Here is a 49,500-nt window from a genome sequence, read left to right on the forward strand (position 1 = left end):
TTGATCTTCCCTAAGTCGGCGAGACTCGTAACGGGTTGAAACTCTTGTAATCGAGCCAGTACAACTGTATCGGCACCCGCTTTTTTAGCGTTGTCAACAGCGGGTTGCAATTCAGGATGACTGCCGGGTTTGGTCAGGGCTTCGTGAAAATTTTTGCGCCGAATCCAGTTGGGGTCAGAAAAATCGACACTAATGCCTCCCATTACAGCCCGACGTACCTCTTTGTCCATGGTTAGTAATTTAGCCGTCAGAATAGCACCACGTGAATAGCCAACCACGTCGTAGCTCGTAATGCCAAGGTATTGTACTAAAGCCATTACGTCCTTTAGTTCGGCATTATTGTTATAAGCCTCAGCCTCATGGGGTTTATCCGATAATCCATTTCCACGCAAATCGAGGGTTATGACTTTGAATCCGGCATCGGCTAATGCCTGCCGTACGGGCGCACGTTTCCAGCTTTCGCTAGTCGAAATAAAGCCATGAAGTAGCACAACTGGCTTCCCCTCTCCTATAATATCATAGTGAATTTTTGTCCCATCGAAGGATATAAACAGCGGGTCACGCGTTGATTGAGCCCGAACAGCAAAAATAGCTAACAGGCAGATTACTAACAGAAATGGTTTCATAGCGTATCTAGAGTAAATCTGAAGAGGGAGGCAATCGAATAAGTCTAACTTTTCGCTATTTTACCGAGTTATCCTGTCATAACCAAATCACACAACGTAATATGACAGCCCTATTGAATCACCTGAACCCCAGCGATGCCGATCTGATTGATGCACCAATCGGTCAAATTAATCTGGGCATGTTTAAGAACCAAAGCGGTGCCGCGATCGAAGATGGCGACGATACAGATGAAGAAACTACGGATGAAGATTTGGATGACGAACCTGTAGATGAAGATGGTGACCCAACTGGTGAGCACGACCATCATCAGGACGATAATTATGCGCTGGGTGGCCACGTAACCCGGTCTGGTAGTCTATAAAATCAACAATTTAACCCCTTAACAATCAGCATAATGACGACAAACGACTATAACCCCGCCGATGATGGCAATCAGGGCGTTGTTCAGTTTATGGCCCAAAGTGAAGAATCCAACGCCAGTGTTCCGCAGGATCAGCAAATGAATCCTGTCCAGGCTTCAGGCCCTGAACCCGAAAAAGCAGAAGTTTCCGTTGATGATTCGGAAGGTGACTATGGTATTAACGAGGATATGCTAGAAGAAGAAAAGGTAGAAAACGGCGATGCAGATGGACCTGACAATGACGAGTAATCAATTAGCCCGGCTCGTAATCCGTATTGGGCTGGGCATCAACATGCTTATGCATGGGTTGGTACGTCTTCATAAATTGCATGAGTTTGTAGCAAAAACAGCCGTCGGTTTTGCCAATACAATCCTGCCACCTATTCTGACTAAAGGCTTCTTATACACCCTTCCGTTCGTAGAATTTACCGTTGGTGTTCTCATCCTGATAGGTGGTCCACTCAGCAAATGGGGCTACTTTCTAGGTGGGTTAACAGTTGGAGCTTTATTGTTTGGCACCACACTCAAAGAAGACTGGACTAGTGCCGGAACTCAATTAATTTATGTTATCGCTTTCTATCTCGCACTGAGAGGGTTGGACGAATCTGGACGTCGACGTTAACGATTTAAGCCTTGACGTTTGCAACGGTTTGGCTATAGAGTGGATCGAAAGAGGCAAACCAAACAATACAAGTATGCATTTCAATTCATTTTTGCTCATCGTTACAGTCAGTTTTTCACTAATCGTTGCTTCCTGTAAGCAGGATCTGAATCCGTCAATATCCCCTAACATTCTTTATCAATCCAACTTCAAACAAAGCCAGGATGGCTGGCAGGCCGACATTGCCGATTACAGTACACATCAGCAGGATATTCAATTTGAATCGGGATGGGCTGCTTTACCCAGTCCACTGGATAGTACTCGCAAATCAGTCAGAGTATCGAGCATGAACCGCAGTGATGATCTTTTTATGTTCCTCAAAAAGAAACTTACGGGTCTGCAACCTAATACCGACTATACGCTGGTTTTCGACATTGAACTAGCGTCGGCATATGGCACGAATTCGATAGGCATTGGAGGCTCACCGGGTGGGAGTGTATATTTGAAAGCCGGAGCAACCGCAACTGAGCCGGCCAAAGTACTGGGTGATGATTTTTACACCATCAACCTGGACAAAGGGAATCAATCCACAGGCGGAAAAGATGCCGTTTTGTTAGGCAATATCGGCGCGGGTGACGACGTGACTAGTTACAAACTAATCACCCGTAGCAATGTCGAAAGTCCGCTCACGGTTCGAACAAATGCACAAGGCGAACTCTGGCTTATCGTTGGAACAGATTCGGGCTATGAGGGCTTAACGACGCTGTATTACAGCAACATAAAGATAACAGCGAAGTAATACGTTCTGATAACTAATTTCGCCGAAAGTCGTATCACGGTTTAGAATCCGTGGCACAGCTTCCGGCGAAATTAGTTATTAATCAGGGCATTTAGTTAACGAGGTTACTTTACCCTGGTCAAGTTGCCAGCAGTTGCCATATACGTCACTGTAGACGACCGTAAAGTGATACAACGGATCGTTGACAATATGCATGAAAGCCTCAGGAATGCGTTCACTATTGGTGATTTCACCAATCAGTAATTCTCCATCACTTTTAATGACCTCACCCGGTCGAACATTGCTGTAAAAGAAGCCAATATCAATGTGTTTATTTTTATAATCTGATCGCTGAATCTGCTCATTCATTAGATCATACGGGCTTTCGTAAAGTTTACCTTTGTAGACTAACCTGCATTTCTTCAGGATGGCGGGCCCAACGCCGTTATTAATCAATGACCAGGTAAACTTCTTATCCATCACTATGTAATTGTCTTTCAGGTGTGGCCATACGGACGCATGCTGCTGTTCACGGGCAATCTTCGTCTGAAAAATGGATACGACCAGTGCAGCTAAACTCAGGAATGTAGCTGAAACACCGAGGAGAAGTTCAATATTGATACGTTGCCGGACCGGAGCCATAAGCAGATAGACTATAGGTGTTGCAATGCCCGAAATAACAGAAAGTTTCCGATATTTGTCCAACCTGCCCGGAACGTACATATCAGGCATATTGTTAAAAATAGTGTTGCACTGGTTGAGTTACCAGGCAATTAACCGAGACTATGAGCAAGGACGTTGAAATTTTAGAGAGTATTACCAACGCCGAATATAAATACGGATTTGAGACACTAATTGAGGCCGATGAGGCTCCTGTGGGTCTTGATGAAAGTACGATTCGTTTCATCTCTGCGAAGAAGAATGAACCCGACTGGCTGCTTGAGAACCGATTAAAGGCGTTTCGGATGTGGCAGGAAATGACCGAACCTACATGGCCGAATGTTTTTTACCCAAAGATTGACTATCAGGCTATTAAATATTACTCGGCACCGAAGCAAAAGAAGACGGTTAACTCTCTTGATGAAATTGACCCCGAACTGCTGGATACATTCAAGCGGCTCGGCATTTCACTTAATGAGCAAAAACGACTGGCAGGTGTTATCGAGCCGGAAGGTGACCGTCCACGAGTAGCGGTTGATGCTGTAATGGACTCAGTATCTGTAGCAACTACCTTCAAAAAAGACCTTGCCGAACGTGGTATCATTTTCTGTTCCATTACGGAAGCCGTTCATGAACACCCCGAATTGGTGAAGAAATATCTGGGTTCGGTTGTTCCGGCAAAAGACAACTACTTTGCAGCATTGAATGCCGCTGTCTTTACGGATGGCTCGTTCTGTTACATTCCAAAGGGCGTTCGCTGCCCAATGGAACTCTCAACCTATTTCCGCATTAATGCTGCCGGAACCGGCCAATTCGAACGGACGCTGATCATTGCTGACGAAGGTTCGTATGTAAGTTATCTGGAAGGTTGCACTGCTCCTATGCGTGACGAAAATCAGCTTCATGCTGCTGTAGTTGAACTGATTGCCATGGGTAATGCCGAAATCAAGTATTCTACTGTACAGAACTGGTACCCAGGCGATAAAGAAGGAAAAGGCGGTATTTATAACTTCGTGACCAAACGCGGTATCTGCGACGGGCCGAACGCTAAAATCTCGTGGACTCAGGTTGAAACCGGCTCAGCCATTACCTGGAAATATCCTTCGGTGATTCTGAAAGGCGACAATTCCATTGGTGAGTTCTATTCGGTGGCTGTTACGAACAATATGCAACAGGCCGATACGGGTACCAAAATGATTCACATCGGCAAGAACACGAAAAGCCGAATTGTTTCGAAAGGTATTTCGGCGGGCAAAAGCCAGAACTCTTATCGAGGTCTGGTACAGGTAATGAAACGTGCCGAAAACGCTCGTAACTACTCGCAATGCGATTCACTCCTGCTGGGAGACAAATGTGGAGCGCATACATTCCCGTATCTGGAAGTGAACAATCCTTCCGCTACAGTTGAACACGAAGCTACAACGTCTAAAATTGGTGAAGATCAGTTATTCTACTGTAATCAGCGCGGTATACCCACCGAACAGGCTGTAGCCTTGATTATCAACGGTTACGCGAAAGAAGTGTTAAACCAACTTCCTATGGAGTTTGCCGTAGAAGCCCAGAAATTGCTGGCGATTAGCCTGGAAGGAAGTGTGGGTTAGTTGATTTTATGATTTTAATTACCTTTGGAGCCCCTACGAAAACGTAGGGGCTTTTTTGTTAAATCACTATGAGAGCCTTCCAGAATGTGTTTAACTAGCGTGGAGTTGGTCACAGACCTATCTGATGGCATGGTTAAAAATGAGCTTCTGTGCCCTTTTATCAAAAAATAGCTGAATTTTACCGCATGAAACTTTTCCGCTTCGGCTCGCCCGACCACGAACACCCCGGCGTTGTACTGCCCACCGGCCAACATATTGACGTAACCCACTTTGGTGAAGATTACGACGAATCTTTTTTCGCCAGCAACGGCCCAGACCGTCTGGCACACTGGCTTACTGCCCATGCACATACCTGTCCCGAAGTCTCCTCTGATGAGCGTTTCGGTCCTTGTATAAAACGCCCATCTAAAATTGTTTGTATCGGTCTGAACTATGCCAAGCATGCGGCCGAAACCAACGCGCCTGTTCCGGCAGAGCCAATCGTATTTTTTAAGTCAACTACGGCTTTTTGTGGCCCTAACGACAACGTCGTAATTCCCAAACGCTCCGAAAAAACCGACTGGGAGGTTGAATTAGCCATTATTATTGGCAAGCGAGCCAGCTATGTCGAACTAGACGATGCCTTTAATTACATAGCCGGTTATGCCCTGCATAACGACTATAGCGAACGCGCCTGGCAATTGGAGCGTGGAGGTCAATGGGTAAAGGGGAAAAGTGCCGATACGTTTGCGCCTTTAGGACCCTATCTCGTCACTAAAGATGAGGTAGCCGACCCTAATAAACTCAACCTCTGGCTAAACATAAATGGCGAGCAATTGCAAAACTCCAATACGGACGACATGATTTTCAATGTCCCAACATTGGTCAGCTACCTCAGCCAGTTCATGACCCTGTTACCTGGCGATGTTATTTCTACCGGCACTCCAGCGGGTGTGGGAATGGGCCTTAAACCACAACGTTTCCTCAAACCTGGCGATGTTGTTGAATTAGGAATTGAAGGATTAGGCCAACAGAAACAGACGGCAGTAGCATATGTCTGAACCGGGATTTTTGTGATTTGCCTGATTAGCATGATTTTGCTATTGAATTAAAATGTTTTGGTAGCGAACAAAATCATGCTAATCAATTCAATCCTATAAATCCCGGTTTCAGATGACTATCGACGCTCACCAACATTTCTGGTATTTTGATCCCGTCCGTGATGGCTGGATTACGGATGATATGGCTACCATCCAGCGCGACTTTTTACCCTCTGATTTAGAACCTGTTCTGATACAAAATGGCATCGATGGTTGCGTGGCAGTTCAGGCTTCGCAATCGGAAGAGGAAACGCTGTTTTTAGTCAACATGGCCCAGAATTACGACATCGTAAAAGGGGTTGTGGGCTGGGTAGATTTACAATCGGAACAGTTGCCCAAACGACTAGAATTCTTCTCTCAGTATAAGGAAATCAAAGGCTATCGACACGTAGCGCAGGCTGAACCCGACGATTTTCTGGCTCGGCCAACAGTTATAGAAGGTATTCGGCAGCTAGCTGACTATAATCTGACGTATGACATTCTGATTTATCCCAGCCAACTGAAAGCGGCCCTGCAGTTAGTACGTGCTCTTCCCGAAGTTAATTTTGTGATTGACCATCTGGCAAAGCCGTATATCAAAAAGCAGGAAATCAGTCGCTGGTCGAACTTTATGGCTGAGATTGCGAAGAATAAAAACGTTTCCTGCAAACTTTCGGGCATGGTTACCGAAGCCGATTGGCATAACTGGAGCAAGAAAGACTTCTTTCCTTATTTGGATGTAGTCTTCGAACATTTTGGCCCCAATCGACTGATGTTTGGCTCCGATTGGCCCGTATGCTTAGTGGCGGCCAACTATACACAGGTGAAAACGCTGGTAGAAGAATACGTCGATGCCTGGGGCGAAGAAGTTCGGTCTAAACTATTCGGAGACAATGCGGTGACGTTTTATAGCTTATAATTGTACCCCTTACCCTATGAATTGCTTTGTTGGCGTTGACGTTGGTACAACCAACGTAAAAGCCCTGGCTATGCCGTCGGATTTGAGCCAGATTCTGGCTCATGCATCCGCTCCCCTCACAACGCTTAACCCCGAATCTGGTTATGCTGAACAGGACTCCAATGAAATCTGGGCTGCTTTCGTTCAGGTGATTTCGGAAGTATGTCGAGAGGTGGGGCAAGGCGGTCATGTAATTACACATGTTGCCTTTTGTACGGCCATGCATAGCCTTTTACCAATGGATGTTAATGGGGCACCATTAGGCAATGCCATTCTCTGGTCCGACAACCGGGCCGAAGCGCAGGCCAACGAATTACGAACCACACAAGCCGATTTAGGCAAAGCTATTCATGAAGAAACAGGCACGCCCATTCACCCCATGATTCCCTTGTGCAAGCTGGCCTGGATGCGTGAACATGACCCACGATTGTTACGTCGTACCGCCCATTTTGGCTCAATCAAAGAGTTTTTGTGGCAGAAACTAACGGGTGAGTTTGAGATCGACTTTTCGATTGCGACCGCTACAGGTTTGTTCAACGAAAGCAAACGTCACTGGAGTAAACGTGCGATGGATTATGCAGGTGTTCGGGTCGACCAACTATCAACGCCCGTTCCAACAACCTCACAACGAACTTACAAGCCCCGCCCTGAAACCGCTGGAACGGGACTATCAGAAGGAGTTTCGCTTTTGATTGGGGCATCGGATGGGTGTTTAGCTAATCTTGGCGCGGGAGCGATTAAACGCGGTACGGCCACACTCACTATCGGCACTAGCGGGGCTATTCGACAAACAGTTCGCAAACCTCTCCGAGATCCGCAGGGGCGACTATTCTGCTATTTTTTGGACGAAGGGTATTACGCCGTTGGGGGACCTACAAATAATGGTGGCAATGTGTTGGAATGGGTATCTGAGAAATTGACCCAACAGGATACCAAAACCGTTCTGGACGAAGCCGCAACCATACCACCCGGTTCTGATGGGTTGTTGTTCCTCCCCTACCTGCAAGGCGAACGTGCGCCTTTGTGGGACGCGTCGGTACGGGGAGCCTATTTACAGGTTGACTGGCAACATACACGGGCGCACTTTGTACGAGCGGCTCTGGAAGGAGTTTTGTTTAATCTGCTTAGTATTAACGAACTATTGAAGGAATATACGGGACCAGCGCGGGTAATTCATGCCAATGGTGGCTTTGCACAGTCAACGTTGTGGGTGCAGATGCTGGCTGATATGGCAGGTGTTCCGGTGCGACTCAACGCGAGTAATGAAAGCGGTTCGATGGGCGCTATCCTGCTAACAATGAAAGCCGTTGGCATTGTAAAAACCCTGGATGAAGCTGCCGAACGGGTGGCGTTTGGGAAAACGTTTGAACCTGATTTAGATCGGCACAAGGTATACCGGACCGAGTTTAAAAAGTGGCAAGATGCGTTGACACGACTATAAACTGTCTACTGAGGTTGCGAATAATAAAACCTCATCACCAGCTGAAAGATGGACTCTTCGTTCGAAGTGAAAGCCAAGTTTTTCGAGTAAATGAATTGAGTTTTGGTTATCTGGATTCGTGATCCCTACGATCCGGGTTGCGCTCAGAACATCGCGGGCGTAGGTCATAACTGCTGTTGCTGCTTCAAATCCATACCCTTTTCCTATAGAATCGGGTAAAAACGCGAAGCCAATATCTATATCCTCCAGCGTATCGCGCTTGAACAGGCCGCACATACCCACAGGCGTTTCACTGCTCTTTAACCTTATTAGAAAAGGGCCAAAACCAAATTGCTCATAACTTTTAATTGCACCATTCAGTATGTACTTGCGTGCATCCTCAAGCGTTCGTACACCCCGGTCACCAATGAATGTAAGCCACAAAGGTGTATTCAGCAGCTCCAGCATGAAGGGGGCGTCCTCAACAGTGAGCTTATCAAGTAGAAGACGTTCTGTTTCGAGCATTTTAGTAACGCGGCTAAGAAGCCGCGTTTTTCTAGATTCTAAAACACGGCTTCCTATCGGTACACCGAACCGGCCGCGTTACTAAAACGCAACCGATTTCAACCGCAAGCCTGTATCCTCTGGCAAACCAAACACTAGATTTAGGTTCTGAACCGCCTGCCCTGATGCCCCTTTCGTTAGATTGTCAATAATGCTTGTAATAAGCAGTTGCCCCTCGTGTACTTCCAGGTGTAACAGGCATTTATTCGTGTTCACGACCTGCTTCACATCAATTGGTGCATCGCTGATATGCGTGAATGGATGACCCGCGTAATAGGTTTTGTAAAGTTCTTTTGCTTCCTCCAGAGTTCCCGTAAATGATGTATACACATTAGCCATAATGCCTCGTGTGTAATCGCCACGATACGGTACAAAATTGATCGCGTGATTGAAATCAGGCTCCAACTGAGTCAAGCTCTGACGAATTTCGGCTAAGTGCTGGTGCGTGAACGCTTTGTAAATCGACACGTTGTTGTTTCGCCATGTAAAGCCCGTTGTGGGTACAAGAGCTTGTCCGGCTCCTGTGCTCCCAGTAATGGCACTAACCTGAACAGCATCGGTCAGCTTTCCAGCTTTGGCAAGCGGTAACAAGGCCAGTTGAATACTAGTAGCAAAACAGCCAGGGTTCGCAATGCGCATAGCTTCCTGAATGCGTTCCCGCTGCAATTCGGGGAGGCCATAGACAAAATCATCATGCTCATCGCGAAAATCGGCACTGAGGTCAATAACAGCAACATCGTCGGACACTTCGTTTTCGGCCATAAACGTAACCGATGCACCATGCCCTGAACACAGGAAAATAGCATCGACAGTTGCTTCTCCATCCTTTAGCGAGGGAACTTCGCCCGAAAATGTGAGGTCTGTATCACCCAGCAAATCGGTATGCGTAGACCAGACGGGTTTGCCTGCCTGACTATTGCTATACACAAATGCGACATTGACAAACGGATGATTTATTAGAATACGCAGCAGCTCGCCACCCGTGTAGCCTGCTCCGCCAATGATACCTACATTTATTGTTTCCATACTTTTTACCTAACGACCGCTTTACCGGATTGATTCACTTAGCGATGGCTATCTGGCTCTGCGCATTCACGTTCCGAAACCATTTTATTGCTCGCTCCTGCACAGCGTCGTCAAAAACTGTAACGTATTCACTCTGAAATCCAGGTCGGTCGATGGTTAGACCGCGACTGAGCTGATGATTATGAACCACTAACGTTGGCAGGTTGGCTATCGGGAAGAATTGAATACCCATGCCGTTTTTCTGAAATGAAAAGGTCGGACACCCTAAACAACAAAGATGCATGGGGAGTGAGTCCAAGGTAAAGGCAGCTTGCGCCTGTTCACTCAAGCTGGCTATATCCTGAAGTGTCAGGCTTCCCACCGCTGGTACCAGTCGATCAATATCGGCAGGATGCTCTTGCCGGACACGTTCATATAATTCTGTCGTGAATGTTTCCTGTCCACTGAATACGATCAAATGCGAACTTTCTGTTAACAGTCGGGTTGCTAATTGACTCCAGTAATCAATAGACAGCATCCGGCCCTCGTTACCCGATTCAGGGAGAATCAAGACAGGTTTCTGTTCTGAAACAGATCGATTCAGCTTGGCCCACAATTCAGCCGGAGATTGGGCTGGGTGAACAAAGTAGGGCGCTACAGTTCGCAAATCACCCTCGATGCCCATTGGCTTCAATACCTTTAGAATCAAATCGAAGTTATGAACTTCCCCATCAGGCATGAAAAATTCCTCGTCGAGCAAGCCTCCGAAACCGCGTGTTCCAAAGCCAATTTTGTGTCTGACCTGTAAATAGGGTAACACAAAGTGCATGGGCGAATCCGAGAATCGGACATCAATCGAGTAATCATACACCGTATCGTGCAGGGTTTTTATCGCCGATTTTGTTGTCCGATAAAACTCCTGCCATTTGCTCCATTTCGACGCCGACCTTCGGTTAGTGCTAACATGGTTGAGGTGAACAACCCGCCGAATGTAGGGATTTCCTTTCCAGATCGGATCACACCAGCTACCCGCCAGCACGTCGATTTGTGCCTTAGGGTAACGTTGTCGGATAAGTGGGAACGCGTATGACAAAATCAACGCGTCGCCCAAATGCCCCGATGTCATGAGCAAAATTGACGGGGCATCGGTATTTAGTAAACCGTAATCGCGCTGGCTATAGCTTCCCCGCACGTATTGGTCGACTACAACATCAAGCAGTTGCAGTGGGTAACCAATACGTCGGGGAGCGCAATATTTTCGCGGTTTACCAATCACTGATTGTTAATTTTCTCATAGATCATTACCTGATTGGAAGCCACTTTTGAGAAACCCCGTACATCGTCACCAGTCCAGGCGTTGTTCATTTCGCCATACGAACCAAACTTCGACGACATCAGATCATGGTCTGATTCGATACCCAGCACCTGGAAGCGGTAGGGTGCCAGTAATACATGCACTTTACCCGAAACATGTGCCTGTGTATCGGCAAGGAACGTTTCGATGTTGCGCATAACAGGGTCCATGAATTGACCCTCATGTAACATAGTTCCGTACCAGTTGGCTAACTGCTCTTTCCAGTACAGCTGCCATTTGCCCAGCACATGTTTTTCGAGCGTATGGTGGGATTTAATCAGAATGAGCGGAGCTGGGGCTTCGAAACCCACACGTCCTTTTATACCAATAATGGTATCACCTACGTGAATGTCACGCCCGATACCGAATGGCCCGGCCAGTTCTGTGAGTTTACGAATGGCATCAACCGGATTAGCGAATTTCTCGTCGCCGAACGTCGGCCCGGCAATCGCTTTGATTTCGCCGTGCTGGAATGTGAGTGTAATGGTTTCCTGCTCTGTTTTTGTTACCTGAGTTGGCCAGGCCGATTCGGGCAGGAACTGATCGGAAGTCAGGGTTTCTTTACCACCAACCGAAGTTCCCCACAGGCCTTTATTGATCGAATAAGCAGCTTTGTGCCACTCCTGATCAACGCCTTTTGCTTTGAGGTATTCGATTTCGGCTTCACGCGATAACTTTAGATCACGGATAGGCGTAATAACTTCGGCATCAGGCGCAATGATTCGAAATGCCATATCGAAACGCACCTGATCGTTACCGGCTCCGGTACTACCATGCGCAATAGCCGATGCGCCAATTTCCCGCGCATACTCGGCCGCAGCAATAGCCTGAAAAATCCGCTCGGCGCTAACCGAAAGCGGATAGGTGTTGTTTTTCAGAACATTACCGAACACCAGAAACTTCAGGCATTGTTGGTAATAATCGTCCGTTTTGGAGATTGTTACATGGGACTTAACACCCAGTGAGTAAGCCCGTTCCTCAATCGCTTTGAGTTCGGCATCGGAGAAACCGCCCGTATCGACCAGCACTGAGTACACATCCATACCCCGGTCTTCGGACAAATATTTAACGCAGAAGGAGGTATCGAGACCTCCGCTGAAGGCAAGAACTACTTTTTGAGACATCAGACAGAAGACACCGAACGTATATCGCCCAGCATCAGGATAGTTTTGGAGGGGCAAATATCGGGCTTTTGATGTTTAGTTACGTCAATGAGTTAAGAGACTTACAATAAAACCAGTAAACTCCCGGGTAGTATTCGTATTTCAGCTCTACCTGTAGGTAAGGTTAATGGTTCGCCATCGGCATGAATTAACAAGGGTTCACCGGCTTCTACAGTTGCACTCGTAATTGAATGGCCACGCCAGTAGCTGGATTGATTGAGCGTTTTATTGAATAATCGCCAGGTAATCATAGGAGCCGCCTGAGCTGGAAAAGGCCTGATTTCGCATTGTTCCAGTCGTCCATCAGAAATGTTAGCTGTGGGAGCCATCCAGGCATTATTACCAAATTGTCCGGCATTGGCGAATGTCAATGAAAACACCTGTTTCTGCTGCCCATTTACTAGTAATTTTTGTGGTTTATAAGCCTGAAACGCCCGAAAGGCTGTGCGCACATAGGTTGGCAAACCACGTACGGGTTGTTTCGCAAACTCATGGGCTACATACGCTTCAAAACCAAGTCCAGCCGTACAGAAAAATGGATATTCATTAATTTCTCCACTATCAATCACAACAGGGCGACCGTTTAGCGCATGCTCAATCGCTTTCATTGGGTTGAGCGGAATACCTAAATGCCGGGCCAGTCCATTACCCGAACCAATGGGAACAATACCCAGCGCCGTAGCCGACCTCCGTAACGCCTTCGCGATTTCGTTGATCGTACCGTCGCCCCCGATGGCCAGTACACGCATAACACCCCGTTCAACGGCTGCTGCGGCTAATTCGGTTGCGTGGCCAGCATGGGTTGTGAGGGCAATTTCGGGAGCATAGTTTAGGGCTGTAGCCTGACGCATAAATGCATCCTGAAGCAGTTTTTTCTGTTCGCCAGACGTTGTGCCCGAGTTCGGGTTAATGATGGCCAGAACAGCCGAGCGAGTAGCCACTTACGAAAAAAATACAAATAAGATGAGAATGAAAACAACGATAAACACATAGTACCAGCCGTCTGAAAAAATATACGGCTTATACTCGTTGTAGAATTTTCGTATTCTATTCATGGATCGTTTACGGTAAATACGATCACAAAGATACGCATGGTTTCAAGTTTCAGGGTTTAGCTTCCATTATGACCTGGAACATTGAACTTGAAACAACATAACTCTTTACAACGCTTGCCCGCCATTTACAGACAGTACGTGTCCATTTACAAACGAGGCTTCGTCGGAAGCCAAAAATAGATAGGCATAGGCAATATCTTCGGGTTTACCAATACGACGTGCGGGAATAGTGGCAATGGCCTGAGTACGGACTTCATCAGGCATAGCATCAGTCATAGCGGTTTGAATGAATCCTGGAGCCACGGCATTGGCTGTAATCCCTTTCGGTCCTAGTTCTTTAGCCCACGACCGCACCATACCAATAATTCCGGCCTTGGCAGCAGCATAATTCGTTTGCCCGAATGCACCATGAACACCATTTATCGATGAAGTGCAGATAATTCGGCCGTATTTCTGCTCAACCATGTAGGGTGCAATTATTTTCGTACAATTGAATACGCCCGTAAGGTTCACATCAATAACCTGCTGCCACTCGGCGAACGACATTTTCAGCAAGGTTTTATCGCGAGTGATCCCGGCGTTATTGATTAAAATATCGATCCGACCATAGCGCTCAAACACGTCACGGGCTGCCGCTTCAATAGCTGGTACATCGGTTGTGCTAACGTGCCTAAACTCACACCGGAGACCCTGCGCGGTTAAGGCTTGCGCACTCGTTTCACCCTCGGCGAGTACATCCCAGATAATGACGGTGGCGCCTTCCTGGCAAAATACCTCGGCAGCTTTCTGACCTATTCCCCGAGCAGCGCCGGTTATGATGGCTACTTTATTTTGTAATCTCATGGTTTGTCGTACGTAAATAACCGTTCAGAATGAGCGATAAATAACGCTAAATATGTGCTATTTGCCAACCACAGTCGCCCTTCAGTCGTTTCATTAAAAAATAGCAACTATGAATCGAATTATCATCGCGGTCTTACTCTCCTTAATCTACTGGCCGACCTTCGGTCAGCATACGATTGAAGCTGAGTTAAAGCAAGTAGCCAAAGAACGTCGGACTATTTTGCAAATTTTAGAACGCCAAACCGCAGACTGGAACGCTGGTCGAGTTGATAAATTTATGAATGGATACTGGCCCTCAGATTCCCTAACCTTTGTAGGAAAAGTCGGTGTTACATACGGTTATCAGGCCACGCTCGCCAATTACAAAAAACGCTATCCTGACCGGGCCTCCATGGGGTCACTCAAATTCGATATTCTACAACTAGATTTTCCCGCACCCGACGTTGCCTATGTTATTGGGCGCTTCCATCTCACCCGTCCGAAAATTGGCGATGCTGATGGCCATTTTACCCTGCTTTGGCGCAAGATTAATAATCGCTGGGTCATTGTCAGTGATCATTCGAGTTAATAGCAGGGTGCAAGGGCTGGGAGTTAGCGGCCACGGACACCCTGCTCCGTGCTCCGTGCTCCATGCTCATTCACCAACTGCGTGGGTTCTTTAGCTGATAGGCGTTCTCGCAGTTCGGTAACAGGCTTCTCAAAATACTTGTATAAAAGTGTTGACAGCACCAGTACCAATGCCCAAAACAGACCTACTTTGAGCCACCCAACAGTAAACGAAGTTGTTGGGATACGTTCAACGACGTTCAGCATGATAGGCGTCAGATTCAGCAAATACATTGAGTACGAAATCAAACTGATATGGGTAATAGCCCGGGCAATGCCGAAACGCGCCCATAGGCCGGTAGCTGTCCGCCATCCGTCCATATAGGGCATTAGCAGTGCCATACTTACTCCGATTAATGGGAAGTAAAACGTGCGCTTAAAAAATGTGTAGGCTGGAAAAATACCAATCTTGCCGTAGTATCCGATAATAATAATGGAAGCCGAAAACGAGGCCAGCACTGTCATGATCAGGCCAATAACCAGAAGTCGGCGACGAAGCGAATCGTTTGTCCACTGGGTAGGGAAATAATGCCTGACATAAGCAGCCAGTACCCCATATGAAATTGCATCCAGGCGTGTTATAACAATACCCCGGTAGCCTAACTCTCCTTCTGAAATTGGAATTTGAACAGCCGTGATAAATCGATACAGGTTGGTGCCAATGATAATGGTCAGAATGGTTACCAGTACAATTCGCTGCCGTGACCATTGGGCTGATAATAAACTATGCATGACCCAAAGCACCAGGGGCAATGTAATGTACGACCACTCTTCAATGGCTAAACTCCAGGTTTCGGGAAAGAAATCGGGGACAAACTGCGCAAAATTCTGGACAAAAAAGAAGTATTTAAGTAAAGTCCCTGCTGGAGGTAAAGTATGATGTAACCCACTTCGCCACGCCCGAAGTAAGGCAGTCAGAATCAACCCGCCTAAAACGAAGTAATAGTTGGGCAATGTCCGAAACCAGCGTCGCGTCCAGAAGTTGAGCAATAGTTCACGGTCGAAGCGTTGCTTTTTTTCGTAAGATCGAATCAGGATACCACCAATTAGAAAGCCACTCAGGACAAAAAATAACTCAACACCATCGGGTAGCAGGTGATGAATAAAGAGCCCATTGTAGTACTCTTTCAAGGCAACCGTTGCATGGGCATCCACCACAATCAGAATGGCAAGTGCCCGCATGACATCCAATCCAAATACGCGTTTAGCAGTCGCCGTATTGAGCGAAAACAGTTTCGTAAGCATAAGTAAGCACGAAGGTAATGATGAATGATGAATGATGAATGATGTCCGGACTTGTGAACCAGCAATCCGTGGATACGAACTATTCCTGAATCTTCCGTATTCATTGTACATTCGGGGCCGCATAGGCGGCCTCTCATTCATCATTTATAATCGCACCGGCGACCCGGTTATCATACATTTTCCTATGGAATTTGGACTCAATGCTGTTCATCGCTACGCATTTCGGTTTTCCCAGGCCGATGTAGTCGATTTTGCCCGTGTTACGGGAGATAATAACCCCCTTCACCTTGATGCCGACTTTGCTGCCCAAACACCCTTCAAACGGCCAATTATTCATGGCATGCTCGGGGCCAGTGTATTCACTAAAGTGCTGGGTACGGAGTTTCCAGGATATGGCTCGGTCTATTTAGGTCAGACCCTGGAATTTTTACGGCCTATGTTTGTCGATACAGACTACGAAGCCACATTCACAGTACAGTCGATTGATTCAGGCAAGCATATTGCGCAAATTCTGGGTGAAATTCGGGATGTAAAGACGGGGAAAGTTACGACGCGGGGAATTGCTACACTGATGCACAAAGAGAAGGTTGTATAGAGCCATATCGTTGCAGCTCTACATAAATTAAAACTCCCTCGCTAGCATACTATCTGGCGAGGGAGTTTTGATTTTTTGGTCTGAAAGACCGTTGCTTACGCGGCACCGTTCTTTGTGTTTTGAACTTCTGAACGGATTTCCTGCGCTAACGTTTTCAGATCCTGCATTCCTTTACGAACGCGGGTACCGGCAGCCTGGTTACTTTTTTCGTAGAACTTTTCGAAATCACCTTCCAGCGACAGAACCAGATTCTTTACTTCATCGAAGCGTGCCATAGCGATAAGTATGGGTTTAAGTGTGTGAAAAATGCCCAAATTCCGCTAAAAACGCGGTTTTCGGCTGAAATTTAGTCATTCTCTTATTCAGCGCAATAGCTTAGACAAAAAAATGACAAAAAAATCCAATTTTCTCACAAAAACCCTACTCAGTGGCTGCTTCGGCCGATACTTCAAGCGTTTTTGGGGCCACAGGAGCACTATTCTCTCGGTAAACACCCCGCTTAAGTTTGTCGCCCATTTGAGCGAAGGCATTGAGCGTATATTCCACATCTTCCAGAGAATGGGCGGCTGTTGGAATAATACGTAACATGATTGTTCCTTTGGGCACAACCGGGTACACGACAATTGAGCAGAACACGCCCATATTTTCGCGCAGATCCTTCGTCAGGGTAGCAACTTCAGCAACGCCCCCTTCAATATGATGCAGGAATACCGGGGTTACTGGCGACTCAGTATCGCCAATATCGAAACCCCGTTCGCGCAGACCGGCTTGCAGCGTACGAACGTTCGTCCAGAGTTTATCGCGGAACTCCGACGAGTTGCGAATCATATCCAGACGCTTCAGGCCACCTACTACATACGGCATAGGCAGGGCTTTCGCATACGTTTGCGACCGCATGTTATACTTGAGGTACATAATAATGTCGTGATCGGCCGCAATAAAAGCACCAATCGCAGCCATCGACTTGGCAAACGTTGAGAAATACAAATCGATCCCTTCCTGACAACCGAGCATTTCGCCGACGCCAGCACCCGTTTCGCCCATTGTGCCAAAGCCGTGCGCATCGTCAACCAACAAACGGAATTCGTACTTTTCTTTAAGGGCAACAATCTTATCCAGGCTACCTACTTTACCCGACATGCCAAACACGCCTTCTGTAATAACCAGAATGCTTCCCCCCTTTTCGGCAGCTAGTTTGGTGGCCCTCTGGAGATTCTTCTCCAGGCTAGCCATGTCATTGTGGTTAAATTTATAGTATTCACCCATTTTGGCCTTATGCAGCCGAATACCATCAATTAAACAGGCATGACATTCGGCATCATAGACAATTACATCACGATGGTCAACGACAGCTTCGATGGCCGACATAACGCCCTGATAGCCATAATTGAGCAAGAACGCATCCTCTTTCCCTACAAATTGGGCCAGCTCCTGCTCAAACTGCTCGTGGAGATCACTGTTACCTGACATCATACGAGCACCCATCGGATAAGCCAAACCCCACTGTGCTGATGCCTCAGCGTCAGCTTTTCGAACTTCGGGATGGTTTGCTAAACCCAGATAGTTGTTCAGGCTCCAGTTCAATACCTCTTTGCCCCGAAAACGCATATGGGGGCCAAGCTCACCTTCTAGTTTGGGGAAAGCGAAATAATGGTGGCCATTGAACTCCCGTGCCGGCGAACCGATGGGCCCTAAGTTGTTACGTAGCTTCTCAAATAAATCCACTTTTTATTATTGTTTATCAGGGCAAACCCTTGTTTTTTACAGAGTAAATGCAAAAATACGGTTAACTTTCGGTAGCGCAAATTTTCGATTCGATAATCGTTTTGTAACAATAGTGTATTATTGCCAAGTTTAGTCAAAGATTGTCAGGAATCGTCAAGTATATAGTCTCTTAGCGATCCTTGACTAAACTTGACAATTCCCGACACTACCTATTAGTAACGTGGCTAAAATCAATAAACTCCTTATTGCCAATCGGGGCGAAATCGCTCTGCGCATTATGCGCACGGCCCGCGAAATGGGCATTCAGACAGTAGCAATTTACTCGGAAGCCGATCGCAGTGCCCTCCATGTTCGCTATGCCGACGAAGCTGTATGTGTTGGCCCTCCCCCATCGACGGAGTCCTATTTGCGGGCTGATGTGATCATTGATGTTTGTAAACGTCTGAACGTAGATGCTATCCATCCTGGTTATGGATTCCTCTCCGAGAATGCCAATTTTGCCCGCGCCGTTCGGCAGGCAGGTATACTGTTCGTTGGTCCTTCGCCCGAAAGTATTGAAGTGATGGGAAGCAAGTTAGCAGCAAAAGCGGCCGTTGCCAACTATAATATCCCGATGGTACCGGGAACGCCCTCGGCCATTACCGACCGGAGTGAAGCCAAAGCGATCTCTGCCGAAATTGGCTACCCAATTCTGATTAAAGCCAGTGCAGGCGGGGGCGGAAAAGGCATGCGTGTTGTCGAAAATGAAGCTGAGTTTGATGAGCAGATGGATCGTGCTGTGAGTGAAGCGCAATCGGCCTTTGGTGATGGTTCGGTGTTTATTGAGAAGTATGTAACCTCGCCCCGGCATGTCGAAATTCAGGTTTTAGGCGATCAGCACGGAAATATCATTCATTTGTTCGAGCGCGAATGTTCTGTGCAGCGACGGCATCAGAAAGTAGTTGAAGAAGCTCCTTCGGCCATTCTGACGCCCGAAATTCGCGATGCTATGGGTCGGGCGGCTGTCGATGTGGCTCGTGCCTGTGGTTACTATGGTGCCGGAACGGTGGAGTTCATTGTCAACGACAAACTCGATTTTTACTTCCTGGAGATGAACACACGCCTTCAGGTCGAACACCCGGTTACTGAACAGATTACGGGGGTAGATCTGGTAAAGCAGATGATTTACATCGCTGAAGGCAAACCCCTAAGTATCAAGCAGGACGATTTACAGATTAAAGGCCACGCGGTAGAAGTGCGGGTGTATGCCGAAGACCCAGCCAACAATTTCTTGCCCGACGTGGGCACACTCGATACATACATAAGGCCGCAGGGAAACGGCGTTCGGGTAGACGATGGGTTCGAGCAGGGCATGGCCATCCCGATTTATTACGACCCGATGATTGCCAAGCTCATCACCTATGGCGACTCGCGTGAAGAAGCCATCCAGAAAATGATTCGGGCCATTGACGAATACCAGATTTCAGGAGTACAAACGACATTACCCTTCTGTCGATTTGTGATGGAACACAATGCTTTCCGGTCGGGTCAATTCGATACAGGCTTTGTGAGCAAGTATTTTACACCCGACAAGCTAACGCCGGAACCAGACGCAACCGAGGCTGAACTAGCGGCAGTATTGGCGGCTTATCTAATGGAAAATCAAAAGCCAAAGACAAACGGAACGACTAGTCAGGTAACGACTAAAGTAAGTAAGTGGAAAGCGAATCGGATGGGGTGATAGGAAAATCTATCAAAACCCCATCTTTACTTCATGCCGCTCACCCGAAACGGTTTGCTCATCGAGATTGAAAATATCGGCTAATGTCATGGGTTCATTGGTACGATATTCCATTCCAAGATGTGTGAGTAGATTATTGGCTTTAGCAGGAGCCAGCTTGCCAAATGCATAGTCAACCATCAGGCGTCCTTTGCGAAGCAGGGCCTTGTCTAAGAGATGTTTACTGGCATTGAAGGTTGCAATTACCTGTATATGCATACAGTCGGCCAGAAGCCCATCAGTAAGGTTCAGGATGTTTGATACACTATTTGTATCGCCACCGGCTTCACGCGACTGCAGAATCCGCTCGGCATCTTCAATAATCAACACCGACTCTTTATTGTCCAGTAAAAACGGAATAATTTCGGGAGAAGTCAGGTAATTGGTCATGTAAGGTGGCAGAATGAGCATATCCTTTTTGACCAGCGAACTGAGGTGTTTAATATACGTTGTTTTACCCGTTCCAGGTTCGCCGTGTAGCAGAATCAATCCCTTACTCTTGGGCTGAGCCAGCAGGCCAACCAGCCGTTCATGAACCACTGGAAAATCGTCATTGTAATGGAGTTCGATATTAATATCGGGCGGCAAAATCTCAACCCGCTCGGTGTGCAGTCCACCCAGGCCACTCTGAATCAGATAAATATGCGTCTGATTATCTTCATGCACATATTTATGATCCTGAAAACCGTCTAGTAGAGTTTTAGCCGATGTTTCGTCGCGGTAATAGCCATACAGGCGAAAAAAGCGATCACCGACAAACTCGGCTTTCAGAACTATGCCCGCTTCGTGCTGATAAATTCGCTCGATAGCGTGCCAGCCCTGGTCGGTAACACGAATTGAATGATTGATTAGCACAAACCCCCTTATCTCTAGCAATTGCTGCGCAGAGGGTTTAAAATCATCATTGAAATGGAGATAGTTCGGGTAACTGCCAAATGCCTGCACAAAATGCGGAGCAAGCGGAAATTCCCGATCAAGATCGCTGGGTATATATAAATTTTGAATAACAGATTGATTAGGCATACGACTGTTGGCCGACAGATAGCGCAACATGTCGGCCCTAAAAATCTCTTTAGAAGGTTTCAATTGGGCGTTTTGTTACGTTTCTAGGGGGACAATTTACCACTTTTTTTTTATTGTCTTGTCTATTAAGCGGGCAGAATTAGTATCTATTGATTCTATTGGTAATTGGGCATGACGGGATTGTAGTTCAGCAATTTATTACGACGAAATCCAAGAAACAATCGAAATAACTTTCCTATAAATACCTAATTAACAATAGTTTAGTCAATATTTAAACGTCAGCACATTGGGCGCGAAGCGAAGCATGATTTCATGAACACTCTTTTGATCGTATTGCATGGCATTGGGGCTTTCTGGCGTTTGGGAATTAAAAATATACGCCAGTCGAATTGTCTTGGTTAGCTGATATTCGGCTATTGCCTGCACATAATTTGTCGATATAAGCCCAGGACTATTTTGCCGATATGATAAGCCCAGTCCCACTTGTTCGTTAAACCACGCCCGAAGGTTAATATCGAAGCCAAGCGGACGATCGGCAATTTTCGATATCAGTACCGATGGAATCAACACCGCATTTTCGGCAACTTCAATTGGCATACCTGCCTGAACCATAATAGGTCGAACACTTTTATAGATATAGCGGCCTGTTAGGTCTGTCACCTGCCCGCTCAACTCAGGAGCTGAAATCCCGCCAAAAAAGCGATCAGATTGATAGTAAATGCCTACTCCCAAACTAGCTACGGCTCGGTTTATGCTTGTTGCTGTAGTTGCATCATAAAGCGGTATTATACTAACACCGCCCTGAAAGCCAATCGATAGTTTTGCCAGTGCAGGCAAATTGAATCGGTAGGCAGCACTTCCATAGACCCCTTGAGCTGTGTATACGCCCATACGGTCATTTAATGCCTGAAATCCTAATCCGATCCGACCATGTGCAATAGCTCCATCGGCTGACACACTCTGTGTAACGGGAGCATACCGTACACTGATCCATTTACGGCGAAGAAAGGCTGTCAGGTGAAACGACTCCCGGCTTCCAGCATAAGCTGGATTGATACTAAGCGGATTTAATAAGTATTGTGAATACAAAACCTCTTTCTGCGCGTAGGCACGTTGGCCTGAAAGAACCAACAAACTTACAATCAAAAAGGAAGCAACTGAGGTAAAGAAACCAATGCGCATAAGACCGTTGAAATAAAGAAACAAATTGCGTGGTTTTGGTGGAAAAACCTAAAGCATTAAAAAGCTAAAACACAGGGAGCATAGAGAAAGGGTAGCAGGTACTGAGCACTATTATTGATTTTCTCAGTGTACATTGTCCTTTCTCTATGCTCCCTGTGGTTAGTATCTATTAATCCAGCTTCAGAATTTTAATCTCGGTCCGACGGTTTTGCTGATGTTCTTCTTCCTTGCAATTCACACCGTCTTTGCATTTATTCAATAATTCGCTCTCGCCGTATCCTTTTGCCACCATTCGTTTAGCCGGAATTCCTTTCGATTTTAGATAGGCTACTGCCGCTTTTGCCCGGTTAGTCGACAATGTTTTATTATACGTAGCCGCTGCCCGACTATCTGTATGTGACCTCATTTCGATGGTCATGGTCGGGTATTTTTTCATCAACTCGACCACTTTATTTAGTTCCACAGCCGCATCTGGACGTATATTGGACTTATTAACACTGTAATAGATATTATCAATTTTAATGACATCTCCTTTCTTAAACATGCTTATATCCGTTGAACCAAGGCCTTCTTTGGTAATATGGCTTCCCGTGGTACCCATGTTATCTTTCACCGCTTCGATGGAGTAATTGCAGCCAGGTTTTACAGTAAACTCATAGCTCCCATCTGCTTCTGTAATGGTTTCCTGCGAACTACCATCACACTCATTCACTAACACGACTTTTACGCCCACCATAGGAAATTTATCCGCCTGAGTGGTTACTCGTCCACGCAGGGTTGTCATACCAATTACCTCGGCTTCTTTATCGTTAGGCTTCGATAGTGGGATTTCTAAGCGAGAAGGCTGATCGTCTGAAAAGTCTTTTGTTGAGAAACCAACTTTACTATCTACATATCCTTCGTGGCTGGCCAGGAATTTAAAGTCACTGTCTACATCCACGCAAATACGAACCAGCCCTTCTGAGTCGGTTTTAAGCTGCTTCTGCTTATCGTTAGCAGCATTATCCATCGCTATCGACGTATTAGCTAATGGCTGCTTTGAGTCAGCATCGGTAACACTTACTGTCAACTCGCGACACGGATAAAGCGAACCATCCCGACTAAATCGGTATACATCATCGTCGGCGCCACCGTTTTTACGGTTACTACTGAAGTAGCCACTCATTCGATCACCATCCGTCACAATGCCAAAATCATCTTTAGGCGAATTAAGAGGTTCGCCCAGGTTACGCGACAGTAATCCTTGCTGACCGTCAGGCGTAAGCTGTGCATAAAACATATCTAAATCACCTAAACCAGGACGCCCATCTGAGGCAAAGTAAATGTTTCCTTTTTCGTCCACAAATGGAAACAATTCATTCCCCTTGGTATTCACCTCTTTACCCAAATTAACTGGCTCGCCCCATTTGCCATTTGTCCATTTAGACACATAAATGTCGGTGCCCCCTAACCCACCTGGCCGATCCGACGAGAAATAGAGAAGCTGATCATCTTTAGAAAGTGCAGGGTGTCCGGTCGAAAACTCATCACTGTTAAAGGGCAATTCTTCTGCCTTGCTCCAGATGCCACTTGTTTGGGTTGCGGTGTAGAGCTTTAATTTATTTACCCCATCGCTACTCTTACGAGAATGACCTTCATTGAAATTATTCCGTGTAAAGATCACTCGCGAGCCATCTTTTGTAAACGTAGCTGGTCCTTCATGGTACTTTGTATTCAGTGTCCGGCTAAAGCGATCGGCTTCGCTAATCGGCTGATCTTCATAGCCCATACTGATATTATTACCACCATAGAAACCTATTGTTTTCGTATCGTTGGCTGTAGGAGCAGTATAGTCGTCGCTGCCCAGAGGGCGTATCAATTGGGTTCGTGACCGTTTGGCAGATGCTTTACTTCCTCCTAAACTTGACGTTTTCGAACCGCGTAAAGTTTTTGTATCAGGTAGGTAATATAAATCCAGAAAGGGCGTATTGTTCCATTTGAATACCCGCTTGATACCATTCCCCCCCGTACCTGCCGATACAAATACCAACCCCTCTTTATACATTACAGGACTGAACTCGGCCCGACGAGTATTCATACTTAAAAATTCAACTTTGTAACTACCAGCATTTTTGGTCAGCGCATTAACATCACGATAGAGTTTTGAAAATGAAGGAGCCCGCTTGTCTCCAGCCTGTACATTACCGTATTTGTCATAGGCTTCCTGAGCTTCCTTGTATTTGCCATTGCTGGCAAGTGCCTGGGCATAAAATAGATAGCTTTTCGCATACTCTGCCGGTAGATTTCCTTCGCTCACTAAGTCATGATAAACGCGCTCGGCATTAGGCATATCACGCGTTTGCTGGTAACTGTATCCCAATTTAGCCTTCGCATCCCGGCGCTCGTCATCCGACATAGCTGGCTGTTTAGTAAAAGCCTGTTCATATAACTCTATGGCCTTGGCATAGGCTAACTGGTCAAACTGATGGTTAGCCTGTTTAATTAGCGACTGAGCCATCAGCGGACTGACTAGCAGGCAGAAGAGAGCGATGATAGAAAGAATTCGTGTCATACACTTTGGAAATTGATAAGCGGCAAATTCAGAAAAAAGATAGGGTACACTCTCTCTAACAAGTTAGGAGAATATACCCTATAAATAAGCAAATACTGAGCCGAAAGAGTAATTAATGAATAAATGAGGGATTAAATGATTGAATAGCTTAAGGAAGTTATTCAATCATTTAATCCCTCATTTATTCAATCACTTTAGAAATACCGCGGTGTCAGAATACGGTTCTTACCAAATCCGAATTCATACCGAATCATGATCTCGTGCGAACTCGGAGCTACACTCTGCATCCCGTTCATCGTGTAGTCATAGGCATATCCAAATCGGAATTGATCTGTTAGCTGAATCTCAAGTAAGCCAACAACAGCGTCGGTAGTGAACTTGGTCCAGGTAGAAAATTGATTCCGGCGAATCGAGGCACCAATGGAGATCCGATCGGCAAACCAGAAATTGATGTTTCCATCAAAGCCCAATGGAGCACCTTCGGCATACTTCACCAAAAACGACGGTTTCATTTTGATACCGGGGCTAAGCCCTACAACAAAACCAGCTGCTAAGTAAGCCTGGCGAGCCTGTACCGAACGGTAATCGCCTATGTTATACTCGCTTAGCTTGTTTTTAATCAAGCGAGGAACAGATAAGCTCAGGTACGATCGATCGTTGCTCAGGTAAATCCCTGTGCCGAAATTCGGCAGGATCTTCGAGATATTGCTGGCGAAAGCAGGATCAAGCTGATTGTCGGGCGAGGTTTTCACCTCAGTCAGGTTAGCCTGATAACTCGATGCACCCGCCTGTAAACCCAACGCCAGCGTTGTTTTAGCACCAACTTTAATGCGGAAAGCATAGGAAGCAAACGCACCGGCTTCCTGAATCACCCCGATTTTATCACCATAAAGTTGTAGCCCGACGCCAACCCGCTCATTATTCAGGGGCATATCCATAGTAAACGTAGCTGTCTGGGGCGCACCCGGTAGGCCAGTCCACTGGTTTCGGTAGAGTGCCGACATGCTCAGCACATCTCGACTACCGGCATAGGCCGGGTTAAGGGCCATCATGTTGAACATGTATTGCGAGAACATTTTGTCCTGCTGAGCCCGGACCTGGCTGCTACCGATCCCAAGGATCAGTAGCAGCACGACTGCCCAATGTTTAGTTGAAAACTGGTTTGACATCGGTATTAGCGGTTAATCGTCATGTATCGTACAAACTTGCGTCCATCGCTCAAATTAATCACGTAGTAGTACGTTCCGTCGGGTAGTCCGGTTGCATCCGAACCGACTGCAATACCCGTGTTAGGCTTACCATCCCAATCGTTATGGTAATCAGCATTTGTATAAACCAGGTTGCCCCAGCGGTTGTAAACGTCCAGACTAACAGTCAGGCCGGCAGTTCCACGAATCACGAACAGGTCGTTGATACCATCGTTGTTTGGCGAGAAACCTTCTGGGATGAAGATTGTCAAATACGTTGGTGGCAGGTTCAGCGCAGTAGCCTCACGTTCGTTCGAATCGGTTGGGTTTCCGTTACCATTCAGGTCAGGATTCAAACCACTCGTCGATACATCGCTTACTGTACCTGATTTAGCCGTAGCCTGTGCATAAGCCGAGTTCAGGAACGTTGTCGTACTACCATTGGAAGCAACATTCACAACAACCTGAATCGTATCGACTTTACCTACAGCCAGTGTACTCGTGCTGTCACCCAGAACGATCACAGGATCAGAACCACCGTTGAAGTTCGGGTTCAGTTTTAGGGCACTACCCGTTGAGGTAATAATTGGTGCCTTAACAACTGTGTAAGTCGATCCTGTCTGGTTATTAAAGACCTTCGACAGGGTATCACTTACGCTCACATTCTTCAGCGGATCAGGACCGTATGCTTTCACCACAATCTGATACGTTACGTCGAAGCTACCATCAACCTTACGAACCGTATCACGAACCGCCATCGCAACGCCAATATACGAGTTAGACGAGAGACTATTCAACACAATCGGTGTCGTCTGGCTATTATTGCGTGGGTCCAGGTCATTGTCCGGGTCATCGTTTGTACCAGCGGTTGATACATCTTCTACCACATCATCTGTTGGGGTTAAGGCCGTTGCCAGAGCTGTGTTATAGAACGTCAATGTATCTGCGCTCTTCACATCCACACGAACGGTGAAGTTCAGGGTTGCTTTAGCACCGACTTCCAGCGTACTCGTTGCATCATCCAGCATTTTAGTGATCAGACCCTGACCAGTATAAGACGGATCGACAGTTACCGTACCTGTACCAGTGACCGAAATCTGGTTACTGACAATCAACGCACCATGCCCAAAGGTCTGAGAAAGATTATCCTCCACCTGAACCTTTTTGAGCGGTACAGTACCCAGGTTGCTTATGGCAATCGTGTACGGAATGTCATAGACACCTTCAGAAATCAGCGTTGGATTACCTACCGATTTAGCTACCCCGAGTAAGCCTTTTGGCAGATCGAAGCGAACTGTTGTAGACACAGACCCTTCTGGTTTTGGATCAAGTCCATTGTTGGAGATGTCCTTAACTGTCTGGCTACCGTCGAGCGTGCTACCTTCAGCAGTTGCGGAGGAATAGAATGGACCGTTGTTGCCATTGGTCTTCACATTCACTACGAATAGGACTGTATCCTGCGCACCGGCCGCTAATGTGCTGGCGGTACCGAGAATATTTGGCTGTGTATTACCATCGAATCCAGCATTAGCCACTAACGTGCTACCCGTTCTAACTACAGGTGTTCCTACAACACTGTACGAAGCAGGTGATGCAAAGATCTTGCTCAGGCTATCTGTCAGACTCACACCTTTCAGATCCACATCGCCAAAGTTCTTAATCGTCGCCTTGTAGGTAACGTTGTACGAACTATCAGGCTGCTGCTCTATTTTAACAACCGCCAGTGCCAGACCAATGCTTGGACCTTGTGGTGCGCTAGTCAGCGTGAAGCTTGCTGCACTTGTGTTGTTGGTTGGATCACCATCACTATCAGGGTCAGCATCACCACCACTTGTTGAGATATCAGTGACAGTCGTCAGACTGTTAAAGGCGGTTGCAATACCATAGTTATTGAATGCCTTGGTCGTATCGCCTGCTACCCGCTTCACTGTCACATCCAGAACAATCAATTCTGAGTGGTTCGGTGTAAGGTAGCTTGTGGTGTCAATCATGACACTGTTGCTACCTGTTCCGGTAAAGGTCGGATTCAGTTTCAACGTAGATGCCGTGTTCGACAACGTCACTTTAGTATCAACTACCGCGTTTGGTGAGAAGGCGTAGGCCAGATCATCAGCAAGCTGTACATGACGTAGGGTGTCATCGCCAAAGTTCGTCACAACGAATTGATACGAGACTTTGATGAGTGAATCGCCTACGGCTTTCGGAATTCCGAGAACCGATTTAGCCAAACCAATCAGGCTGTGCTTTTGAGCCGATGTGTCTTTCACCGTTACGCTCGAGCTGTTATTAGCCAGGTTAGTGTCTTTATTGTCGAGATAAGTAATCTCGGCAGTATTAACAACATCCTTACCTTTTACCAGCAGTTTAGCAGCAAACACAATCTGTGTTGAAGCACCTGCTTTCAGGCTATCGATCGTTTGTGTAATCACACCGTTCGACACTTTGTAGGATGGCGATGATGCAGGCACCAATTCCAGTCCTTTAGGCAGTACATCACGAACATCGATGTTCTTAGCGGTATAGGGTCCTGCGTTACTCACGGTGATGGTGTAGGTAACAGGCTCACCGTTTTTCACAAAGGCCGTGCTAGCCGTCTTAAGAATGCTTACATCTGTATTGAGTGTATCACTAGCACAGTTGAAGACCTTAACGACAACTTTGGCTGGTTTGCTCACGCAACCAAGTGCATTCTTCTCTACGATCCAATAAGTTCCATCACAAACTGAATCTGGGCGAATCACGATATTTGACGTGTTACACTCACAAATCCGATAGGTATACGAGCTACCTGGGTTCGGCGAAGAAAGAGCTGTTGTCAGATCAACAATTTTCGATGGGCAGGTATTCCGCAGATTGTGGACCAGAGGAGGCAGAACAGGTTCGTTAACCTTCACGACCACATCATCCGATTTAACTGAGCTGCACCCTTTTCCATCGTAAAGTTGAACGCTATACACTCCGCTTTTCTTAACGACAATGTTCTGCGTTGTTTCGTTATCGCTCCATTTGTAACCCGAAGCACCGGCAGGCGCTTTCAGGGTTATCGAATCACCATAGCACAAGTTAACTGCACCTACTACCGTCACGACAGGAATCGACTTGACGCCATCAATAGTCAGAAGCATATCGTCTGTTGCTACTGGGCAGGCTGCGTTGTTGGTACTAACCGACAATGTCAGTGTTACTTTACCCGATAGTACGTCTTCGGCACTGGCAGTATAAATCGCATTCAAGGCATACGAATTGTCGAAAGTACCACTACCACTGGTGGTCCAGTGGGCGGTTTTACCCGCACCACCCATGGCACCACTCAATTGATAGCTTTTCGCAGCACAGACGTTGTCATCAATACCAGCGTTGGCTGTTGCCGGATTCTGTGCATTGCAAGGCGTTTGTTCACCACAAGTACTGATCTGTACATGAATCGCAACTGGCAGGCCTGTGCATCCATTAATCGTCCGTTCAATTACATAGTACGTTCCAGTACCAACGTGCGCTGGGTCAGCTACTTTCGAAGCTACACTTAACGATGCATCCGTGTAGTATTCAAACACACCACCTGTCGTTGAAGGACTGCTGCTAATTGCCTTAGCGAGATCAGCCGTTAGGATTGGACATGTATTGGTGATGTCTGTTACCGTTGGTTGTGGAACCTTCGGCAGTACCGTCACCGCGATTTCATTCGATGGTACGCTCTTACAAGCGCTCGAGTTGCAGCAGCGAGCCGAGAAGGTAGCTGTGCTTGCCAGCGATACAGTAATTGAGTTACCAACCTCGTTGTTCGACCAGGTCACGTAGCTGTTTGGTCCACAACCTTCAGCTACCAGCGTTACTGGTGCACCGAAGCAGGTTGTAGTGCTAGTTGCACCTCCAACGATTGAGATTGTTGGAGCAGACGGTACACCTACTTTGATTGTTGTGTAAGCCGACCAGTCACCTAAGCATTCACCTACTTTGCAGCGTACGCGGTAGCTTACATCTGATGTTGGACTGATTGTCAGTGTGCTACCAACAGTCGTTCCATCCGACCAGATATAAGTGCCTCCTTCGCAGCCTGTAGCTGTCAGCGAAAGTGTTTCGCTCACACAGATTGCAGGCTTGTCGCTCACGATAATTGGAATAGCAGGTGCCCCTACTTTTATATCGATACTGTGCGACGGTTCACTGGTGCAACCATTCTTGGTACAGGTAGCCATAAGCCACACATAGTCATAAATCGTCTTCTCGATAGTTGCACCGATTGACCCATCTAACCAAGTTACTATACCTCCTTCGCAACCAAGAGCCGTTATCGTTACTTTACTACCGAAGCAGGCGGTGATTGCCGGACCAGGCGATATGGTTGGTGGTGCTACAACATTTACTGTTACATCAGCACCAGTTCCATCCAGATCTGCACACGTATTACGAATCAATTGTGCTACGTCGCCAGCAGTTGTAATGCCTACTTTCACCTGCGACACATCAAAATAGCCCTTATCTCCTGTGTTGCCATTATAAATCAGCGTTCGGATGTTATACAATGCGCTTTCCGAAGGTACGATGAAGCTTGGCGTAGTACTGGTTTGCAGAATCACACCGCCTTTCGTCAGCAGGTATACTAATGAATAACCAGAAGGCTGTAAAAGTCCGCCATTGAGCGTTGCCGCTACGGTTACAGTACCGCTTGAGGAACCACAAACTGTTCCATTCACAGCTATCAGTGTTCCAGCTTTAGCTATGCAATCACCTGGGTTGATGATAATGGTAGTCGATGGATCACTCAGACATTCGCGGAACTGACACTGTGCATAGTACGTCTGCGTACCTTCTGGCCGCACAACAATAGAGGCTCCTTTGTTATTTCCGTTAATGTCGTTGGCCGACCAGATTACTGTACCCGCACAACCTGATGCCGACAATGTAACTGTACCACCTGGCTCAACAGTCGTAGCAGACGCAGTAATTGTTGGAATCGCCATTGGGATCACCGTGATCGTATATCCGTCAGTCGTCGTGCTTTTACAAACGCCCTCCTGACAGTAAACGGTGTAGGCTGTGGTTACCGTTGGCGACACAACAATGCTCGTTGTTGTTTCACCCGTGCTCCAGTAAGGTGTACCCTGGCAATTTTTCACCGACAGTTTCACTTGTTCACCTGGGCAGATCGTATCAGCACTACACAGACAGCGAACAATAACAGGCGTTGGCGTCGGTGTTACAGTAATATTGATAACGTTCGACTTACCAGTGCCACAGAGTGTACTGCTGGTTGGCTGGCAAAGTGCGTAGAACTCATGATTACCAGGCGTTGCCGTTACTGACACAACCGAACCAAGCTGTCCATCAGACCATTTCACCGTTCCATCACAGCCTGTAGCTGTCAGCGAGACAATTCCACCGTTGCAGACAGCCAATGTCGACGCTGCAACTGTTGGTGCTGGGGTCTTCGACGTATTGACTGTTACACGAATCTTGTTCGATGGATCACTCTCACAAGAACCCTGTTTGCAGGTAGCATAGTAGTCTTTGGTTTCGGTTGGGTAGATGTCAATCGAAGCTCCAACCTTATCTACGCCATGCCATTGAACCGTACCGTTGCAGCCTGTAGCCGTTAGCGATACGAGATCTCCGCTACAGATAAGCGTTTTGTTAACTCTAACAATCGGCGATGCTGGATTAACAACCGCAACATTTACCGTATTAGATGGCTCACTTAGGCAGGTCCGGAACTTACACTGAGCGAAGTAGCTAACGTTAGCTGTAGGATATACCGTGATGCTTGGACCGGTCTTACCTTCTACATTCCAGTAAACGGTTCCGTTACAATCGGCAGCCGTTAGGATCACAGCACCGCCGGCACAGATCGTATCAGCACTGGCTGTTACGGTCGGGATAACTGGTGCCACTATCTTAATAGTATAGACAGGAGACGATTTGCTCACACAGGCACCATTCTTACAATACACCGAGTAGCTATTGCTGCCAAGCGCTGGCGTAACAATGATGCTACTTGTTGTGGCTGTACTGTTATTCCAGACTGGCGTACCGAGGCAGTTCGCAACGGTCAGCGTCGCAGTCTCACCTGGACACACAACCGATGTACTCCAAACGATTGTTGGTGTTGGAATATCCGTCGTGATGTTAATCGTTTTCACAGCCGGATTGCTCAAGCAGCTAGCGATCCGACACTGAGCCGTATAGGTCGTTTTGCCATAAGGCGTAACGACAATCGAAGTACCTGTTTGGGCCTTATCAGACCATTCGATTATACCACCCGCACAACCTGACGCAGTTAACGTTACAGATGTACCTGGGCAAACATTATCAGCACTGGCCGTAATCGTTGGCGTTTGTGGCTCTACAGTCGTTACCGTAATCGAGTTCGATGCAGTACTTATGCACTGACCAACTACGCAACTAGCCGTATAAATCGTTGTTACGCCTGGTGTCGCAAAAATTGTCGCACCACGATGACCATCCGACCAGACCACTGTACCATCCGTACATCCTTTCGCACTCAGCGTCGTTGTGCCACCTTTGCAAATTTCGGTGATTGCACAAACGATAGTTGGTGGGATAACGGCGCACAGATTAACCGGAATCGTAACTGATGAGGTATCATTCGCCGTGTAGTTCGGGTCGTTATCTGGACTGCCTACAATCGCTGTATTCTTAATCGAACTAGAACCCACGATAGTTGCTTCGATCAACAGGTTACGATCTGAATTAGCCGTCAACGTACCGATTGTCCAGATGCCCGTTGCTGGACTATACTGACCAACTGGGGTCGAACTTACATACGTCAGCGAGGCAGGTAGTACATCTGTCACGTTCACGCTGTTAGCCGTTATCGGACCGTTATTCGTGACTGTGATGGCGTAAGTGATTTTCTGTCCTACACTGTATGGGCCAGGCGTCACTACTGTCTTCAATACCGCCAGATCAGCCCGGCATGTACCAATGGTGATCGTCAATGACGAGCGCGTACTTACGCAACCAGCATCGTTGAAAGCTTCAGCATAGTAAACAACAGAGCCCGTTTTCGATGGTGTTATCACCAATTTTCCACCGCTTTGTGTTGTACCAATCAGCTTTCCATCCTGATCATACCAGTTGATTCTGGCACCGGGTGCAAAACCGATCAGTTTGGTGCTGCTACCCTGGCAAACCAATGTATCGTCACAAGCCACATTAAATGGAGCATCTGGCCGCTTGTTAATTTGAAGAATCAGCGAGCTAGTCGCAGCCTGACAAACGCCACCTACTCCATCTGGATCGTTGGTTGTCGCTGTAATCAGGACATTGCCTGCTATAATATCAGCTGCTGACGGTGTATAAGTAGCTGTCAGGCTGGCGGCATTACTAAATATGCCTGTACCATTTGACGACCAGATTACACTTGTTGCCGAACCAGAGAGCACAGCTTTGAGCGGAATAACATCTCCAGAACAGGCTAATACGCCTGGACCCACATTCACACCCGCTACGTTCTGGCAGTTGCAGTCAACAATTTCAACAGTCAATACCGTTGGATTGCTGTAGCAGTTACCTGATTTAGCAAACAGATAGTATTTACCCGCTCCTACAGCAGTCAGGTTCGTTACCCGTGTAGCAACCGAGCGATTTATGCTCGTATACCACTCGTATGTCAAACTCGTGTCATGGTTTTCAACCTCCATCTTGGTCAGGTCGACCGTTGTGACTGGGCAGGTATTTCTGATATTACCCAGGCAGATTGGCGCGGGTACGGTCGTAACTTCGATAGCAACCGGTTTGCGGGTACTGGTACATCCATCTACCGTAACTTCAGCATAGTAAATAGTTGTTGTTGTAGGATGAACAGGCACCTCTACACCACTATTCACTGTGGCAAAGGCGGTTCCATCATAGGGCGTCAAGTACCAGTGAATCTTCGCATTTGGAACGGAGGTTGTCGCAACCAGCTTGATTGAGTCTCCATTACAAATCGTTGCATCATTCGATACGATCAGGCTAAAGTCGGTTGGGCAGCTTGGGTAGAAGCCAGAGTCCAGGTTCAGATTGTTCTCACCTGGAGCTAAGGTCACCGACCGGGTTTGTCCCGTAATTGGGTTAGCATCGCTGTTTGTAGCATCATTCACAACTCCATCAGAACCTGCGGTAGCTTGATATCCAGTAGGTGCTACAAAACTTACAGAATAAGGGACTCCTGGAGTTAGACCTGTGAAGAGGTAAAATCCGGAAGAATTGGTCGTAGTACTGGTTATAGGAGAGTTATTACCGTCCAGCAAAACTACCACTACACCTGAAATACCCGGCTCACCTGGTTGTTGATAACCATCTTTGTTCGTGTCTAACCAGACAAAGTTCCCTAAACTCGCACTTGGTATGTAGAAGCCAGCATCCAGATTCAGGTTGTTTTCGCCTGGGGCTAAGGTCACCGACCGGGTTTGGCCTGTGATGGGGTCCGCATCCGAATCCGTTAGATCACTACCCACCTGAGCCAGTGTCGCCGTATAACCCGCTGGAGCTGTGAAACTCACTGAGTACGGCACACCCGGTGTCAAGCCTGTGAAACTGTAAATGCCACTTCCATTGGTAGTCGTGGAGGTCACTACAGTACCGTTGCTGATTAACGTCACAACTACACCCGGAATACCTGGTTCGCCGTCATCTTGTATACCATCCTTATCCAGATCAACCCATACGTAGTTACCCAACGAGGCACTTGGTATGTAGAACCCAGCATCTAAGTTCAGGTTGTTCTCGCCTGGGGCTAAGGTTACCGACCGGGTTAGGCCTGTGATGGGGTCCGCATCCGAATCCGTCAAATCACCACCCACCTGAGCCAGTGTCGCCGTATAACCCGCCGGAGCCGTAAAACTCACTGAGTACGGCACACCCGGTGTCAAGCCCGTGAAGCTATAGATGCCACTACCGTTTGTGGTCGTGGAGGTTACTACCGTACCGTTGCTAATCAACGTCACGACTACACCCGGAATACCTGGTTCGCCAGTATCCTGTATTCCATCTTTATCCAGATCAGCCCATACGTAGTTACCCAGTGAAGCTGTTGGTAAGAAGAAGCCTGCATCTACAGTAGGATTGTTTCGTGCGGTGCTGGATACAGGCTGGCTCGTATCTATTGTATATACGCCAGTAAAACCGTTTAGCCCAGCATCACTATCTAAATCATCAGGCACACTTGCAGCATTAGCCGATGTAGATTGATAGCCGGTTGGGGCAATAAACCTTACAACATAACTACCATCAGTTAGGCTATCAAACAGGTATTTACCGCCACCTGCAGTAACGGTTGAATCCAATTTAGTAGTACCAGATTGATCGTATAAATAAACTTTTACACCATCTATACCAGGCTCACCACTTGTTTGCGCACCATCTTTATTCGTGTCCTGCCATACAAAATCACCCAAACTGCCATAAGGCCCCTGAATGACCTGAATATCGCAGCAACTTGTAGCAGGACAGCTATTACGGTATGTTATGAATCGATAAGTACCAGGACTTTTAATTGTTAGCGAAAAATCACTGTTAACTTCCGCTAACGAAGTTGATACTACAGATGTACTAATTGGTGTGTCGTTTCGATACCAGACAATCTGATCATAACCAGATGGGATCGTTACAGTATATTCATCACCAGCATACCAAAGGATAGGAACCGAAAAACAAACAGCGTCATAATCATCTTGTACCAAACTTTGATCGTTAGGTACTGAATCCGAATCTGTCTGATCAGCTGCAACTACTTCAGCTGTATTAAACCATACGCCCCGTTCTAAAACGGTAGCCTTCAAAACTACAACTGTTGAGTCGCCCGGCAAAATGGAGGGGATAGACCAGATACCAATAGTAGCCGTAGCCGAACCAGTAGGTGTATAGGTTCCAGCCCCTCGTGTAATAGTGGCTGACCCTGGCACAAACGCTACACCTCCAACTGGCAAATTATCTTTTACTGACACATTGGTTGCCGTGGTTGAGCCAGGTGCGTTAGCCACAACAATAGTATACGTAACAATATCACCAATTACGGGAGCCTGCGTACTAATACTCTTGTGAAGGCTTAGGTCAATAGTTGCCTGTGCTTGTGCCTGTATTGGCGAACCTAACGACCAAAGCAATAGAAGAGAAAATATAGACAGTACCTGTTTAAAAACGGGCATTGTTTTCCCGTGTACATTGCCCACTAATAAGGTAAACAACTGAGAAAAATTATCTCCTATCCACAGCTTCGGCCTTATAGGTACTGATTCTCCTCCCACATCGGATAACTGAGTCGTTTCGTGAGGAGATTTTTTTAGTATAAGTTGTTCATTCATTGGTCGTTGTGCAAAAAAATGATAGGCTCTTTTTGTAGTAGAAGCAGGCAACCCAGGTGGACCCGAACCGGGTATATCTGGTGGCTCTGACTTAAACCCAACCAACTCCTGGGTACTGCTTTTTATCCGACCAGCGTGTTTCAAAGATGAGGTGAGGAAACAGGCCATTGGCGCAAACATAGTTTCCTGAACCGGAAGAGTCCTTTCCTGAATCAGCCCCCAGATGTAGCGTATTATCCGTCCGACAAAGCGAACTAGTTGGTTCTTCTTACCAAGTGATTGGTGGCACTGTTCTGAAGAGGTGCGGTAAATCACAGGCTCAAGATGTTCTGTGTGTAGTGTAGACATTTCTTCCATCTGCAACTTAATTTGGGACGATCTCATAGCACAAAACAGAGCCGTACAGAATATTTATATATTCTGACCAGCAGACCACTCATAAGTCACGGCTGGCGAATCGGGCACGAAAGGGCTATTTTGCTTCCTAAAAATTAACTAAAACTATGCCAAATCACAGTTACTTTTGGGATCTCTCAAGCAATAAGCGATAAAACACTGTATTTTAGACACTTAACAATAAGTAACTATAATACCATTATATTATTATTGATCCGAATAGTCTCAACATCACCCCTATAGGAGGCATAAGTTGAGTTGGCAAGCAGTTAGCGAAAACTATGCCAACTGCATTGTATACAGCCTGGCTCCGTTTATTTATTTGTACTGCAATCATTGAAAAAATCCAGATACAACGGATCGCCAGTTTATCCAGGAGTTTAAAAGAGGAAGAATTGCTAATTTACGGGAAGAGAGCCAGTAACTAATAGATTACTGGAGTGAGCGAATATACTTACCGAGCTTCATATATTAAGGAGGAATTTACTTTTCGGTGCCTTTCAACTCACAAAAAAAACCGCTCCTAAGGAGCGGTTTTGCCTTTATATCATTGTCTTTTTACTAAAAATCGTAACCAAGCGTCAGGTAGGCAATGGGCTTACCAACTGTCTTATCTTCAAGTCCCCAGGCATAGTCAAATTTCACAAAGTATCCGAAAATCATGGTTCGGACACCAGCTCCGTAACCGATCAGGAAGGGGTTTTTGAAGTTCGTCACAATAGCCCGGAATGGGATGCTCCCTCCCCCAACGACTTCTGTATTCAGGCTGTTTTGTTGACTGAACGGCCCGCTGCCAGTCCAGGCTGTTCCAATATCGGTGAAGGCTACTAATTGAAGATTTCGCAGGAAATTCGAGGTAATATTACCGCGATATAGGTAGCGAATCAACGGCAATCGAAGTTCGGCATTAAAGAGCATCGAGCTGTTCCCAGTAAGCTTTCCTTGCCGGAATCCTCGCAAAGGAGCGGCAAAATCCAGGAAGAAGACATCACGATAATCATAAGGAATTTCGTTGCGCATTGTGTTTGGAACTAGCAACGGATTCGACGCAACCTGTTCTTTCGGGTTAGGGCCAATCCAGTTTTCCATACCCCCTAATGTACTTTTCTTAGGGGCAGATCCACCCGACTGACTAAATGCGAAACGCATGGCCAGGATTAGATCGCGATGGATTTTCTGATAGTGTCTCAAATCGATTGACAGCCGTCGGAAACCATCCGCAGAAGACCGTAAGCCTGCATATTCCTCATACCGGATTTTGGCTTTTGTTCCTGTCAGCATATTCATGCCATTCACCTGCGTATTGTCGAATACAAATTCACCCCGAAGTCCTGCATAATCAGACACCCGGTCTGGTTCAGCGAACGAAGACAGATCTATCAGGCGAGTAATGGCATAAAAGGGAGACAGCGTAAATCGGCTATTCACTGAAATTGGATATGAAGCCGATACAGCAAAACGATTATATCGGTACTTCTGAAGTAATCCACCTCCGTCAACAAACAGAGTTTGGCGGTCAACCCGGGCACCATAGTCAATTCGGTGGGTTAAGTTTGTGTATTCGGCAAACAGGTCGCTATTACGTAATGTGTTGGTCAGGCTGATAAACCCACCCGCACGAAGCACATGGTTTTCCAGCAAGTCGGTCAGCGTCACATCCTGTGCATAGCCAAAACCCTTAATAGGATCAATACGCCAGTTAGAGGGAGCTTCATTAACCCCAAATGTAGCTTTATAATCAAATGGACCGCGAATCGTGATATTTTCCCGGCGACGATTTCGGGGCAATGTAGTTGTTAGACTTGGCAAAACTCCACCTGATCCTGTCCGACGTTGACGATATTCGGCAGATTTTAACACGTCAGGATCAAACTGGTAATTATCCGTATCCACTTCGCCGGGTTCCAACGCCAGCTTTCTAGCCTGATCAAGTTGCACTCCGGTTGTTGAGTTCCTGTTCGCAATACTTGTATCAGCGACCGTCCGATTAGTCTGTCTGGTTGTATCGGTTTTTACCTCTCCCAGGCGAGTGGCATTGGCGCGAACCGTACTTAGACTTCGCTGGGTAGGTGGTACCTGTACTGACTGGTTTAGATTTAGTTGCGAGCGAAACCCAATATACTCATCTCCATTTTTCAAACTGCTGTACACAAAGCCACCATTGGCCGGGTTAAGATCGTATAAGTGGAGACTTTGTGGAAAGGCCGTTACCTGAGTTACGGCTTTACTCTCGGTTTCGAGCCGATAAAGATTCCGGATACCATAAACATCGTTGAGGAAGTAAACCGTTGTTTCACTGGCCGGTATAGGCTGTGTGGCATGAAAAAGAGAATCTGTTAGCCGTACCACCGATAAATCACGAGCACTACCTTCATGCGTGAACAGCATCATGTGGTCGCGGATGGTTTTATACGATCCTTTGTCGACCCCAAGCGTATCTTCTTTTCGATTCGAGCTAAAGACCACCTGCCGAGCTGTACGCCCGATAAACGCTGGATATAAATCGTCGTAAAGGTCGTTCGTCAATTGTTGATAAGAACCACGATTAATACTGTACAGAAACAGATCGTTCTGCCCTTTCCGCTCTGCACTCAATATCAGACTACCCCCATCCTCTGAAGCATCCATCCAGACTACCTGCGATAATCCATTTACTTTACGCTTAAACTGGCGCTTGGCTCGTTTTTCGAAACCACTATACTGATATAGATTAGTTTCCCCAAGTTCATCGGTAATAATTAACAGATTATTGTCTTTCTGCCAGGCGACCAATGGTGTACTTGTATGGGTTGCCTGGCCATCGAGCCGATAACCTCCCGACAGAACTGTTGACTTTTTATGGTTAGCTGTGTTAACAACTTCTACATGAAATTTTCCATCCCGAAGAATTGTATAAGCAATGAATTGTTTATCAGGGCTCAGTTTCAGACTTATTAAAGACGATTTATTGTCAACCGAACTTACTTTAAGCTGAAAATCATCGGCACCTTGCTGATAAGACTGAGAGATGCTGGTGGCCATACCTGCGTAATAGTCCCGCCATTCGCGTAAAAACCGACTGTAGGGTACACCCAGCGTACTGGAAATACTACTTTGTTCATTTCGGATAATGCGTGTCAGGTTCAAAATATTCGACACATTATCGCGACCATACCGCTGAACAATATAATTCCAGATCGAATGTCCAACTCGCTCAGCTTCAGTTCCCGATAGCAGCGAAGGTTTTCTGACGGGACGGGTTAGTGAAACATCCCGCATATAGTCGTCCAGTTCCAGGCTATTCCCCTCGGCAATATACGAGGCAATACCCGGCATAAACCAGTCGGGCAAGGTGAGTAATAGAGAACTCTGAAGTGCATCTTTCAGGCTACCTCCGTAGAGCATATCATACACGAACAGCATAGCGATATCGTGTACAATTTGTCGCCGAAAGCTAATTTGATCGCCCGTAAACGCCAGTTCTACTCGGGATTTAGACAGATTCTGCTCCCGGCTGCTCAACCCGCTCTGCGAATTAAGGCCAATGTTGCTTTGAGCAAGCTCGGCAGGGGAGTTAAAGAGAAAGACTTTGACCCGATTATAAGGCGTATAACCGAGCAATTCAGTAATTCGATCAAACTCCGATTCGGCATACTGCGCCGTTAGGTTGGCAATCTGGTTACCATCCTGGTAATAGTAGATCTCGAAATTTGAGGTTCGAATGATTTTCCACTCGAAATTCCGGTATTGAATCCGGTTCTTTCCGAATCGCTCCAGCGACGGATAGTTTTGCGCCGTAGCCACACTCAACCCGCCTAGCCACAGGCATACTAACAGAATGTATTGATTTCGCATAACAAGACAACCAGTACGTCATTCGCCAATGGTGTAGAGAATGGCGTTTAAAGACTGAATACTACCAAAAAAAGATGAATTTTCGATGCATTACATCTACTATTCTGATTCGTGTTACTATAACGAAACATACCGGCTAATATTCGCTTCCGGCTCCAAATCTTCACCATCTAATAAGTAACGGGTAAACTGTTCCGCCAAATAAGGTGCTAGTGATACTCCTTTTGTGCCCATACCGCCAAAAATACCGACCGTAGGTTGGTTTGGGTGTAATCCAATAAACGGTCGCCGATCTTTGGTCGACGGACGAATACCGGCCTGCTGTGCTACAACCTGATAAGGCACTTTTAAAAGCTCACGAACTTTCGACTCTAAAAACTCGCGACCGTCATCCGTTGTTTGCCAATCCAGATCGTGCCAGCTATAGGTAGCGCCAATTTTTATTAATCCCTCCCGAACGGGTAAAATAAAGATTCCCTGATTGACTATAGTTGAGATAGAGTAATTTTCAACCATCGCTGTCAGAATCTGACCTTTCACAGGATTATAGGGAAGCCAATCAAATAACGGATTCTCACGCGTTTGAACTCCATCACAAAATATAACTTTCCCAATATCGATTCCTTTCCATTCCGCTTTAGTATCGCTGATTTTTAGTTCATCAAGACTAACTCGACCTTCGAAGTATTGATTTTTTTTAATAAAATAACCCTTGATAATTCTGACGAACTCGGTTAAATCCAGCCAGCCAGCCTGTGTTACCTCAAGCCCCCCGAACGGGTTATTAATAAATTGACTATAGCCCTGATTATCAACATTTTTCGAAATGTATTGTTGCACATCAGGGTCATTTGTTAAAGCTAAATAAGCGGTTTGTTCAGCAATTGACCGGAATGGACGGTAAATGTTTTTAGGATGAAAGAAGCGGACCTGGAGATCCTGTTCGATACTACTATAAAACTGATGCAGAAATGGGAACAACTCGTTCGCCTTCCAGGTATGAACGAGTTTTCGACCAGTTAGCGGATTGACAATGCCAGCAGCCACTGCCGAAGCCGATGGGAGAATAGGGTCGTCGGCCAGAATTACGGAACAACCTCGCTGGTCGAGTGTCCAGGCCAGTACCGACCCAGCCACACCCTGACCCACTAGTAGAAAATCGGCAGTCATTCGTTATTGGTGGAGTAAGTGAAGTGGGTGGAATAAGTAAACTAAGTGAAGTGGGTGGAATAGGTAGGACAGCGTCCTTATTTACTCATTCCACCCACTCCACTTACTCCACCAATAACTTTCTCCCCCGCTTACGATGAAGTTGGGCCAGACGCTGGTCGGCCAACTCGATCACCCAGTCGACCTGTTCTTCGATAGTCATGTGTGATGTATCCAGCAGCATTGCGTCAGGAGCCTGCACGAGTGGACTTTCGGCACGCGTCGTATCAATATGATCGCGCTTTTCTAAATTATTAATGATATCCTGAAGATTGACCAGTTCCCCTTTCGCAAGCAGTTCCTGTTGCCGGCGTTTAGCACGGGTATAAGTATCGGCAGTCATAAATACTTTTACTTCGGCATCCGGGAACACCTTCGTGCCAATATCCCGTCCATCCATTACAACACCCCGTCGACGGCCCATTTTCTGTTGTTGCGCCACCATAGCCCAACGCACTTCAGGAATGGCACTCACCTCACTAACAATGTTCGAAATGTACATTTTGCGAATTTCCTCCTCTACATTCAAGCCGTTCAGGCAGGTTTCGTTTCTGCCAGTACGGGCATTATGATTAAACGTAATGTGGATTTTTTCCAGAGCTTCTGTTACTTCCTTTTCGCTGGAAAGCGCAACGTGTTCCTGTATGAAAAACAGGCTAACTGCGCGGTACATAGCACCAGTATCGATATAACCATAGCCCATTCGGGCGGCTACTGCTTTAGCAGTTGTGCTCTTCCCGCAGCTGGAATATCCGTCAATGGCAATCACTATTTTCGGCATGAATAGTGGGTCCGCCGAAGCGGAAATGGTTTAACAAATTAACCACAAAAATGGCGTATAGTTAAGTAATTTTCTTTGGGGAACAGGAACAATACCTGACACAATGACTATCTACTTAACGCTTGATGTTCGATGCGGAGAATAGAGAAAATATGTTCGTCCAGGTATTGATTATTTTTAACCGCTGCTTTCCGATGAATTGCTTCATGCGTATATCCGGCGGTTTCAAGTACGCGCATGGAACCGATATTTCCTTCCAAAACGCACGCAAATATGCGATTAACCTGGAAATTCTGAAAGATATAATTTGTCATAATCGGTACAGCCTGGGTCATAACTCCCCTTCCCCAATAGTCTTCACTGATCCAGTAGCCAATTTCGGCATTGTACCGATAGATATCGTCCTTCACTGTAAAGCCAATATTGCCCACAGCCTGCCCGTTTATTTCAACCGCCAGATTGTTGGGTTGCTGATAGGATTTGTTTGAGCGTACCCATGAATGGGCGTCTCGAGGTGTATAAGGGTACGGAAAAAAGTCGCGTACGTTGTTCCAGATATGCCGATTGCTGGCATGTCGAACCAACGACTCTTCGTCGCCCTCCCGCCAGGGACGAAGTTGGCCGATAGAAAGAGGAAAGCAAATCAACGCAGTAGTCAAAGGAGCTCGAGGTTAATACGTCACTAACAACGCTTACAGCTAAATGTTAGCCCAACGCAGGTGTTTCTGACACATAAACTGCGTTTGGTTTTCCAATACTACGAAATTACTTTATCTCTCCCCTACCCTATTTCACTCCATTTGAATTGGTATTCGTCGGAAAATGCGAGTGGCCAGATTCCGAGTAGGATAGCTTTGAGTCATCTAATTCAGAAACAAGTCTTTCAAAGCCAGCTAGTCATCCATATGAAAGTAACAGAGGAGTTTAAAAAAGAGGCTTCTGAACAATCAGATGCAGCAGCTATTCGGCAGGTTTTTGCCCAACTGGCAACAGCCTGGGACCTGGGCGATGCGAATATCTTCGCCGAATGCCTGACCAACGACTGCGACTACGTTACGTTTGCTGGCCAGCACATTGTTGGCCAAGAAGCGAACCGGCAAATTCACCATGATTTATTCAATTCATGGGCACTCAAAGGCTCTAGCATGCACTCATCCGGACAACCATCCATTGCTTTTCTAAGTAACACAATAGCGCTTGTCCACTCTACGGGTACCATTAAATTACGCTTTCAGAAGAAACCCCCATTGGACCGACTCTCGATTCAAACAATGGTATTAATCAAAACAGATGGGCAATGGAAAATCAGGGCCTTTCACAACTGTCGCATTCAACAACCAGGCTTATTTCAGCGTTTACTCATGGCATTTAAACGTAAGTAGGCCATTCGGCGTCAATGCATAAACACCTGTTAACCAAAAGACTGGCAAGACTTAACGCGACTCGATAGCGTCAAATCAGATCATTGAAAAATTTGCTACATTTAAAGCAATCAGTACCAAACCGATGAATAAGTTGCCTAACACTATAAACTGAATACCGTAACAATGACCCGCGAACAACTCATCGGCACGATTGGTAAAAATGGCCGGCGACTCAATATGATGGGCTCAGACCTGGCTAATTTTGATTTTAGTGGCCTCGATCTGACACAGGCTGATTTCCGTTTCTCAAACCTCGATAAGGCTAACTTCCGGGGAGCTATTCTTAAGGGAGCTGATCTTAGTTTTTCAAACCTTAGTGGAGCTTCCTTCGCCGACGCCGATCTGTACGAAGCAAACCTAAATTTCTGTTCTCTGGAAGATGTCGACCTGACTGGAGCTAATGTGGAAGGTGCAACATTCAATTTCGCCGGGCGCAGTAAGTATCGCAATCCGGTAGCTGAATCTCGTCCAGAGCCAATTACGCTGACCACTATTCTGCAAAAACCGGGTTGGGGAACGCTTATCGGCATGATTTTAGGCGCTTTGCTGATTTACGGTTGTAACGCAATCATCTATTTTACGAACCTAATCATAACCGCCACCGACCCCCTAATGGCGGGCTTATATCGGTTCCTGATTATTCAGAATATGGCCAATGGGGCTATTGTTTTTTTACTAACATGGGCCTTATCGAGTTGGCTTACGCGTCAATTTCCGTCTATCTGGCAACGCCATCTAGTAGCTAGCTTTGCCGTTTTGATCAGCATTTTCGTCGTTAATACGGGCTTGTATCTTGTATTACTCAAGCCTTATCTTGACGAATTAGCGAAGCGGCCAGGAATTATTGAGAAAACGGCTCCCGGTTACATCTATGCACTGGGCGACTTATTGATTGCCAATGTTTTCCTGTACGTACTGCAACAGGGTCGTCAGCTCACCCGAAAATTGTCGGAGCAGGAGTTTCAACTGCTCAATATGGAAAAACTCAAAACGCGGGCTGAGTTAGATGCCTTGCAAGCGAAAATTAATCCTCACTTCTTATATAATGCCCTCAATAGCATTGCCAGTTTAGTGCATGATGACCCCGACAAAGCAGAAGAAATGACCTTGCTCCTGTCAAAACTCTTCCGATATTCTACCGGGCGTGATGGTGAACTATTTGCTACGTTGGCCGATGAACTGGAGATGGTTCGTACCTATCTGCAGGTAGAACAGGTTCGTTTTGGTAACCGGCTTACATTCAGCGTAGAAGTATCCGATCCAGCTCTGAATGACCTAAAATTACCGCAGTTTCTATTGCAACCCATTGTTGAAAATGCCATCAAACACGGCGTTGCCAAACGCGCTGACGCGGGCCGGATTGATGTTCGGATTTACGAAAAAAACGGAGAGCTGAATCTGTGCGTACACGACAATGGTCCGGGCTTCCCCGATGACATGGATGGTGGCTACGGGTTACGTAGTATCCAGGACAAGCTCAAATTATTGTATGGCAACGACGCCCGAGTCGAGTTGCAGAACTGGCCGCTCAAGCAGGTTCTGCTATCGATTCTGATGACCAAGATTAAAAGCAGCCATGCTTCGTTAACGCCTGAAGCTTAATTTCAACCACTTATGGTACTCCCCTTAAAAACGATACTCGTCGACGACGAATCACTAGCAATCAGTCGATTGCGCCGTCTCCTGGATAAACACCGCGATACTGTCGAAATCATAGGTGAAGCACCCAATGGAGCCGAAGGCCTAACGCTTATCGAAGCTGAACGACCGGATTTAATTTTTTTGGACATCGAAATGCCACTGCTTAATGGTTTTGAGATGCTCTCCCGATTGACAGCCATGCCAATGGTTGTGTTTGCTACCGCTTTCAATCAATACGCTATTCGGGCATTTGAAGAAAACTCCATTGATTATTTACTGAAGCCCATCGAAGCGGAACGACTAAACCGTACTATCCAGAAAATCAAATCATTAGCAGAACGTAGCGAGACGACTCAAACAACAGCTAATCCGATGACAGAAAGTGTTATGCGGCTTTTAGCGCAAATGCAACCGAAGAAAGAAGTCTATTCGATTTCGGTAAAAACGGGCGAAAAAATCAAATTGATCCCCCTTTCCGATATTGCCTTTTTCGAAGCTGAAGATAAATACGTGTTCCTCTCCACGATAGATGGTCAGAAGTTCCTCACGACATACACACTAACAACACTAAACGAGAAACTGCCCGATACGTTCGTGCGCGTCAGTCGATCGGTAATGGTCAATCGGCATAAAATCGCGGAGATTCATCGTCATTTCGATGGTAAGTTCATGCTGGCGATGACCGATAAAAAAGGGACGAAATTAACGAGTGGCAGTACATACGGAGATGCTGTTCGTCAGCTAATGGAGCTTTAAGAAACCGACCTTATGAAAGCTGCTACCGAGCGAAAAATCATTCGCTGGTTTCACATTCTGGCCAGCATTCCTATTCTCGGCTACATCTATGGCCCAGTTGCCGCACTTCCTGAACCCGCTTTTGCCGTTAGAGTCATTATTCTGCCGGCAGTTATTTTGTCAGGTTTCTGGCTCTGGCTTGGGCATTACGCTAAAAAGTGGTGGCGCGCAAGAAGACAAGCCGCTCACTGATTAGTCAAAACGCATTAGATTTGTTCATAAATGAGTTTTCTATGAGCAAGAAAAACCGCAACGGCGTCGTCTATTCCACCGACCCTGACTTTCAATACCAGTCTGACCAACAGGGTGAAGCAGAAACACTTTCACCTGCTCAGCAGAATCTTAAAATCTGGGTTGTCAAATTAGGGGGCAATAAGGTGGTTACCGCAATTCGGGGCTTCATTGGCACCGATGCTGATTTAGCTGACTTAGGAAAGCAGCTCAAAGCTGCCTGTGGAGCAGGGGGTTCTACTAAAGATGACGAAATTCTAATTCAGGGCGACCATCGTGATAAGGTACTTGCATGGCTTACAGGGAAAGGGTATAAAGCGAAAAAAGCAGGAGGTTAATTCTTCCCGCCATACAGTAAACCCTTCGCGGTCCTCTGGCGTTATTCTGCCAACATACACACAACTCATCTAAACGACGCGTATTGAATTACCCATGGCAGATAGTACAAAAACGGCGCTCATTACGGGCGGCTCAAAAGGCATTGGCTACGGCATTGCCGAAGTTCTAATTAAAGAAGGTATAAAAGTGGCCATTACCAGTCGCTCATCGGTGGCAGCCGAATTAGCAGCCGCTAAATTGAACGAAATTAAGCCAGGTTATGCTCTCGGTGTTGCTGCCGATGTCCGCGATCTAGCCTCGCAACAAAAAGCCGTAGAAGCCATTTTAGGCAAATGGGGGCAGCTCGACTACGTAATTGCAAACGCAGGCGTAGGACACTTTGCGTCCATTCAGGAAATTACTCCTGAGCAATGGCACGAAACCATTGACATCAACCTGACCGGGGTATTCTACACAGCCAAAGCTGCGTTGGAAGCCTTGAAAAAATCGGAAGGCTACTTCATCACGATTGCAAGTCTGGCAGGAACGAACTTCTTTGAGAATGGAGCTGCCTACAATGCCAGTAAGTTTGGTTTGGTGGGCTTTACGCAGGCCGTTATGCTTGATTTACGTAAAGAAGGTATCAAAGTATCCACCATCATGCCCGGCTCAGTGGCCAGTTATTTCAACGACCACGAGCCTAGCGATAAAGACGCCTGGAAGATTCAACCCGAAGACATTGGCCAGATCGTTTTTGACTTGATTCGCATGCCAGCCCGAACGCTCCCCAGCAAGATTGAGGTACGTCCAACCCGGCCAGGTGGAAAATAAGCAAGTCGATGGCGCAGGGGCGGGCACTTTAGTCAGGACCTTGCGCCATCTTACACAACATTAAACAGTTGCAAGACTTCTTCATTACCTTGTTGGTAGGCTAAATCCAGTGCATTCTGGTCTCGATTATTCCGAATAGACGTATCAGCCCCGTAATCGAGTAAGAGTTTCACTAACTGGTTCCGGCCAAATTGGACCGCAAACATCAGGGCTGTTCCACCATTCACGTTTTGAAGATTCAAGTCGGCTCCCCGGTCAATTAAGAGTCGGGCGACTTCTGGATACCCTTTAAACGAGACACCCATCAATGCTGTATTGCCGCCTACATCTTGTGCATTCACATCGGCATTAGCATCCAGCAGAACTTTAGTAGCATCCTGATGCCCATCGTAAGCAGCCACAATCAAAGGACTGAATCCTTTATCATTCTGTATGTTTATATCAATACCACTGGCAATCAGTTGATTTATATAGGAAACGTCGCCTTTACGAGCGGCATCGAAAAGTAAATCGTCGGGATGGTTTGCGTAAAAAGACATCGTGAACCGTATGGTTAAAAATTGGTTGTAAATAAACAGATAAACACGTTGAAATGAATTTTTTGTTTTAAAATCGATCACTAACCTCATGCCACAGGCCCCTCAAAACAAGGAAAATCGAACGACACGCTGTTGTATTGTTGGTGGTGGACCAGCCGGAATAATGCTGGGCTTTCTGCTGGCCAGATCGGGTGTTGAGGTTATCGTTCTGGAAAAGCATAAGGATTTCCTCCGTGATTTCCGAGGAGATACAATTCATCCATCAACGCTGGAATTACTGGTTGAACTGGGCCTCATAGACGAGTTTCTTAAACTACCTCATCAGGAACTCCGGGCAGTTACCGGAACCATTGAAGGACAGATAATTCCCATAGCCGACTTCGCACACTTGCCCACAGACTGCAAGTTTATTGCCTTCATGCCTCAGTGGGATTTCCTGAATTTCTTGGCTGATAAAGCCAGACAATTTCCCACTTTCCATCTGTATCTGGAAACAAAAGCGACTGATCTGATTGAAGAAAATGGAAAAGTCGTTGGCGTACGCGCGACTAGCTCTACTGGTGAATTAGACATTAGAGCCGATCTGGTGGTCGGCACAGACGGACGAACGTCTATCATTCGGGAAAAAGCAGGACTACCCGTCCAGGATTTCGGCGTTCCAATTGATGTACTCTGGATGCGCATCCCGAAAGATCCTGCGCTTGGAGAAAGGTCATTGGGGTATTTCAAATCCGGACGATTCATGGTTCTAATTGACCGACAGGACTATTTTCAGTGTGGCTACATCATCCCAAAAGGACAATTCGAACCACTTAAACAACGAGGACTCGAAGCCCTTCAAGCCGATATTCTGAAGCTGGCCCCTTTCGTTGGTGACTATGTAAAAGAGTTAACTTCCTGGGATCAAATCAGCTTACTTACTGTCAAAATTGATCGCTTACGAAAATGGTATAAACCTGGTCTCTTATGCATTGGCGATGCGGCTCATGCGATGTCACCAGCGGGTGGCGTAGGGGTTAATATGGCAATTCAGGATGCTGTTGCCGCAGCTAATCAGTTGACGGCTTCGCTCCAAAAAGGCCCTGTAACGATAGCAGAATTAGACCGTATCCAACGCCGACGGCTGTGGCCGGTTCGAATTATCCAATCGGCTCAAATCTTTGTCCATAAACGATTTATCAATGCATCGATGGACAAACCTGCTTCGTTTCCTCCCTTTGTTCTCTGGCTGTTCAAA

General features: G+C 46.6%; 39 protein-coding genes (1 of these 39 running past the window's edge). 18 read left to right on the forward strand and 21 right to left on the reverse strand.

All coding sequences use genetic code 11. The features are described from left to right. Positions 1 to 626, reverse strand: the 5' portion of a protein-coding gene (locus GO755_RS32015) for an alpha/beta fold hydrolase (RefSeq protein WP_157589515.1). It extends 169 nt beyond the left edge of the window; 626 of the gene's 795 nt are visible here — the first part of the coding sequence; its start codon is at positions 624 to 626; its stop codon lies off the left edge, out of view. 101 nt (positions 627 to 727) lie between these two features. Here GO755_RS32015 and GO755_RS32020 point away from each other — a divergent pair, with 101 nt between their 5' ends. The 4 genes from GO755_RS32020 to GO755_RS32035 all read left to right on the forward strand — a co-directional run bounded on the left by GO755_RS32020 (position 728) and on the right by GO755_RS32035 (position 2,427). Further along, positions 728 to 988 (forward strand): hypothetical protein, encoded by a 261-nt coding sequence (locus tag GO755_RS32020; protein ID WP_157589516.1) that lies wholly within the window; start codon positions 728 to 730, stop codon positions 986 to 988. Between the two features lie 33 nt (positions 989 to 1,021). After that, entirely contained in the window at positions 1,022 to 1,276 is a 255-nt protein-coding gene (locus GO755_RS32025) for a hypothetical protein (RefSeq protein ID WP_157589517.1), read from the forward strand. Beyond that, on the forward strand, positions 1,254 to 1,649 hold the full coding sequence (locus tag GO755_RS32030) for a DoxX family membrane protein (RefSeq protein ID WP_227687166.1): 396 nt from the start codon (positions 1,254 to 1,256) through the stop codon (positions 1,647 to 1,649). The genes GO755_RS32025 and GO755_RS32030 overlap by 23 nt, the downstream gene beginning before the upstream one ends. A 73-nt stretch (positions 1,650 to 1,722) precedes the next feature. Next, on the forward strand, positions 1,723 to 2,427 hold the full coding sequence (locus GO755_RS32035; protein ID WP_157589518.1) for a hypothetical protein: 705 nt from the start codon (positions 1,723 to 1,725) through the stop codon (positions 2,425 to 2,427). A 78-nt stretch (positions 2,428 to 2,505) separates the two neighbouring features. Here GO755_RS32035 and GO755_RS32040 read toward each other — a convergent pair whose 3' ends face one another. Next, positions 2,506 to 3,138 (reverse strand): hypothetical protein, encoded by a 633-nt coding sequence (locus GO755_RS32040; RefSeq protein ID WP_157589519.1) that lies wholly within the window; start codon positions 3,136 to 3,138, stop codon positions 2,506 to 2,508. Positions 3,139 to 3,191: 53 nt separating this feature from the next. On the opposite strand from GO755_RS32040, the gene sufB reads away from it, so the two are divergent. The 4 genes from sufB (at position 3,192) to GO755_RS32060 (ending at position 8,124) form a co-directional block, all read left to right on the forward strand. Beyond that, positions 3,192 to 4,667 carry a Fe-S cluster assembly protein SufB gene (gene sufB / locus GO755_RS32045; RefSeq protein WP_157589520.1) on the forward strand — a complete coding sequence of 492 codons (1,476 nt, stop codon included), beginning with the start codon at positions 3,192 to 3,194 and terminating at the stop codon, positions 4,665 to 4,667. Positions 4,668 to 4,852: 185 nt separating this feature from the next. Continuing rightward, positions 4,853 to 5,707 carry a fumarylacetoacetate hydrolase family protein gene (locus GO755_RS32050; protein WP_157589521.1) on the forward strand — a complete coding sequence of 285 codons (855 nt, stop codon included), beginning with the start codon at positions 4,853 to 4,855 and terminating at the stop codon, positions 5,705 to 5,707. Positions 5,708 to 5,819: 112 nt separating this feature from the next. Continuing rightward, positions 5,820 to 6,644 carry an amidohydrolase family protein gene (locus GO755_RS32055; RefSeq protein WP_157589522.1) on the forward strand — a complete coding sequence of 275 codons (825 nt, stop codon included), beginning with the start codon at positions 5,820 to 5,822 and terminating at the stop codon, positions 6,642 to 6,644. Between the two features lie 16 nt (positions 6,645 to 6,660). Further along, positions 6,661 to 8,124: a gluconokinase gene (locus tag GO755_RS32060; RefSeq protein ID WP_157589523.1), complete on the forward strand. Its 1,464-nt coding sequence runs from the start codon at positions 6,661 to 6,663 to the stop codon at positions 8,122 to 8,124. On the opposite strand, the gene GO755_RS32065 is transcribed toward GO755_RS32060, so the two are convergent. The 6 genes from GO755_RS32065 to fabG form a co-directional block, all read right to left on the reverse strand. Further along, a complete protein-coding gene (locus tag GO755_RS32065) occupies positions 8,119 to 8,628 on the reverse strand; it encodes a GNAT family N-acetyltransferase (protein WP_157589524.1) in 510 nt (169 codons plus the stop codon). The two genes, GO755_RS32060 and GO755_RS32065, sit on opposite strands and share 6 nt — an antisense overlap. Before the next feature lie 81 nt (positions 8,629 to 8,709). Beyond that, positions 8,710 to 9,693: an N-acetyl-gamma-glutamyl-phosphate reductase gene (gene argC, locus GO755_RS32070; protein WP_157589525.1), complete on the reverse strand. Its 984-nt coding sequence runs from the start codon at positions 9,691 to 9,693 to the stop codon at positions 8,710 to 8,712. Positions 9,694 to 9,727: 34 nt separating this feature from the next. Continuing rightward, entirely contained in the window at positions 9,728 to 10,948 is a 1,221-nt protein-coding gene (locus GO755_RS32075; protein WP_317165998.1) for a glycosyltransferase family 9 protein, read from the reverse strand. Continuing rightward, a complete protein-coding gene (locus GO755_RS32080) occupies positions 10,945 to 12,150 on the reverse strand; it encodes an argininosuccinate synthase (RefSeq protein WP_157589526.1) in 1,206 nt (401 codons plus the stop codon). The genes GO755_RS32075 and GO755_RS32080 overlap by 4 nt, the downstream gene beginning before the upstream one ends. 101 nt (positions 12,151 to 12,251) lie before the next feature. Next, complete coding sequence (locus tag GO755_RS32085) at positions 12,252 to 13,130, reverse strand: diacylglycerol/lipid kinase family protein (protein WP_317165999.1); 879 nt, start codon at positions 13,128 to 13,130, stop codon at positions 12,252 to 12,254. 219 nt (positions 13,131 to 13,349) lie between these two features. Then, positions 13,350 to 14,087 (reverse strand): 3-oxoacyl-ACP reductase FabG, encoded by a 738-nt coding sequence (gene fabG, locus GO755_RS32090; protein WP_157589527.1) that lies wholly within the window; start codon positions 14,085 to 14,087, stop codon positions 13,350 to 13,352. A gap of 109 nt (positions 14,088 to 14,196) precedes the next feature. On the opposite strand from fabG, the gene GO755_RS32095 reads away from it, so the two are divergent. Beyond that, positions 14,197 to 14,655, forward strand: a complete 459-nt coding sequence (locus GO755_RS32095) for a YybH family protein (RefSeq protein ID WP_157589528.1) — start codon at positions 14,197 to 14,199, stop codon at positions 14,653 to 14,655. A 23-nt stretch (positions 14,656 to 14,678) separates the two neighbouring features. On the opposite strand, the gene GO755_RS32100 is transcribed toward GO755_RS32095, so the two are convergent. After that, entirely contained in the window at positions 14,679 to 15,938 is a 1,260-nt protein-coding gene (locus GO755_RS32100; protein ID WP_157589529.1) for an acyltransferase family protein, read from the reverse strand. A gap of 184 nt (positions 15,939 to 16,122) precedes the next feature. Here GO755_RS32100 and GO755_RS32105 point away from each other — a divergent pair, with 184 nt between their 5' ends. Continuing rightward, a complete protein-coding gene (locus GO755_RS32105; protein WP_157589530.1) occupies positions 16,123 to 16,533 on the forward strand; it encodes a MaoC family dehydratase in 411 nt (136 codons plus the stop codon). Between the two features lie 95 nt (positions 16,534 to 16,628). Here GO755_RS32105 and GO755_RS32110 read toward each other — a convergent pair whose 3' ends face one another. Next, positions 16,629 to 16,808: a histone H1 gene (locus GO755_RS32110; RefSeq protein WP_157589531.1), complete on the reverse strand. Its 180-nt coding sequence runs from the start codon at positions 16,806 to 16,808 to the stop codon at positions 16,629 to 16,631. Positions 16,809 to 16,953: 145 nt separating this feature from the next. Beyond that, positions 16,954 to 18,258 carry an aminotransferase class I/II-fold pyridoxal phosphate-dependent enzyme gene (locus tag GO755_RS32115; RefSeq protein WP_317166000.1) on the reverse strand — a complete coding sequence of 435 codons (1,305 nt, stop codon included), beginning with the start codon at positions 18,256 to 18,258 and terminating at the stop codon, positions 16,954 to 16,956. Between the two features lie 220 nt (positions 18,259 to 18,478). Between GO755_RS32115 and accC the strand changes: the two genes are divergently transcribed. Next, the gene (gene accC / locus GO755_RS32120; protein ID WP_317166001.1) at positions 18,479 to 19,978 is read left to right on the forward strand and encodes an acetyl-CoA carboxylase biotin carboxylase subunit; all 1,500 of its coding nucleotides are present in this window, start codon (positions 18,479 to 18,481) and stop codon (positions 19,976 to 19,978) included. A gap of 12 nt (positions 19,979 to 19,990) precedes the next feature. Here the strand turns inward: accC and GO755_RS32125 are convergent, their stop codons facing one another. From GO755_RS32125 to GO755_RS32165, 9 genes are all read right to left on the reverse strand, one after another. Next, positions 19,991 to 21,103 (reverse strand): AAA family ATPase, encoded by a 1,113-nt coding sequence (locus tag GO755_RS32125; RefSeq protein WP_157589532.1) that lies wholly within the window; start codon positions 21,101 to 21,103, stop codon positions 19,991 to 19,993. Positions 21,104 to 21,304: 201 nt separating this feature from the next. Continuing rightward, a complete protein-coding gene (locus tag GO755_RS32130) occupies positions 21,305 to 22,222 on the reverse strand; it encodes a PorP/SprF family type IX secretion system membrane protein (RefSeq protein ID WP_157589533.1) in 918 nt (305 codons plus the stop codon). Between the two features lie 169 nt (positions 22,223 to 22,391). Then, positions 22,392 to 24,773, reverse strand: coding sequence for an OmpA family protein (locus GO755_RS32135; RefSeq protein WP_157589534.1), 2,382 nt, complete (start codon positions 24,771 to 24,773; stop codon positions 22,392 to 22,394). A 194-nt stretch (positions 24,774 to 24,967) separates the two neighbouring features. Continuing rightward, complete coding sequence (locus GO755_RS32140) at positions 24,968 to 25,942, reverse strand: PorP/SprF family type IX secretion system membrane protein (protein WP_157589535.1); 975 nt, start codon at positions 25,940 to 25,942, stop codon at positions 24,968 to 24,970. 5 nt (positions 25,943 to 25,947) lie between these two features. Further along, positions 25,948 to 36,648, reverse strand: coding sequence for an SdrD B-like domain-containing protein (locus tag GO755_RS32145; RefSeq protein ID WP_227687167.1), 10,701 nt, complete (start codon positions 36,646 to 36,648; stop codon positions 25,948 to 25,950). Positions 36,649 to 37,221: 573 nt separating this feature from the next. Next, positions 37,222 to 40,494, reverse strand: a complete 3,273-nt coding sequence (locus GO755_RS32150; RefSeq protein WP_157589536.1) for a hypothetical protein — start codon at positions 40,492 to 40,494, stop codon at positions 37,222 to 37,224. 117 nt (positions 40,495 to 40,611) lie between these two features. Then, positions 40,612 to 41,664, reverse strand: a complete 1,053-nt coding sequence (locus GO755_RS32155; protein ID WP_157589537.1) for an NAD(P)/FAD-dependent oxidoreductase — start codon at positions 41,662 to 41,664, stop codon at positions 40,612 to 40,614. Between the two features lie 103 nt (positions 41,665 to 41,767). Continuing rightward, the gene (gene cmk / locus GO755_RS32160; RefSeq protein WP_157589538.1) at positions 41,768 to 42,484 is read right to left on the reverse strand and encodes a (d)CMP kinase; all 717 of its coding nucleotides are present in this window, start codon (positions 42,482 to 42,484) and stop codon (positions 41,768 to 41,770) included. Positions 42,485 to 42,591: 107 nt separating this feature from the next. Continuing rightward, a complete protein-coding gene (locus tag GO755_RS32165) occupies positions 42,592 to 43,143 on the reverse strand; it encodes a GNAT family N-acetyltransferase (protein ID WP_227687168.1) in 552 nt (183 codons plus the stop codon). A gap of 246 nt (positions 43,144 to 43,389) precedes the next feature. Here GO755_RS32165 and GO755_RS32170 point away from each other — a divergent pair, with 246 nt between their 5' ends. From GO755_RS32170 to GO755_RS32195, 6 genes are all read left to right on the forward strand, one after another. Continuing rightward, positions 43,390 to 43,866 (forward strand): SgcJ/EcaC family oxidoreductase, encoded by a 477-nt coding sequence (locus tag GO755_RS32170; RefSeq protein ID WP_157589539.1) that lies wholly within the window; start codon positions 43,390 to 43,392, stop codon positions 43,864 to 43,866. A 165-nt stretch (positions 43,867 to 44,031) separates the two neighbouring features. Further along, a complete protein-coding gene (locus GO755_RS32175) occupies positions 44,032 to 45,510 on the forward strand; it encodes a histidine kinase (protein ID WP_157589540.1) in 1,479 nt (492 codons plus the stop codon). A 12-nt stretch (positions 45,511 to 45,522) separates the two neighbouring features. Next, a complete protein-coding gene (locus tag GO755_RS32180) occupies positions 45,523 to 46,305 on the forward strand; it encodes a LytR/AlgR family response regulator transcription factor (RefSeq protein WP_157589541.1) in 783 nt (260 codons plus the stop codon). 12 nt (positions 46,306 to 46,317) lie between these two features. After that, complete coding sequence (locus GO755_RS32185) at positions 46,318 to 46,536, forward strand: hypothetical protein (RefSeq protein WP_157589542.1); 219 nt, start codon at positions 46,318 to 46,320, stop codon at positions 46,534 to 46,536. Between the two features lie 41 nt (positions 46,537 to 46,577). Further along, the gene (locus GO755_RS32190; protein ID WP_157589543.1) at positions 46,578 to 46,913 is read left to right on the forward strand and encodes a translation initiation factor; all 336 of its coding nucleotides are present in this window, start codon (positions 46,578 to 46,580) and stop codon (positions 46,911 to 46,913) included. Between the two features lie 94 nt (positions 46,914 to 47,007). Further along, positions 47,008 to 47,724: an SDR family oxidoreductase gene (locus GO755_RS32195; protein ID WP_157589544.1), complete on the forward strand. Its 717-nt coding sequence runs from the start codon at positions 47,008 to 47,010 to the stop codon at positions 47,722 to 47,724. A gap of 50 nt (positions 47,725 to 47,774) precedes the next feature. Here the strand turns inward: GO755_RS32195 and GO755_RS32200 are convergent, their stop codons facing one another. Continuing rightward, on the reverse strand, positions 47,775 to 48,263 hold the full coding sequence (locus GO755_RS32200) for an ankyrin repeat domain-containing protein (protein WP_157589545.1): 489 nt from the start codon (positions 48,261 to 48,263) through the stop codon (positions 47,775 to 47,777). Between the two features lie 88 nt (positions 48,264 to 48,351). On the opposite strand from GO755_RS32200, the gene GO755_RS32205 reads away from it, so the two are divergent. Continuing rightward, positions 48,352 to 49,500, forward strand: a 1,149-nt coding sequence (locus tag GO755_RS32205) for an FAD-dependent oxidoreductase (RefSeq protein ID WP_157589546.1), incomplete at its 3' end; no start/stop codon positions are given.

The sequence above is a fragment of the Spirosoma arboris genome (genome assembly GCF_009754945.1).
Taxonomy (GTDB): domain Bacteria; phylum Bacteroidota; class Bacteroidia; order Cytophagales; family Spirosomataceae; genus Spirosoma; species Spirosoma arboris.

What these genes read in the sequence shown, in the direction of transcription:
- GO755_RS32020 (WP_157589516.1), top strand. Translation starts at nt 728, where the DNA reads ATGACAGCCCTATTGAATCACCTGAACCCCAGCGATGCCGATCTGATT.
- GO755_RS32025 (WP_157589517.1), top strand. Translation starts at nt 1,022, where the DNA reads ATGACGACAAACGACTATAACCCCGCCGATGATGGCAATCAGGGCGTT.
- GO755_RS32030 (WP_227687166.1), top strand. Translation starts at nt 1,254, where the DNA reads ATGGACCTGACAATGACGAGTAATCAATTAGCCCGGCTCGTAATCCGT.
- GO755_RS32035 (WP_157589518.1), top strand. Translation starts at nt 1,723, where the DNA reads ATGCATTTCAATTCATTTTTGCTCATCGTTACAGTCAGTTTTTCACTA.
- GO755_RS32040 (WP_157589519.1), bottom strand. Translation starts at nt 3,138, where the DNA reads ATGCCTGATATGTACGTTCCGGGCAGGTTGGACAAATATCGGAAACTT.
- sufB (WP_157589520.1), top strand. Translation starts at nt 3,192, where the DNA reads ATGAGCAAGGACGTTGAAATTTTAGAGAGTATTACCAACGCCGAATAT.
- GO755_RS32050 (WP_157589521.1), top strand. Translation starts at nt 4,853, where the DNA reads ATGAAACTTTTCCGCTTCGGCTCGCCCGACCACGAACACCCCGGCGTT.
- GO755_RS32055 (WP_157589522.1), top strand. Translation starts at nt 5,820, where the DNA reads ATGACTATCGACGCTCACCAACATTTCTGGTATTTTGATCCCGTCCGT.
- GO755_RS32060 (WP_157589523.1), top strand. Translation starts at nt 6,661, where the DNA reads ATGAATTGCTTTGTTGGCGTTGACGTTGGTACAACCAACGTAAAAGCC.
- GO755_RS32065 (WP_157589524.1), bottom strand. Translation starts at nt 8,628, where the DNA reads ATGCTCGAAACAGAACGTCTTCTACTTGATAAGCTCACTGTTGAGGAC.
- argC (WP_157589525.1), bottom strand. Translation starts at nt 9,693, where the DNA reads ATGGAAACAATAAATGTAGGTATCATTGGCGGAGCAGGCTACACGGGT.
- GO755_RS32080 (WP_157589526.1), bottom strand. Translation starts at nt 12,150, where the DNA reads ATGTCTCAAAAAGTAGTTCTTGCCTTCAGCGGAGGTCTCGATACCTCC.
- fabG (WP_157589527.1), bottom strand. Translation starts at nt 14,087, where the DNA reads ATGAGATTACAAAATAAAGTAGCCATCATAACCGGCGCTGCTCGGGGA.
- GO755_RS32095 (WP_157589528.1), top strand. Translation starts at nt 14,197, where the DNA reads ATGAATCGAATTATCATCGCGGTCTTACTCTCCTTAATCTACTGGCCG.
- GO755_RS32100 (WP_157589529.1), bottom strand. Translation starts at nt 15,938, where the DNA reads ATGCTTACGAAACTGTTTTCGCTCAATACGGCGACTGCTAAACGCGTA.
- GO755_RS32105 (WP_157589530.1), top strand. Translation starts at nt 16,123, where the DNA reads ATGGAATTTGGACTCAATGCTGTTCATCGCTACGCATTTCGGTTTTCC.
- GO755_RS32110 (WP_157589531.1), bottom strand. Translation starts at nt 16,808, where the DNA reads ATGGCACGCTTCGATGAAGTAAAGAATCTGGTTCTGTCGCTGGAAGGT.
- GO755_RS32130 (WP_157589533.1), bottom strand. Translation starts at nt 22,222, where the DNA reads ATGCGCATTGGTTTCTTTACCTCAGTTGCTTCCTTTTTGATTGTAAGT.
- GO755_RS32135 (WP_157589534.1), bottom strand. Translation starts at nt 24,773, where the DNA reads ATGACACGAATTCTTTCTATCATCGCTCTCTTCTGCCTGCTAGTCAGT.
- GO755_RS32140 (WP_157589535.1), bottom strand. Translation starts at nt 25,942, where the DNA reads ATGTCAAACCAGTTTTCAACTAAACATTGGGCAGTCGTGCTGCTACTG.
- GO755_RS32145 (WP_227687167.1), bottom strand. Translation starts at nt 36,648, where the DNA reads ATGAGATCGTCCCAAATTAAGTTGCAGATGGAAGAAATGTCTACACTA.
- GO755_RS32150 (WP_157589536.1), bottom strand. Translation starts at nt 40,494, where the DNA reads ATGCGAAATCAATACATTCTGTTAGTATGCCTGTGGCTAGGCGGGTTG.
- GO755_RS32155 (WP_157589537.1), bottom strand. Translation starts at nt 41,664, where the DNA reads ATGACTGCCGATTTTCTACTAGTGGGTCAGGGTGTGGCTGGGTCGGTA.
- cmk (WP_157589538.1), bottom strand. Translation starts at nt 42,484, where the DNA reads ATGCCGAAAATAGTGATTGCCATTGACGGATATTCCAGCTGCGGGAAG.
- GO755_RS32170 (WP_157589539.1), top strand. Translation starts at nt 43,390, where the DNA reads ATGAAAGTAACAGAGGAGTTTAAAAAAGAGGCTTCTGAACAATCAGAT.
- GO755_RS32175 (WP_157589540.1), top strand. Translation starts at nt 44,032, where the DNA reads ATGACCCGCGAACAACTCATCGGCACGATTGGTAAAAATGGCCGGCGA.
- GO755_RS32180 (WP_157589541.1), top strand. Translation starts at nt 45,523, where the DNA reads ATGGTACTCCCCTTAAAAACGATACTCGTCGACGACGAATCACTAGCA.
- GO755_RS32185 (WP_157589542.1), top strand. Translation starts at nt 46,318, where the DNA reads ATGAAAGCTGCTACCGAGCGAAAAATCATTCGCTGGTTTCACATTCTG.
- GO755_RS32190 (WP_157589543.1), top strand. Translation starts at nt 46,578, where the DNA reads ATGAGCAAGAAAAACCGCAACGGCGTCGTCTATTCCACCGACCCTGAC.
- GO755_RS32195 (WP_157589544.1), top strand. Translation starts at nt 47,008, where the DNA reads ATGGCAGATAGTACAAAAACGGCGCTCATTACGGGCGGCTCAAAAGGC.
- GO755_RS32200 (WP_157589545.1), bottom strand. Translation starts at nt 48,263, where the DNA reads ATGTCTTTTTACGCAAACCATCCCGACGATTTACTTTTCGATGCCGCT.